Genomic DNA, 52,884 nt, shown 5'->3' on the forward strand with positions numbered 1-52,884 from the left:
CCGCTCTACACCTGCTTCTCCACCACTCAACACCACCACCGTCACCTGCGTTTCGGCGCTGTGTTTTGCAGCGAGGGGCGAACTATAGGCGGGTTCCCGGAGCTTGGCAACACCTTTGTCATGACGGGCTGATGACGTGTTCGTGAAGAATAGCCGCCAGCCCCGTCTGCATATGGGATTGCGGCCCCAAAAGGACTCGCAAAAGCAGGCCTGGGATACCCGATACCGTTACTCGGGTATTCCCGAAGTCACCCTGCTACGCCGTCCTTATTGGTGCTTGAACGCCGCTGCACGCTTTTCGACGAAGGCGCGCATGCCTTCTTTCTGGTCTTCTGTAGCGAATGTGGCGTGGAACAGGCGGCGCTCCAGATGCACGCCCTCGCTGAGCGAAGTCTCGTAGGCCGCGTTGATCGACTCTTTGATCATCATGACCGTGGGCAGCGAGAAGCCGGCAATGGTTTCTGCGGCCTGAATGGCTTCGTCGAGCAGCTTGTCGGCGGGGATGACGCGCGAGACTAGGCCGGCGCGCTCGGCTTCCTCCGCGCCCATCATGCGGGCAGTCAAGCAGAGGTCCATGGCCTTGGCCTTGGAGACGGCGCGCGGCAGGCGTTGCGTGCCGCCTGCGCCGGGCATGGTGCCGAGCTTGATTTCCGGCTGGCCGAACTTGGCGGTATCGGCGGCGAGGATGATGTCGCACATCATGGCCAGTTCACAGCCGCCACCGAGCGCGTAGCCGGCCACCGCGGCGATCACCGGCTTGCGGATGCGGCGAATGGTTTCCCAGTTGCGCGTGATGTATTCGTTCTTGTAGACGGTAGCGAAGTCGTAATCGGCCATGGCGCCGATATCCGCGCCGGCGGCGAACGCCTTTTCACTGCCGGTAATGACGATGGCGCCAATGTTGGCGTCGGCATCGAAGGCGAGCAACGCGCCACCGAGTTCGTCCATGAGCGCATCGTTGAGGGCGTTGAGTGCCTTCGGACGATTGAGCGTAATGAGACCGACGCGACCGCGCGTTTCGACCAGAATGTTTTCGTAGGACATGGAAGCTCCAGTTGGAATGGATGTAATATTAGCCGACCAACCGGTCGGTTAATCAATGAACCGATGACCGAGGAGGAGACAAGATGACCAGCCCGACCATTCTGCTTGACTGGCATGAACACGTGGCAACCATCACGCTGAACCGGCCCGATCAGCTCAACAGCTTCACGGCCGGCATGCACCGGGAACTGCGCGAAGCGCTGGACAAGGTGGAGCGCCAGCGCGCCCGCGCTTTGATCCTGACCGGAGCGGGACGCGGCTTCTGCGCAGGGCAGGATCTCTCCGAACTCAATTTCACGCCCGGGCAGATGACCGACCTGGGCCAGCTCATCGACGAGCAATTCAACCCGCTGGTGCGCCGTCTGCGCGCCATGCCCCTGCCCGTGATTGCCGCCGTGAATGGCGTGGCCGCCGGCGCCGGCGCAAACCTGGCGCTGGCGTGCGACATCGTGATGGCCGCCGAGAATGCATGCTTCCTCCAGGCGTTTGTAAAGATCGGGCTGCTGCCGGATTCGGGCGGGACGTGGTTCCTGCCGCAGCGCATCGGTGTGGCGCGGTCGATGGGGCTGGCGATGCTTGGCGAGAAGCTCGACGCCAAGACTGCGCTCGCCTGGGGCTTGATCTGGGGCGTTTATCACGATGCCAAGATCCTGATGACCGAAGTGAATTGCATGGCCGACCATCTGGCCAAGCAACCCACCCGGGCGCTGGCGGCCATCAAGCGCGCCATGCATGCGGCGCCCACACAGTCGTTGGACGCCCAACTGGATCTCGAGCGCGACCTGCAGCGCGAACTCGGCAATTCCCGCGACTATGCAGAAGGCGTGGACGCCTTTCTGAACAAGCGCGTGGCCCATTTCACCGGCGAATAAGGACATCAGCGTGACGGAAACGACCCTCCACGATGCGCAGGCGCTGGCTGAAGCGGCCTGCAAAAGCATGTTCGACGCTGATGCCTGCACCCGCTGGCTCGGCATGCGCGTGGAGGCGGTCGCGCCCGGCTATGCCCGGCTGTCGATGGCGGTGCGGCCTGAATTCCTCAACGGGCATCGCACCTGTCATGGCGGATTGATCTTCACGCTGGCCGATTCGGCTTTCGCGTTTGCCTGCAACAGCCATAACCACAACACGGTGGCGGCTGGGTGCGGCGTCGACTTCCTGCGCCCGGCGCACGGCGGCGACACCCTCACAGCAGAGGCAACCGAGCAGGTCTTGTCCGGCCGACACGGCATCTACGACGTACGCGTGACAAACCAGGCCGGCGAGGTGGTCGCCATGTTTCGCGGCAAATCTGCGCAGATTCGCGGCCAGGTCATTCCGGTCCCTGGCAGCCCAGAACCCTAGTTCGACCTCTATATAAAGCCGTTCACAAAACCGCATCACCATTAGAGGACGCCTCAGAACCTGTTCACGATCCGTATCGAGCGGCCCGAGGTTGGCCCGAGAAGCGCAACCGTACATGGGTACGGTGAGCATCGCAGGGCCAAGATCGGGACGCGCAGTAGGATCGTGAGCAGGTTCGCACGACGGCGTCCCGAGGAGACCCGCATGCGCCCCCGCTCGACCGACCTGCCGCTCGATCCGATCGAGACCGCCAGCCGCGACGCCATCCAGGCACTGCAGCTTGAACGCCTGAAGCGCAGCCTCGCGCACGCGTATGAGAACGTGCCCGCCTATCGGGCGAAGTTCGACGCGGCGGGTGTGCATCCGTCAGATTTGCAGTCGCTTGCCGATCTGGCGAAGTTTCCGTTCACAACCAAGACCGATCTGCGCGACAACTATCCGTTCGGCATGTTTGCGGTGCCGCAGGATCGGATCGCGCGCATCCACGCGTCGTCGGGTACGACCGGCAAACCCACGGTGGTCGGCTACACGCTGGCGGATATCGATACATGGGCCGGCTTGGTGGCGCGCTCGATCCGGGCGGCGGGGGCACGGCGCGGCGACAAGGTCCACGTGAGCTACGGCTACGGGCTTTTCACCGGCGGCCTGGGCGCGCATTACGGCGTGGAGCGCGCGGGGCTGACGGCCATCCCGTTTGGCGGTGGGCAAACCGAGCGGCAAGTGCAACTCATCCACGATTTTCAGCCGCAAATCATCATGGTGACGCCCAGCTACATGCTGGCCATTGCCGACGAGTTCGAACGCCAAGGCATGGACCCGGCCGCGTCGAGCCTGCAGATCGGCATCTTCGGCGCCGAGCCATGGACACCCGAAATGCGCAGCGCCATCGAAGCGCGCATGGGGCTTTCAGCGGTCGATATCTACGGCCTGTCGGAGGTGATGGGGCCTGGCGTGGCCAGCGAATGCGCCGAAACCAAGGACGGCCCGACCATCTGGGAAGACCACTTCTATCCGGAGATCATTGATCCGGACACCGGCGAGGTGCTGCCCGACGGCGAATTCGGCGAACTGGTGTTCACGTCGCTGACCAAGGAAGCGATGCCGGTGGTGCGCTATCGCACGCGCGATCTGACGCGCCTATTGCCCGGCACGGCGCGTCCGGGCTTGCGCCGCATGGAGAAAATCACCGGCCGCTGCGACGACATGATGATCGTGCGCGGTGTGAACGTGTTCCCATCGCAGATCGAGGAATTGATCCTGAAGCACGCGGCGCTATCACCGCACTATCAATGCGTGCTCGGCAAGGAAGGACCGCTGGATACACTGACGGTGCGGATCGAGGCGGCGCTAGGCGCGCCGGCTGACGCGGCAAAATCGGCGAGCAGCCACCTGGCGCGCGACATCAAGTCGTTGATCGGCGTGACCGCCGCGATCGAGACACTGGCCAGCGGCGGAATCGAGCGGTCGGTCGGCAAGGCGCGCCGCGTGGTGGACTTGCGGCGCACCTAGCGTCTTGCAGCGTGTTACCGGGCAGCAACGCCGATGCTGCCCCCCTTCGGCACCAGCACCCACAGCCGACCGGCCTGCTTCATGCGGCCCGCGAGGTCGCCAGCGGCATCGCCATGGCCGAAGTAATAGTCGGCGCGCACAGCCCCGCGAATGGCCGAACCCACGTCCTGCGCAAACACGAGCTTCTGGATCGGATCGGTCGATAGCGGCTTGGTCGTCGACAGGAACACCGGCGAGCCCAGCGGAATGTAGGTCGGGTCGACGGCGATCGAGCGTTCGTCCGTGAGCGGCACGCCCAGCTTGCCGATCGGGCCGCCCGTGTTGCCCGGCGTTTCGGCAAAGAACACGTAGCGCGGGTTGATGTTGAGCATCTCTTCCACGCGGCTCGGATTGGCGCGGGCCCACGCCTTGATCCCTTGCATGGTGGCCTGCATCGGCGTGATTTCGCCCATGTCGAGCAGCCAGCGCGCAAACGAACGGAACGGCTGGTTGTTCGTGCCCCCCACGCCCAGGCGCATGATGCCCCCCTCTTCCAGCTGAACCTGTCCCGAGCCCTGGATCTGCAGGAACGCCGCTTCGACCGGGTCGTCCACCCAGACAACTTCTTGCCCCTGAAGCGCCGGACTGCGGATCAACTGCGCGCGCGCCGGCAGCGTCTTGCCGCGCCACGCGGCAGGCATGCGGTACAGCGGCGTCTGATAGGCGCCGTGGCGGGTGCGCGAGCCACGCAGCAGCGGTTCGTAGTAACCGGTGATGAGGCCGCTGTCGGTGCCGTCGTCCTTCACGACCCGATACGGCGTGAAGTTGTCTTCAAAAAACACGCGCATGGCAATCGGATCACCGGCATCGACCATCAGGCCAGCGGAGCACACGCGCGACCAATCGGTGCGGCGCTTCATCGCCTGGCAGTTCGATTGCAGCGCGGGCCAGGCGGAGGCGAGGTCATCGGCGGTCCAGCCGGACACATCAGCCCAGGTGGCGGGGGCCAGATGCCCGCCGAGCGAGCCTGTTGGCGCTTGCGGCGTTTCGACGCGGGGCGGGGGCCCGCTCGTACAAGCGGCAAGCAAGGCCACGACCAGAACAGCGGCCAGTCCGCCCCAGCGGCGACAGGTGCCGGTGCGGGCTTGTGTCAATGCGTCCAAGGTTGCTGCTGTCATGCGTGTTTCATCCTGTCCGGTGCGGCCGCGGGCTTGGCTACAATGCCTCGCACCCGAGCTTCCCGCCATCGACCATGAGCCAATTCTTTGAAAACCATCCGATGATGCTGTTCGGCCTGGAGGCCGGCGTGGCGCTGTTCCTGCTGATCTTCATCGTGATCTGGACAATGTCGGGCGCCAAGAAGCATCCACGCCCGCTGCGTGCCCCGCCCGAGCATCCGTCGCGCCACGGCGACGCTGCCAAGCCTTCGCAATCGACCGACGCAGCGCCAAAAGATTCTCAAGCCGCCAATTCCGACGCGCCCTGATTCCCGATCAGTGCAGCATGCGCGGCATCACCAGCGCAAATTCGGGGATGGGCGCCTCGAAACGGTGGCCGTCTTCGGCCACGCAGAAATATTCGCCGCGCATCGTGCCCACGGGCGTCTTGATGGTCGCCCAGCTCGTGTACTCGAAGGATTCACCCGGCGGGAGCAGCGGCTGATGGCCGACCACGCCGAGGCCGTTCACTTCCTGGACCTGCTCTTCGGCGTCGGTAATCACCCAGTGGCGTGAAATGAGCTGGCTCGGCACGTCGCCGGTATTGCGGATGGTGATGGTGTAGGCGAAGGCGTAGCTGCCCTGCTCCGGCTCGGATTGCTCCGGCAGATAGCGCGTCCGGACCTGGACGGTGAGTTCGTAGCTTGGCATGACAATCCACAATAAGAATGGCGCCCATTGTGCGGCATGGCCGTGGCACCGGCAAGGCGCGAGCGGACGTCCGATCCGGCTAAAATAGCGCCCTTCCTTGCGCTTTCGCGTGCGAGTTCACGCGCCTTATCCGTCTCCCATCATGTCTGCAGCCATCGATCCGTCCGGTTTCCGCATCGCCCCGTCCATCCTCTCCGCCGACTTTGCCCGCCTGGGCGAAGAAGTGCGCCGCGTGCTCGAATCGGGCGCGGACTGGATCCACTTCGATGTGATGGACAACCACTACGTGCCGAACCTGACCGTCGGGCCGCTGGTTTGCGAGGCGATCCGCCCGCACGCACAAAAGGACGGCAAGCCGGTGCCGATCGACGTGCATCTGATGGTCAGCCCGGTCGATCGCATCATCCCGGACTTCGCAAAGGCCGGCGCCGACCTGATCACCTTCCACCCGGAAGCGTCCGAGCACATCGACCGCTCGCTGGCGCTGATCCGCGACAACGGCTGCAAGGCCGGCCTGGTGTTCAATCCGGCCACCCCGCTGCACTACCTGGACCATGTAATGGACCGCCTGGACATGGTGCTGATCATGTCGGTCAACCCCGGCTTTGGCGGCCAATCGTTCATTCCGGAAGCGCTGAACAAGCTGCGTGCCGTGCGCCAAAAGCTCGACGCATACCAGGACAAGACCGGCCGCAAGATCCTCCTTGAGATCGACGGCGGCGTGAAGGCAGACAACATTGCCGAGATTGCCAAGGCCGGCGCAGACACCTTCGTCGCGGGTTCGGCCGTGTTCGGCAAGCCGGACGCGGATGGCGGCTACCGCGGCACCGTGGGCGCGCTGCGCCAAGCGCTGGCCCCCCTGGCATGATGACGGGCGTGCTACCCGCCGGCCCCGTCCGCGCTGTCATCATCGACCTAGACGGGACGATGGTCGACACGGCGGGCGACTTCCACGCCGCCATCAATGCGATGCTGGGGGCGCTTGGCGCCGCGCCGGACATGCCAGCCGAGGAAGTGGTCAGTTACGTCGGCAAAGGCTCGGAAAACCTCGTGCGGCGCGCGCTTGATGCACGCTTGCCGCCCGCCCAGGCCAACAGCCGCTTTGCGGAGGGGCTGGAGTTGTACCAGCGCGCCTACATCGCCATCAACGGACAGCACGTGAACGTCTATGACGGCGTGCGCGAAGGGCTGGCTGCACTGCGCGACATGGGCATCGCTCTCGCGTGCGTGACGAATAAGCCACGCGATTTCACGCAGCCGCTCCTGGCGCAGCTCGGCCTGAACACGTATTTCGACCTCGTCTACCCGGGCGACGCCTTCCAGTATCGCAAGCCCGATCCGTACCCCATGCTGCGGGTGGCGGAGGCGTTTGGCGTGGCCCCGGTTGAAATCGTGGCCATTGGCGACTCGGAAAACGACGCCCGCGCGGCCCGTGCCGCCGGCATGCGCGTGCTGGCGGTACCGTATGGCTATAACCACGGCCAGCCTATACAGGGCGCCGGGGCCGATGCTATAGTCGACACACTTTTTGCGGCAGCCGAGTTGATCCGGCCCTATGCGGAGCCACACAACGCCGTCTCTGCCGCTTCAACTGACGATCCATGTTCCTGAATCGCAAACGCGTCGACGCTGGTGGTGACCGGGGGGCCTGGCCCTGGCGGCCCTGGCACGCCCTCGTCCGGGCGTAAGCGTTTGCACGGCTGCTGATCGTTCTTCCTCGGTTTCGGCACTCTGGCGCGCCACGAACGCGCCGCCCAAACCACCCCCGCATCTCCTGCCCCAAACGCTGACCGCCCGCCGGTCTTCCGCTGACCCGCTATCGGCTGCGGACGACCCTTGCGGGATCGCACGGTCGCTTTTACGACGTTCGCGCGTTCCCATCCCTGATGTTCTGCTAACGTTCCGACGGCACCATCGACGCTCTTGCGTTTGCCGTGGACCGAACGCATGTCGGTGGGCGCGCAACCGCCCCGCCTGCTGAATCGACCTGACCGCTCATGACCGAACTCGAATTCAAATCGCTGGCCGACCAGGGCTACAACCGTATTCCGCTGATTGCCGAGGCATTGGCCGACCTGGAGACGCCGCTGTCGCTGTATCTGAAGCTGGCGCAATCGCACGACCGCGGCACGCACACGTTCCTGCTGGAATCGGTAGTGGGCGGCGAGCGCTTCGGGCGTTACTCCTTCATCGGCCTGCATGCGCACACCTTGCTGCGCGCGAAGGGCAATCGCACGGAAGTCGTCACCGACGGCAAGGTGGTGGAGACGAACGAAGGCAACCCGCTGGACTTTATTGCCGCGTTCGAGCGCCGTCAGAAAGTGGCGCTGCGCCCGGGCCTGCCGCGGTTTTGCGGCGGCCTGGCCGGCTACTTCGGCTACGACGCCGTGCGCTTCATCGAGCCGCGACTGGCTGACACCGCCCCGCCCGACGATCTGCAACTGCCCGACATCCAACTCATGCTGTGCGAAGAGTTGGCCGTGATCGACAACCTGTCCGGCAAGCTCTACCTGATCGTCTACGCCGACCCGTCCAAGCCCGAAGCCTATTCACGCGCCAAGCAGCGCCTGCGCGCGTTGCGTACGAAGCTGCACCAGCCGGTGGATGTGCCGGTGACGTCAGCGTCGGTGCGTACCGACACCATTCGGGAGTTCGACAAGGCGGACTACATCACCGCCGTGCTCAAGGCCAAGGAATACATCGCCGCCGGCGACATGATGCAGGTGCAGATCGGCCAGCGGCTGGTCAAGCCGTTCCGCGATGCGCCGCTGTCGCTGTACCGCGCGCTGCGCTCGCTGAACCCGTCGCCGTACATGTACTTCTACAACTTCGGCGACATGCAGATCGTCGGGGCATCGCCGGAAATCCTGGTGCGCCAGGAAGAGCGTCGTGTCCCGGTTGCTGAAAATAACGGCAACGGCGCCGACGAATCCGCCCGCATCGTCACGATCCGTCCGCTGGCCGGCACGCGCCCGCGCGGCAGCACGCCCGAGCGCGATGCGGAACTCGCCACCGAGCTGCTCAACGATCCGAAAGAGATCGCCGAGCACGTCATGCTGATCGACCTCGCGCGCAACGACATCGGCCGCATTGCCGAGATCGGCTCGGTCAAGGTGACGGACCAGATGGTCATCGAGAAGTATTCCCACGTGCAGCACATCGTCAGCTCGGTCGAAGGCCGCCTCAAGCCCGGCATGACGAACATGGACGTACTGCGCGCGACCTTCCCGGCCGGCACGCTGTCGGGTGCACCTAAAGTGCGCGCAATGGAGATCATCGACGAGCTGGAGCCCGTCAAGCGCGGCATCTACGGCGGCGCGGTGGGCTATCTCTCGTTCTCGGGCGAGATGGATCTGGCGATCGCCATCCGCACCGGCATCGTCAAGGACGGCAACCTCTATGTGCAGGCCGCCGCCGGGGTGGTGGCCGATTCCGACCCGGATGCCGAATGGAGAGAGACCGAACACAAGGCGCGCGCCGTGCTGCGTGCCGCCGAGCAAGTGCAAGACGGCCTCGACGCCGATTTCTGAGGTTAAGGAGACCACCATGCTGCTGATGCTCGACAACTACGACTCCTTTACCTACAACATCGTCCAGTACTTTGGCGAACTCGGCCAGGACGTGCGCACCTATCGCAACGACGAGATCACGATCGAAGAGATCGAAAAGCTGAACCCGGAGCGCATCTGCCTGTCGCCCGGCCCGTGCACGCCGACGGAAGCCGGCATCCTCGTTCCGGCGCTCAAGCACTTTGCGGGGCGCGTGCCCATCCTGGGCGTGTGCCTCGGGCACCAGGCCATTGCCGACGCGTTTGGCGGGCGCGTGATCCGCGCGCAGAAGGTGATGCACGGCAAGGTCAGCACCATCGAAAACACCGGCGTGGGCGTATTCGCCAACCTGCCGCGGCATTTCAAGGTGACGCGCTATCACTCACTCGCGATCGAGCGCGAAACGCTGCCGGACTGCCTGGAAGTGACAGCCTGGACCGAAGACGGCGAAATCATGGGCGTGCGCCATAAGACGCTGCCGGTGGAAGGCGTGCAGTTCCACCCGGAATCGATCCTGTCGGAACACGGCCACGCGCTGCTCGCCAACTTCCTGAAGGAACGCGTCTGATGCGCCGCGCGTGCGCGGTGGCGCTGGCGATGATCGCAAGCCTGCCGGCGATGGCCGGTACGCTGGAAGCCTGCCGGGCCGCCCAGCCTGAGGCCGGCAACGTCGCCCAATGCGTGCAGACCGCACGCAAGGCGGCGCAAACGGAACTGGCCTCGGCCGAATCGACACGCCGCACCGCGCTACGCGCCCGCATGGCTGCCAACAAGGGCACGGACCGTGGCGCCGCCATGGCTTTCGACCGCACCGTGCGCGCACACCAACTCTACCGGCAGGCCGAATGTGACCTGCAACGCCGCCTGGCCCGCAATGCGCCCGATGCCGACCTGGCAGAAGCCGCGTGCGAGGCCGATCTCTCGCGTGAGCGCATCGGCGCCTTGCGCGACGCCGCACAGCCGGCCACCCCGGTTGCGGCTCCGGCAGCGCCCAACTGAATACGGAACGACCATGTCCATCACTCCGCAAGAAGCGCTGACGCGCTGCATCGAGCACCGCGAGATCTTCCACGACGAAATGCTGCACCTGATGCGGCTCATCATGCGCGGCGAGATGTCGCCCGTCATGGCGGCCGCCCTCACCATGGGGCTGCGCGTCAAGAAAGAGACCATCGGCGAGATCGCGGCCGCTGCCACCGTCATGCGCGAATTCGCCACCAAGGTCGATGTGCCGGCTGAGGTGTCCGATCACTTTGTTGACATCGTCGGCACGGGCGGCGACGGCGCCAACACCTTCAACATCTCCACCGCTTCGATGTTCGTGGCGGCCGCCGCAGGCGCGCGCATCGCCAAACATGGCGGACGCGGCGTCAGCTCCAAGTCGGGCAGTGCCGATGTGCTCGAAGCGCTGGGCGTGAACATCATGCTCACGCCCGAACAGGTGGCCGAATCGATCGAGACGGCCGGCATCGGTTTCATGTTCGCGCCCAACCACCACCCGGCCATGAAGAACGTCGCCCCGATCCGCAAGGAGCTGGGCGTGCGCACGATCTTCAACATCCTCGGGCCCCTGACCAACCCGGCCGGCGCGCCGAACATCCTCATGGGCGTGTTCCATCCGGACCTGGTCGGCATCCAGGTGCGTGTGATGCAGCGGCTGGGCGCCAAGCACGCCGTGGTCGTCTACGGCAAGGACGGCATGGACGAGGTCTCGCTGGGTGCTGCCACGCTGGTCGGCGAACTGAAGGACGGCGTGGTGACCGAATACGAAATCCATCCGGAAGACTTCGGGCTGCAGATGGTCTCCAACCGCAGCCTGAAGGTGGCCGACGCCGACGAGTCCAAAGCCATGCTGATCGAAGCGCTGGAAAACAAGCCGGGCACGCCGCGCGAGATCGTCTCGCTCAACGCGGGCGCGGCGCTGTATGCAGCCAACATCGCCGGCTCGATCGGCGACGGCATGAAGCTGGCCCGCGAAGCCATCGCCTCGGGCGCCGCGCGCGCCAAGCTCGACGAACTCGTGCGCGTCACCAACCAGTTCAAAGCCTGATATGTCCGACATCCTCCAGAAAATCCTGGCCGTGAAGGCCGAAGAAGTGGCCGCCGCGCGCAAGCACCGAGACCTGCCCAGCGTGCGCGCCGAAGCCGAAGCCAACCGCAGCGACAGCACGCTCAGGGCCCGCGGCTTTGCCAGGGCAATGCGCGACAAGATCGCCGCCGGCAACGCAGCGGTCATCGCCGAAGTGAAAAAGGCGTCGCCGTCCAAAGGTGTGCTGCGCCCGAACTTCAAGCCAGCCGACATCGCCCGCAGCTATGCCGAGCACGGCGCCGCGTGTCTGTCCGTCCTGACCGACGAACAGTTCTTCCAGGGCCACGCCGATTACCTGCGCGAGGCGCGCGCCGCCTGCACGCTGCCGGTGCTGCGCAAGGATTTCATGGTCGATCTGTATCAGGTGTACGAAGCGCGCTCGTGGGGTGCGGACTGCATCCTGCTGATCGTCGCCGCGCTGGACCAGGGCCTGATGGAAGAACTCGAAGCGTGCGCGCTGGAACTCGGCATGGACGTGCTCGTGGAAGTGCACGACGGCCATGAGCTGGACCGCGCGCTGCGCCTGCAAACACCGCTGGTGGGTGTGAACAACCGCAACCTGCGCACGTTCGAAACCACGCTCGACACCACGCTCGGCCTGCTCAAGCACATGCCGGACGATCGCATCGTCGTCACGGAATCCGGCATCCTCACGCCGGACGATGTGCGCAAGATGCGCGCCGCAGCCGTCAACGCGTTCCTCGTCGGCGAAGCCTTCATGCGTGCAGACGACCCGGGCGCCGAACTGGCCCGCCTGTTTGCCTGAGCGCCAGACACAATGGCCCGCGAGATTGAACTGAAGCTGGCCGTATCGGCCGGCGCGCACGACGCACTGGTCGGCTGGCTGGACGCCAATGCGCAGGCGGCCGGCTCGGTGGAATTGGCGAACGTCTACTACGACACGCGCGACCAGGCGCTGGCGCGCAACCGCGCCGCGCTGCGCGTGCGCCGTCAGGGCAGTCAATGGCTGCAGACGCTGAAGACCGCAGCAGTGAGTACGTCCGGTTTGAGCGCCCGCCACGAATGGGAGGTGCCGCTGCAGAACGATGCACTGTCCGTCGATGCCTTCGTCGCCAACAACGCCGCCGAAGCCGCCGACTATGTTCGGCCACACGCCGCTGCGCTCGCCCCGCTGTTCCGCACCGACTTCACGCGCCGCCTGTGGCACGTGGGTGCCGAGGGCGGCGAGATCGAGATTGCACTGGACGCCGGCGCCATCCTCATCCCCGGCACGCAGGCGCGCGAGCCGATCGACGAACTGGAACTGGAGTGGAAACCGGCAGACGACAGCACGCTCGGCGAAGACGCGATTGCAGAGCGCCTGCACGCCTGGACGCAAACGCTGCGTGCCGCCGTGCCGGGCCTCACGCCGCTCGACATCAGCAAGGCGCAACGCGGCTACCAGTTGCGCGAGAAAGCCGTCGGGGGCCAGACATGACGCGACGCGCCAATCCGGCGCAAGCCGCCCTCTTCGATGAACCCGCGGTGGACGCGGCCGACGTGAGTTTCATCCCGCTGGCCCAGCAGTTCGACGCCCTCCCCGCCGACTGGAAGGCGGTCCTCACGCCCTGCATCGCGCAGACCAATTGGCCTGAACTATGTGCCTTTGTCGATGGCGAGCGCGCAGCGGGCAAGCCGATCTTCCCGACGGATGTCTTCCGCGCGCTGCACCTGACTTCGGTGGACGATGTACGCGTCGTCATCCTCGGCCAGGACCCGTATCACGGCACAGGCACCGTGGATGGCCGCGAGATTCCGCAGGCGCATGGGCTGGCGTTTTCAGTGCCGGCGGGTGTGCGCGTGCCGCCAAGCCTGCGCAACATCTACAAGGAAATCGAAGCGGAGTTCGGCTGCAAGCTGCCAGGCACCTCCGGCAACCTGGAGGGCTGGGCACAGCAAGGCGTGCTGCTGCTGAACACGGTGCTCACCGTCGAACAAGGCCAGGCTGCGAGCCACGCCAAGCGCGGCTGGGAGCGCATCACCGATTGCCTGCTGGAGCAACTCGCACGCGTCGGCCACAAGCGCGTGTTCATGCTGTGGGGCAGCCACGCGCAGGCCAAGCGCGCGCTGCTGTCGGACGGGCATCTGGTGCTGGAGGCGCCGCACCCGTCGCCGCTGTCGGCGCATCGCGGGTTCTTGGGATGCGGGCATTTCAAGAGGGCGAATGATTGGCTGGCGGCGCAGCGCCAACCGACCATCGACTGGCTGAAACCGCAGGCCGCTTGAACGGCGCGGGCCAGGCGGCCCATCGACGAGCCGTGAAGTGTCGGCTGCGACCGTCTGGATGCCGCGTTCGACGCTCCGGAACTCAACGTTGAATCTCCGAGACTCGACTTCGACTCTCCGAGGGTCAAATTCGACCTTTTTCGGCTCGAGTTTGAGTCTTCAAGATCCATCGTCGGCCCTCCGAGACTCGACTTCGGCCCTCTGAGGCTGACCTTTGACGCTCGGATACTGGAAGTCGACGGTCTGAAGCTGGACGTCGGCTCTCTGAGCCCCGTTGTCCAGGGTCGGGGGCTCAGCGCAGTCGCGGTGGAAGATCCCGCCGCCGGCGCGGAGCCTTTCAGCCGCCGGCCGCGCCTAGTCCTTCGAAATACGCAGCGCGCGTCCGAGCGCACCACAACGCAATGCGATTTTGGACGTGTCAGCCCGCAGCGCCTGCAGACGCCGCTCTAGCAGGTGCATCGCCGACAGCGATTCGGATTCGGCGGCCGCATCGACCATGCGCGAGCGTGCCGACTGATCGGCGAAGTCGGCTGCGCCCAGCTCCTGTGTGTCGCGAGGGCGCACGCCCCAGCCGCCCTCTTGCACGGCCTGGTCAAAGCGCTCCTGGGCGCGCGCCAGGCTTTCGAGTGCGGCCTCAGCCGTTTGCTCGACCAGCGCCCGCGTATCGGCTTCGTCTAGCTCCTGCGCCCGTTGCCGCACAAGGATGCGCACCGCGGCAACGTGCGCCGCCACGAGGTAGTTCTGCACGATGAAGCGGTTCAGGTTGTCGACGGCACGGTGCCGGCTCTTGGGCTCGTCGAGCATGCGCGCGAAGGCGGCGATGAGCCCCGTGAGCGACTCCATGAACTGCTTGCGCTGCACGCGGTAGACGAAGTCATCCTTGAGCGAGCCGAGCAGCAAGTCGCGCGCGGCTTCGATAAAGCGGCGGTTGGTGCGCAGCACGTCGTCCACCAGCTTGGGAAGGTTGCGGTATTCCCAGCTTGGCAGGACGTAGCTGAAGGCCGTGGCGATGGCCGCGCCGATCAGCGTATCGACCAGCCGTTCACCGATGGCGCCCTTGCTGCCGGGCAGCAGCAGGTTGATCTGGATGAGCACCTGCACGCACGCCGCAATGGCCGTGTAGCGGTAGCGCACGGTAACGAACGCGGCGCTGGCGGCGGTGGACAGGTACAGCACGCCCATCAGGATCCACGTCGAATGCGTGTACCGCAGGATCACGGCGGCAATGACGCAACCGATGAGCGTACCCAGCACCCGGTCGAAGTTGCGCTGGCGCGTCATGCTGAACGTCGGCTTGAGAATCACGACGATGGTCAGCAAGACCCAGTAGCCGTGCGAGCTATATGGGAGATGGTCGGCAATCCACAGCCCGGCCGCCACGGCCATGGAAATGCGCAGCGCAAAGCGCAGCACCGGCGAACGCCACGTCAACTCTTCCAGCACCAGCCGCAGCTCGTACTTCTGGCGCGTGAGAAACGGCGTCATGTCGGGACGCAGCAGCACCTGCGACAGCTCGACCGGCGTGGCGGTGGCGGCGTGCAACTGCGCCATGAGGCGGATTGCGCCCCGCACCGTGGCCACCGATTCTTCGAGCGCGGCAATCGCCTCGATCGGCACGCCGTGATGGTTGTACTGCAGCTCGTGCAGCGCGCCTTCAATGGCGGCCACCTCCTGGTCGTACGACACCGGCGTGGGTGACGGCCGGTCGCGGCCGACGGCATAGGCGACGCCTTCGATGTCCATGCGCAAGCGTTCGATCACGTCGCGCAGCAGGCGCATCACCTCGGCGTCGGCCAGCCACTGGCGCAGCAGCGGGTAGTCGGTGTTGGACGACAGCAGATACTCGTAGATATCGAGCATCCGCATGTGAATCTGCACGAGGCGGCCGTCGCTCGTGGTGCGGTTGTCGCGAAAGACGAAATCGCGCGCCACCTGCTGCTTGTCCGCCACGGCAATCTGCTGGCGCACGAGCGCGTTGAACTGCTCGTCGAAATCCTTGGAGGCGTCGTAGAAGCCGGCTTTGCACTCCACGTACACGGCCAGTTCGTACAGGCATTCGGCCAGCACCTGCTCTTTGATGCGGCGGCGCTGGCCCCACGCCACCGCCATCGCAAAGGCCATGTAGCCGATCGCGCCGAGGAAGAACTGCAGCGTGTGCTCCACCGCTTCGCGGAAGGCGAATTCCTCGGTGAACGTGAGCGTCATGACGAACAGCGCCGCGAACTGCAGCGGCATCGTCTTGTTGCCGTACGCCACCATGAGCCCCGCGAGGAAGCTCACCACCACGATCACCACCGGCAGGATCGCGTACGGCGTCACCACCGCCACGAGAAAGGTGACGGCGGTCGTCAGCAGCACGCACGCCATCATCTCGTTGAACTTGTGCCGCAGCGGGCTGGGCAAATCCATGAGGCTCGTGCACAGCGCACCGATCGACACCACCATCGCGCCCTGCAGGTCCATCACCAGCAGCGCGAGCAGTGTCAGGCCGATCACGCCGGTGGCAGTACGGATGCCGCGCGAGACGTAATGGCTGTAGAGGAAGGTGCGTGGATCGTGTACGTAGTCCATCGGGCTACGTGTCAGGCTGACTTGCCGCGTGACGCGCGCGTGCTGCGCGCCGCTGCCCGTTTGCCCAGCCAGGCCGAGCGCAGCGGCGAGGGCTCTGTTGCCAGCGCCAGCGTGAACTGCGGCGTCGCATCGGCGGCGAGCGTTACCTTCAGCGTCATCAGTTCGTCGCGGCGGAACACGTGCACCGGCACGGTATCGCCGGCGCGATAGCGCGTGAGCGTCTTGTCGAGCTGGCCGGCCGGAACACGCAGGCCGTCCACCGCGACGATCAGATCGCCGGCAGACAATCCGGCGCGCTGCGCCGGGCTGCCGTCGAAGACCTGCTGCAGCTTGACGAAGCCGTTCTCGGCGGCGGTCTTGACGCCCAGCGAGAGCGCCGTATCGGCGGCCTTGCGCGTGGCGCTCACGCCCATCGCCTTGAAGAGCGCAGGCAGCGGTGGGTCGTCGCGGCCTTCGCTCAACTGGCGCACCAGCGTGCGCAGGCGCACACCGGTGGTTTCTTCCATCAGGGTGATGAGCCCCGCTTCGGTCACGCCGCGCTGCGCGTGGCCGGCGGCGTAGAAATCGCGGCCGTACGTCACCCACAGAGCGCGCATCACGTCATCGAGCGAACGTTCGCCGTGGGTCTGCGTGCGGATCGTGAGGTCCAGCGCCAGCGCCACCAGCGAGCCCTTGGTGTAATAGCTGACGATGGCGTTGGGGGCGTTCTCGTCCTGGCGGTAGTACTTCGTCCAGGCGTCGAACGAGCTTTCTGCCACGCTCTGCTTGAGGCGGCCGCTGCCGCGCAGCACGCCGTTCCATGTCTTGCCGAGCATCTCCAGATATTGCGCTTCGGAGATCAGGCCCGAGCGCACCAGCATCAGGTCGTCGTAATAGCTGGTGAACCCTTCAAACAGCCACAGCAACGGTGTGTGGACCTCGCGGTCGAGCGCGTACGGCACGAAGGTGGCCGGCTTGATGCGCTTGACGTTCCAGGTGTGGAAATACTCGTGGCTAACGAGGCCAAGGAAGGTGCGATAGCCCTCGGTGGTCTCATCGCGGCCGGCCACGGGCAAATCGCCGCGCGCGCACATCAGCGCGGTGCTGGCGCGATGCTCGAGGCCGCCGTAGCCGTCGGTGGTGACCATCGTCATGAAGACGTAGCGGCGGTTGCTGTCGAGGAACGGCGCCGTGGCGGTGTGCGGCTCGAACAGGCGGATCTGCGCTTCGCAGATGCGCTTGAAATCGCGGGCGATGCGTTCCAGATCGAGATTCGGTACGCGGCCGGTAAAGACGGCGTCGTGCTGCGCGCCGCAGGCCTCGAACGACACCAGCTCGAACGTGCCCATCTCAACCGGGTGGTCGATCAGTTCGTCGTAGTCCGCTGCTTCGTACCAGCCGAAGCCGTGGCGCTTGGCGCCAGCCTTGCCCTGGACGCGTCCAGTGGCCTCGCGCAGCGCGGTCGCCACGCGCCAGCCGCGGTAGGCCTCTCCGGCGGGCGGCTGGATGTCGACCAGGCAACGCTGGTCATCCGCGCCTTCCACACGCAGGAATACCGACGTGCCGTTGAAGAAGCCGCGCGTGGCGTCCAGGAGCGCGGCGCGCACCGACAAGTCCCACGCATAGACGTCGTATGAAACCGTCAGCGGCCCGGTGCACGGGGCGGCCCACCACGTGTGCTTGTCGACCTTGGACAGGCGCACCGGCCTGTCCGCCGACGATGCCTCGATCCGCACGATGTTGCGCGCGAACTCGCGGATCATGTAGCTGCCCGGAATCCACGCCGGCAGCGAAAAGCGCTGGCCTTGGCTGTCGGGCACGTCAACCGTGACGGTGACGGTGAAAACGTGCGCCTCGGGCGCGGCGGGGGCAATGGTGTAGCGGATCGGCTTCATGGCGGACATTGTAGCGTTGCCGTCCCACGCCGCCGAAGCCAAATCGTCCGCAAACCGGCCTGCCAGCCTATCGGTTGACGTCGACCACGACGCGCCCGCGCATCTTGCCGGCCATGATGTCGTGGGCTGCGTCAATGGCCTCGGAAAGCGTCACCTCGCGCGTGATGGCGGCCAGGCGATCGGGCAGCAGATCGGCGGCCAGACGCTGCCACGCGGTCTGGCGCAGCGCGCGTGGCGCCATCACGCTGTCGATCCCGCACAGGGTCACGCCACGCAGGATGAACGGTGCGACCGTGGCCGGAAAATCCATCCCCTGCGCAAGCCCGCACGCCGTGACCACACCGCCATAGCGCACCTGTGCGCACGCGTTCGCCAGCGTGTGCGAGCCCACCGAATCGACCACCGCCGCCCAGCGTTCCTTCTGCAACGGCTTGCCGGGGGCGGAAAGCTCGGCGCGGTCGATCACCTCCGTCGCGCCCAGCGCCTGCAGGAAATCGGCCTCGCTCGTCTTGCCGGTGGACGCCACCACGCGGTAGCCCAGCTTGCCGAGCAGCGCGATGGCGATCGAGCCCACGCCGCCCGATGCGCCCGTCACCAGGACCTCGCCGTCGCCCGGTTTCACGCCGGCACGCTCCAACGCCAGCACCGACAGCATCGCCGTGTAGCCGGCCGTGCCGATCGCCATGGCCTGCCGCGCGTCGAGCCCCGCCGGCAATGCCACCAGCCAATTGCCCGAAAGCCGCGCCTGCTGGGCGAGGCACCCCCAATGCGTCTCGCCGACGCCCCAGCCGTTGAGCACCACCGCATCGCCCGTCCTCCAGTCCGGATGCGAGGAATCGAGCACGACACCCGCGCCGTCGATGCCGGCCACCATCGGCCATTTGCGCACGACCGGGCCTTTGCCGGTGATGGCCAGGCCGTCCTTGTAATTGATGGTCGACCAGTCCACGCGGATCAGCACATCGCCGGCGGTCACCTCGTTGGCCAGCGCTTCGGGTGCGGACAACGCCGCGTCATCGAGGTCGACGATGTGGGCCAGCGGCCCGCCATCCTGCTTTTCCAGCATCAGCGCGCGAAACGACATACCAAGTCTCCAAAGGTGAGTTGAATGCAAGCGCCCAAAGAAAAAGCGCCGGATCGACCGGCGCTTCCTTCGCGCGAATTATGACTTCTTGAGCGCGGCGAACTTACGCTCCAGCGTGGCTGCATCGATCAGGCCCGGGGCCCGCGAGCCGTCCGGGAAGATGATGGCCGGCGTGCCGGTCACGTTCAGTTGCTGGCCAAGCTTCAGGTTGGCTTCCAGCGGTGTATCGCAGGTGCCGGCGCCGCCCGGGGCGGTCTTGGCGGTCATCCAGTCGCGCCAAGCCTTGGCGCGGTCGGCCGAACACCAGATCTGCTTGGCCTTGGTGTTCGAGTCTTCCGACAGGATCGGGAACAGGAAGGTGTAGACGGTGACGTTGTCGACCTGCGTGAGCATCTGCTCCAGCTTGTGGCAGTACGGGCAGTTCGGATCGGAGAACACGGCGATCTTGCGTGCACCGTTGCCCTTGACCCACTTCACGGCGCGGTCCAGCGGCAGGTCGGACCACTTGACGCGGTTCAGCTCGGCCAGGCGCTCCTGCGTGAGGTTCGTGGCGGTCTGCGTGTCCAGCAGATCGCCGTTGAGCACGTAGCGGCCGGTGCCATCGCTGTAGACGACCTGGCTGCCGAGGTTGATCTCGTACAGGCCGGCCAGCGGCGACTTGGTGACGCTCTTGATCTCCACGTTCGGGCCCAGGGCCTTCTGCACCGTGGCCTTCACCTTGTCCAATGCGGGCTCGGCGGCACCGGCGCTCAATACATAGCCCGCGCCAATGGCTGCCACTGCCACCGCAGAGGCGATGGCCGCCACCCGAATACGAAACGACATAACGACTCCTGGAACCCCGAAAAACCACAAATCCGCTGAGAGTGCCTCAGCCGAGTGCGTGCCTGATCAACAAGCGTTTGATAAATGGCGTCATGCCCACCATGCGCATCCCCGCGTTGCGTACCGTGCGAGGCAGCGCGCCCGGCAGGGCGAACAGTTTGTGCAGACCATCGGTGGCGGCCGTGAGCGAAAGGAGGTCTTCGCGGCGGGCACGCTCGTAGCGGCGCAGCAACCTCAGATCACCATGATCGCGCATGGTTTCACGTTCCGCCATCACACGGCCAATTTCCGACACATCCCTAAGCCCGAGGTTCATGCCCTGCCCGGCCAGCGGATGAATCACATGCGCTGCATCGCCCACCAGCGCCACACGTGGCGCGACCGCCCGGCTGGCGTGTTGCAGCACGAGCGGGAAGCCCTGCGCAGGCGTGATGTTCGACAAGCGCCCGAAGCGGGCGGCGATGGCGCCACCCGCCGCGGCCTCGACCGCGCGGCACAACGCCTCGGGCGACAGCGCAAGCAGTTCGCGGGCGTGATCTTCACTGGCCGACCACACCATCGACACGCGTCGATCGGGCAGCGGCAGCATCGCGAGGATCTCGCCGCGTACCGGCGCGGCGAGATCCGCTTCGGCGGCCTGCTCGGCGGATGCACCGAGGAACCATTGCCACGCGGTGTCCTGATGCCAGCGCTCGGCCTGGAAGTTGGCAACCACGCCGAGCTGCCGGTACGGCTTCGCTTCGGCCTGGATGCCGGCCTGCTGGCGCACCCACGAATTCTTGCCATCGGCGCCGATCACGCATTCCGCGCGGATCGTCTGCCCGTCGGCCAGCGTCAGGCGCACGGCATCGGCTTGCATTTCGAAGCCGGTGGCGGCGTGCGGGAAGGTCTGCACCGTGTGGGCGAAGCGCAGCGCCGTTTCCAGCGCACGCTCGACCAGCGAGGATTCGGCAATCCACGCCAGTTGCGGCGTGCCGGCTGCGTAGGCGGAAAAGTGCAGGTCGGGATGGGCGTGTTCGCCGCGTGCGGCGGCGGCGTCGCCGAAGATGCGCATGTCGTGCACAGGCTGCACGCGCGTCATGTCGAGGGCCGGCCAGATGCGCAACTGCTCCAGCAGCGCCTGCGAGCTGGACGAGAACGCGTAGACGCGTGCATCCCAGGCGTCCGGCCCGGCGGCTGCGGACACTGGGGCGGGCGTTGCGATATGCGCGATGCGCAAGCCGATCTGCGCCAGCCGGAGCGCGCAGGCGCGCCCGACGATGCCACCGCCCACCACGGCCACGTGGTAAGGCGCAGCCTCCTTGTGAGCCGCCTTGGAAGAGGAAAACGCGGGTGTATTCATGGTGCGCCGATTATAGCGGCGGGGGGTGCTGCGCCCTTGTGACCGCGCAAATGTGTCGCGACGGATATGGGGCACCGCCGCAGATCGGCTCGGTGTTTACGCCTACCGTCTCCAAAAGAGGAAAAAAAATCACTTCAGATCGTTGCTGCGTCCGGAGCATATTTGGTACGCATATGTGTCAGGTACGCCGCATGTGTGCCAAGCACGTCGCCTGCCCGCAGACCCCAAAAGTGACGTCATTTACACCTCGAGCCATGCACTCAAGTCATCCGCCAGGATGGACGATAAAAGGCGGGTAATTCGACGTTTTGAAGGGCGTGAGCCGCCGATACAGTGCGGGTCCGATCCACGCATTTCCCATCGCCATGTGGACTTTCTCCGAACGCTCCGCCGCATCTCTGATGCTGGCCGCGCTGCTGGCACTGGCCGGCTGTGCGCAAATGCCTGCCCAGACGCCCGCCCCGGTGGCCCGCACCGCGCCCACCGGCGAAGTCATGACCTTCGCCATCCCGCCCGATGCGCTGGGCGCGCATGATCCGCAACTGACCGCTGTGCTGACCAAGGCTGGCGCGCTCGCCGCTGCACAAAAACGGTCGGCGACGATCCAGGTGGCCGCGCTGGCACAGGATTTCCGCTATCTGAACCAGGCGCTATGGAACGGCGTGCCCGCGCAGCGCGCCGGCTATGTCCGCCTGGAAAACCTGACCGTCAGCGCCAGCCAGCCCTATAGCGTGACGATCCGCACGCAGGATTAAGAGGACCTTCATGCGTATGACCCATCTGCTCTTCCCGCTCACCGTCGGCCTGCTGACGGTACCGGCCGCCTCGGCTTTTGCCGCGCCGCCCGATGCACTGATGCCGGCGACGGCCGCGGCGCCCGACCGGGTCTATCCGCCCCTGCCCTCGCTGGCGATGCTGCCGCCGGGCGGCGGCGCCGAAATCGAGCCCGCGCCTGCCGCCCACACGCGTGGCAGCAAGCGCAAGGTTGTGACGACGCAGTGGCGCAAGGCGACCGAGCCGGTGCCGCGCATGGTGGTGTCGGAGGCATCGCACACGTATCTGGCCGGGATCGAGCGACAGCTTGAAGTGGCCCTGCAGAAGTAATCCATGATCTCCGCCGGAGCCGTCATGCCCCTCGCCCGCCCTCTTCGCTTGAACTGCAGCCGCCTTGGCGCGGCGCTTGTGCTGGCCGCCTCCAGCGTTGCTGCGCACGCCGCCTCGGGCGATTGCTTTGAGCAGGCCGGTACCTATCAGGGCGTCAACCCGACAGTGCTGCGCGCCATCGTGTGGTTTGAATCGAAGGGTGATGCGGGCGCCATCCACCGCAACGCAGATGGCTCGGTCGACATCGGCCAGGCGCAGATCAATTCAATCCACTTCAGCACGCTGGCGCGCTACGGCGTGCCGCGCCGTGCACTGACCGACGCCTGCGTCAACGTGTTCGTAGCGGCCTGGCTGCTCAAGCAGAAGATGGTCCGCCATGGAAATACATGGCGGGCCATCGGCGCGTATCACTCGGAAACGCCTGCCCACCGCGACGCCTATGCGCGCAGCATCCAGCGGGTGCTGATGTCGTGGGGGGAATTGCGGGCCGACCGCTGAATCGGGTCCGGCCCTGGAACCAGGCTGCCGCTCAGTAGTACGAGACGGCGGCGTATGCCTGACGTGCGCCGATGGCACGGCGCTCGCCGCTGACCAGGCGCATCAGCTCATCCTGACGCGGGCAGACCAGCGCACGCACACGGGCGTCGTTGGCCAGAATGCGCATCATCAGGTCGCGCTTGCGCTGTATTTCTTCGTGCGACAAGGCCGGGCGCAGACCGTGGCCCAAGCGCTCCATGTGCGCCGCGCATTCGCGCTCCAGCAAGCTCACTTCGTCCCAGTCGCCGCGTTCTGCAGCATCCACCATGTCTTCGGACAGGCTGGCGATGGCCTCGTAGCAGGCAAACAGGCCGGCGCTGTCGGAAACCGTATGGATCGGGCGGGCGGCGGTGGCGACGGTCCAGGACATGCTGTGCTCCAGAGTCAAACGTTGTTGTTTGCAGCAAGCTAGTGCAATAGGCATGCCTGGCCGGTGCCGAGCCGTTTTCCCACCCGCCCGGAAATGCCGCCAAAGCCTTTGCTGGATTGGGTTCGGAGGATACGGAGAGCGTCCGGCGGCGGGCATCGCAGACTCGAAAAACGGCCACTCGGGGCGAAGTTGTTACGTTTCTGGAACGTAACGCGTAACGGGGCCGTAACGCCTTCACACCGGGAGCCGCCGAGCGCCTTGCACGACCAAATGCGCTTTCATTCCGGGGCGGGGCCCCACCTAGAGCGGTTACAATCACGCCTTTCCGTGAACGACGCGCACAGCCCGGATTCCACTGTGCTGCCGCCTCCTCCCGCGTCACGCAACCCCTTGATTTAGAGCCTTTTTCACCATGAGCCTCCAATGCGGCATCGTCGGTCTGCCGAACGTCGGTAAGTCGACCCTGTTCAATGCCCTGACCAAAGCCGGCATCGCCGCCGAGAACTACCCGTTCTGCACGATCGAGCCCAACGTCGGCGTGGTGGAAGTGCCGGACGCCCGTCTGCAGGCACTGGCCGACATCGTCAAGCCCGAGCGGGTGCTGCCGGCAGTGGTCGAGTTCGTCGACATTGCGGGCCTGGTGGCGGGCGCCTCCAAGGGTGAGGGGCTGGGCAACCAGTTCCTGGCCAACATTCGCGAGACGGATGCCATCACGCACGTGGTGCGCTGTTTCGAAGATGAAAACGTGATCCACGTCGCTGGCAAGGTCGACCCGATCGCCGACATCGAGGTCATCAACACCGAACTGGCCCTCGCTGACCTGGCTACGGTGGAAAAGGCGCTGCAGCGCTACACCAAGGCCGCCAAGTCGGGCAACGACAAGGAAGCCGCCAAGCTGGTCGCCGTGCTGGAAAAAGCGCAGAAGGTGCTGGACGAAGCCAAGCCCGTGCGCGGCCTGAACCTGACCGACGACGAATGGGCAACCATCAAGCCGCTGTGCCTGATCACCGCGAAGCCGACCATGTACGTTGCCAACGTGCGCGAAGACGGCTTCGAGAACAACCCGCATCTGGATGCCGTGCGCAACTACGCCGCGCAGACGAATTCGCCGGTGGTGGCTGTGTGCGCCGCCATCGAAGCCGAAATCGCGGATCTGGATGACGCCGACAAGGCCGAATTCCTTGCCGACATCGGCATGGACGAACCCGGCCTGAACCGCGTGATCCGCGCGGCCTTCAAGCTGCTGGGCCTGCAAACCTACTTCACCGCCGGTGTGAAGGAAGTGCGCGCCTGGACGATCCACATCGGCGACACGGCCCCGCGCGCCGCAGCGGCCATCCACACCGACTTCGAACGCGGCTTCATCCGCGCCCAGACCATTTCGTACGACGATTTCATCCAGTACAAGGGCGAACAGGGTGCCAAGGAAGCCGGCAAGATGCGCGCCGAAGGTAAGGAATACATCGTCAAGGACGGCGACGTGCTGCACTTCCTGTTCAACGTCTGACCCCGCGCACGTTCAACGAGAAAGCCCCGCAGTGATTGCGGGGCTTTTTTCATGGGCGAGGCGCGAGCACGCAGCGGTGGCCCGCCAGACGAATGCCGTCCCCGCCCTTGTAACGTTGAGGCGGCCCAGCATCACTTTTTTACACGCGGGCAAGTGAACAAGACGGCTTCGATGCTCGGCAAGGCCCATCGCTGCGCCATTTTCACGTCGCTGGCACGCCGGTTGCGTGAAACACGGCAGATACGCTGAACCCCGGCAGGCCGCTTCCGCCCGGGGCAGCCCGCCGCCCCGACTGGCATTCAGCCAGGACCGTTCGGACGGCGCACTCGCCCAACGCCATGAGTTCGCAATCGCCTCCGCCCTTGTCTGCAGTTGACGACATCGACGCCTCGACCGGTATCGGCAGCAACGCTGCCATCCAGTCGCGCGGGGTGTTGCTGTGCCTGTCCGAACCCGATTTACGCATCCATCAGGTGAGTGAAAACCTGGAGGCCGCGCTGGGTACGCCACTGGCTGCCGCGCTGCAGGCGCCTGTTGACCATGTCATCGGCACGGCGGGGCGCGAGGTGCTGGAGCGCGCCCTGGGCACGCACAGCATCGACGGACACCCCTTGTATATCGGCACACTCCTGACGCCGCACGGGCACGCACTCGACGCGGTGGTGCATCGGCACAAGGGCACGCTCATCCTGGAGGTGGAACCCGCCATGCATGCGGCCGACGGCGCGTTTGCGTCGATGTATCCGCTGGTGCGCACCTTTGTCGCCAGCCTGCAAGCCGTAGGCACGATCGATGCGCTGACGGACCTCGCCGCGCGCGAAGTCCACCACCTCACCCACTTTGGCCGCGTCACGATCTACCGCATTGAGCGCGATGGCTCCTTGCAAGCGCTCGCTGAAGCGCGCAACGAGGCCTATGACACGCTGGTCGGTACGCACCTGTCTGGCGCCGGCATAACGCCCGAACTGCGCAATCTGTATAGCCACAACCCCTTGCGCCTGGTGGCAGACGTCGACGACACGCCGGTGGGGCTGGTGCCCCCGCTGCATCCGTCCACCGGGCGGACGACCGATCTGACCTACGCGGCCTTGCGCGCGGCTTCCGATGCGCAGCGCGAAACCATGCGCCGCATGGGCGCGAAGGCGTCGCTCACGCTGGCGCTTACGGTGCGCGGGAACCTGTGGGGCTTGATCGCCTGCCACCATGCGACGCCCTGTTCGTTGTCGTTTGAAGTGCGCACGGCATGCGAACACCTGGCGCAGATTCTGTCGCTGCAGATCGAAGCGAAGGAAGATCGCGCCGAGATCGCCCACCGGCTGGAACTGCGACGCATCCTTGTGCGCCTGCTGGCCGCGATGGCCGACCGTGACCATTTCCACGAAGGCCTGCTCGAACATCCCGCCGATCTGCTGCGCTTTGCCTCGGCCAGCGGCGCCGCCATCGTTCGCCAGGGCGAGTGCGTGCGCATCGGTGCCGCGCCTGACGAAGCCAGCATCCTGCGCCTGACCGAATGGCTGGCCAATGCGCACCCCGGGGAGGTCTTCCACACCGACCGTGTGGCCGCCACCTACCCGGACAGCGCAGCGCTGCTGCCCCAGGCCAGTGGCGTGCTGGCCGTGCAGGTTTCGCAACTGCATCGCCACTACGTGCTGTGGTTCCGCCCCGAAACCCCGCACACCGTGCGCTGGGCGGGCGACGCACCGGACGCGGCCATCGCCCACGACAGCCAGCACGTGCTGGGCCGCACCCGCCATTGGCAGGAGCGCATCGCGCACACTTCGCGCCCGTGGCGCACAAGCGAAGTGGAAACCGCCGCGGAGTTCCGCTACGCCGTCCTGAACATCGTGCTGCGCCGCGCGGAAGAAGCCGCGGAGTTGGCCAGCGAACTGCGCCGCGCCAACCACGAACTGGAAGCGTTTTCGTATTCCGTATCGCACGACTTGCGCGCGCCGCTGCGCCACATCGCCGGCTATGCCGAACTACTGGACGAGATGGAGGGCCAGCACGTCTCGGCACGCGGGCGGCACTTTCTGCAGACGATCTCAGAGTCGTCGCGCTTTGCGGGCAAGCTGGTCGACGATCTGCTGACCTTTTCGCAGATGGGCCGCGGCGCGCTTCATCTGACCGACGTCGATCTCGCACAGCTCGTGCGCGGCGTCGTGCGCGATCTGACGCCAGATCAGGGACGTCGCCATATTGAATGGGACATCGCCACCTTGCCGGTGGTGCGCGCCGACCCGGCATTCCTGCAACTGGCGATGCGCAACCTGCTCTCCAACGCAGTCAAATACACGCGCGGCCGTGACCCGGCGCGCATCCATATCGACGCCGAACAGACCGACGCCGAAACCATCGTGCGCATTGCCGACAACGGCGTGGGCTTCTCGATGGAATACGTGGCCAAGCTGTTCGGCGTGTTCCAGCGGCTGCATCGCATGGACGAGTTCGAGGGCACCGGCATCGGCCTGGCTAATGTGCGGCGCATCATCGATCGCCACGGCGGCCGCACCTGGGCCGAGGGCGAGCTTGATCGCGGCGCGACGTTCTACTTCGCGCTGCCGCGCACGCCGGACCCGCAGGCGGCATCCGCAGCGGGCCTCCGCACACCCGTGACTCGCGATGCCTGATGGTTCTTTCCACGCTCATTGCCACCATGCTCAAACCCATCCTGCTCGTTGAAGACAATCCGAACGACCTCGAGCTGACCCTGCTGGCGCTGGAGCGCAGCCAGCTTGCCAACGATGTGGTCGTCACCCGCGACGGCGCTGAAGCGCTGGACTACCTGCACGCGCGCAACCTGTACGCGCAACGCGTGCCGGGCAACCCTGCCGTGGTGCTGCTCGACTTGAAGCTGCCCAAGGTCGACGGGCTGGAAGTGCTGGCCGAGATCCGTGCCACGCCCGCGCTCAAGAGCCTGCCCGTGGTCATGCTCACGTCGTCGCGCGAAGAAACCGATCTGCTGCGCAGCTACGAACTGGGCGTCAACGCCTACGTGGTCAAACCGGTGGAGTTCCGGGCGTTTGTCGATGCGATTGCCGACCTGGGCGTATTCTGGGCGGTGCTCAATGAACCGCCGCCCGGCTCCACCCGGGCACGCCGCACGTTGCTGCCGGTAAGCTAGCGGCCCATCCGGAGCATTCGCCCCCATGCCCAATCTTCAACTGCTGCTGGTCGAAGACAATCCGCTCGACGCAGAACTTACGCGCGCACGGCTGGAAACCGCCAACCTGCAGGCTGACACCACGCTGGTCGACAACGAGACCGACTTCATCGCCCAACTGAGCGCGCGAACCTTCGACGCCATCCTGGCCGACTACATGCTGCCGCAGTTCACGGGGGCGGAGGCGCTCGACATTGCGCGCCGCATGGCACCGCAAACGCCGTTCATCTTCGTGTCGGGTGCGCTGGGCGAAGAGCATGCGGTGGACATGCTCAAACGCGGCGCCACCGATTACGTCATCAAGCAGCGCCTGCAGCGCCTGCCCGTGGTGCTGCTGCGGGCGCTGGCCGAAGCAGCCGAACGCCGCCAGCGCATCGCCGCAGAAGCTGCCCTGCGCGAAGCGGAAACGCACTTCCGCCTGCTGATCAACGCGCTCAAGGAGCACGCCGTGCTCTCGCTCGACCCGCAGGGCATCGTGCGCACCTGGAATGCGGCGTCGCGCAGCATTCTTGGTTATGCGCGCGAAGACATCCTCGGCAAATCGGCGGAGATTCTGTATCCGCAGGCCGCGCGCGAGGCAGGTGAATTCCAGCGCAAGCTCGAACGCGTGCGCCGCGAAGGCAGCCTCACCGACGACCGCTGGATGCTGCGCAAGGACGGCACGCCGTTCTACGCATCCAGCGTGGTCACCGCCATCCACAACGAGACGGGGCAACTGGTCGGCTTCTCCAAGATCATCCGCGACTCCACGGAAGAGCGCATCGCCGCAGACGCCCTGCGCCGTGCCAAGGAAGAAGCCGAGACCGCCAACCACGCCAAGGACCACTTCCTGGCCGTGCTCTCGCACGAGCTGCGCACGCCGCTCACGCCAATTCTGACCGCCGTGCATCTGCTGGAACTGCGCCAGGATCTGCCTGCTTATGTGGTCGCGCAGCTCGAAGTCGTGCGCCGCAACGCCGAACTGGAAGCACGCCTGATCGACGACCTGCTCGACATCACCGGCATTGCGCGCGGCAAGCTGGCCGTGAGCTTTGCGCTGGTCGACCTGTATCCGCTGCTGGAGAGCACGCTGGAGATGTCGCGCAACGACATGCAGGCCAAGCGGCTGTCGCTCAAGACGCGCTTCGAGGCGGGCCGCAGTCGGCTGTATGCCGACGGCGCGCGCATCCAGCAGGTGATCTGGAACCTAGTGCGCAACGCCGTCAAGTTCACGCCCGAAGGCGGCGCCATCGGGGTGCGCGTCTGGAACCCCTCGCCCTCCACCGTGGCCGTGGCCGTGAAGGACAACGGCATCGGCATCGAACCCGACGCGCTGCCGCGTATCTTCTCGGCGTTCGAGCAGGCCGATGCATCGATCACACAGCGCTTTGGCGGGCTTGGCCTGGGCCTGGCGATTGCCTATGCGCTGGTGCAGAAGCATGAGGGTTCATTGATCGCTGAGAGCGCCGGCCGCCACGAGGGCGCCACGTTCACGCTCACGCTGCCGCTGGCCACCGAGATGGTGCAGCCCGAGACGCCGCCGTCGCCGCCCTCGCCACGCGCCCAACCGACGCGCGGCCTGCACGTGCTGCTGGTGGAAGACAACGCCGATACGGCCGAAGCCATGTCGCAGATGCTGGAGATCCTCGGCCACAGCGTCGCCGTGGCCAATGGCGCGCGCACGGCCATGCAAGCCGCTGAATCCGGCACGTTCGATCTGCTGATCAGCGATATCGGCCTGCCGGACGGCAGCGGCCTGGACGTGGTGCGCGTTTTTGCCGAGCGGCAAGCCGCCCCGTCGATCGCGATTACGGGTTACGGCATGGAAGAAGACATCGCCCGCTGTCGTGACGCGGGCTTTACGGATCACCTGACCAAACCGGTGGACTTCAAGCGGCTGGAAACGCTGATGGCCGGCTATCTGGCCGCGCGCGACGCGCGCACCACCGGCGTGGGCGCGGGATAAGCCGCGCCAGAATGCCGCAGGACAGTCACCCTAGCGGCGCAACAGGCCCCATGCTGCAGATAGCAGCATGGCGCCTACCACGGCGGCCGTCCACGCCATGATCTGCCCATCGGCATACAGGTGAGCGAACTGGCCGCTGTAGTAGCCGACCAACGCTCCAATTCCGCCCGTCGCCAGCGCAGCCGCCCATCCCAGGCGTTTGCCTGCGGGATGCAGCCAACGCGCCGCCACGCCCACCGCCAACCCGATCCACAGCGGCCCGATCCACCCCATGCCTGTTCTCCGTATTGCCCTTGAGCGATTCAACTGGACGCGTACCTTAGCGCAGGACGCAGCGGAAGGCCACGGCGGTGCCCGCGCGGCGCGTGACGAATAACCGACATTCATCCATACACGTCACCAGATTTGACCTGTGTCCTGCTGATCCGGGGGCCGGGCGTTATAATCCAGAGTGCTCAAAATTCGTGCCGTTTCTTTAACCGGCCGCCCCACATGCAGTTGCTGACGCTCGGAATCAACCACCACACTGCGCCGCTTTCCCTGCGCGAGAAGGTGGCGTTTCCGCTCGAGCAGCTCAAGCCCGCGCTGGGCACGCTGCGCCAGCATCTGCCCCACCTCAGAAGCACGGCAGAAGCCGCCATTCTCTCCACCTGCAATCGCACCGAAATCTACTGCGCCACCGACGGCAACCTGCCTGAACAGACCGCGCACGAACATGCCATTCGCTGGCTGGCGCAGCACCACAACATCGACGCCGGCGAACTTGCGCCCCATGTGTATTCGCTCGGCCAGTCGCTGGCCGTACGCCACGCATTTCGCGTGGCCAGCGGGCTCGATTCGATGGTGCTGGGCGAGACTCAGATCCTCGGGCAGATGAAAGACGCCGTGCGCACCGCCACCGAGGCGGGCGCCTTGGGCACGTACCTGAATCAGCTGTTCCAGCGCACCTTTGCCGTGGCCAAGGAAGTGCGCGGCACGACAGAGATCGGCGCGCATTCCGTGTCGATGGCCGCCGCCGCCGTTCGCCTGGCGCAGCGCATCTTTGAGTCGATCGCTGATCAGCGCGTCCTGTTCATCGGCGCCGGCGAGATGATCGAGCTGTGCGCCACCCACTTCGCCGCGCAGACGCCGCGCGAAGTGGTGATCGCCAACCGCACGCTGGAACGCGGCGAGAAGCTGGCCGAATCGCTGTCGAACCAGGGCCTGAACGCCCGCGCCGTGCGTCTGGCCGAACTGCCGACCAAGCTTGCCGAGTTCGACATCGTTGTCTCGTGCACCGCCAGCACGCTGCCCATCATCGGCCTGGGCGCCGTTGAGCGCGCCATCAAGCAGCGCCGCCACCGCCCAATGTTCATGGTCGACCTGGCGGTGCCGCGCGACATCGAACCCGAAGTCGCACGTCTGTCCGACGTGTTCCTCTACACCGTGGACGACCTGGGCGCTATCGTGCGCGAAGGCAACGCGCTGCGGCAGGCCGCCGTGGCGCAGGCCGAGGCCATCATCGAAACGCGCGTGCTGAACTTCATGCACTGGCTCGATGCGCGCAGCGTGGTGCCGATCATTCGCGATCTGCACGCCCAGGCTGAAACGCTGCGCCAAGGTGAACTGGAACGCGCCCAGCGCATGCTCGCCCGCGGCGACGATCCGGCGCTGGTGCTCGAAGCGCTGTCTCAGGCGCTCACCAAGAAATTCCTCCACGGCCCGACGCATGCGCTCAACCACGCGCAGGGCGAAGGCCGCGAACAGCTCATCGACCTGCTGCCGGCGCTATTCCGCCAGTCCAGCCACTCCGAGCGCTAGCGGCCAGCGCATCGCACGTGCGCCGCATGGTTTCACGCCCGGCGCGCAACATCTGGCGCGGTATCATGCGCCGCCTCCGCTTCCAGCGTTTCCCTCCGCGACTGCCCGAATGAAGCCCAGCATGCTGTCCAAGCTCGACCAACTGGCCGAGCGCATCGTCGAAATCAACGCGCTGCTTGCGCGTGAAGACGCCACCGCCAACCTCGACCAATATCGCAAGCTCACGCGCGAACACGCCGAGCTGGAGCCCGTGGTCGCGCAATTTGCCGCATGGAAGCAGGCGGAGGAAGACATCGCCACCGCGCAGGAGCTGGCGGCCGATCCGGACATGAAGGCGTTTGCGGAAGACGAACTGCGTGCCGCGCGCGAGCGGATGGAATCCCTCGAAGGCGAACTGCAACGTCTGCTGCTGCCAAAAGACCCGAACGACCACCGCAACATCTTCGTGGAAATCCGCGCAGGCACGGGCGGCGATGAATCCGCGCTCTTTGCCGGCGACCTGCTGCGCATGTACACGCGCTACGCCGAACGGCAGCGCTGGCAGGTGGAGATCGTGAGCGAATCGCCATCAGACCTTGGCGGCTACAAGGAAGTGATTGCGCGGCTGGTGGGCGAAGGCGCGTACTCGCGCCTGAAGTTCGAATCTGGCGGCCACCGCGTGCAGCGCGTGCCGGCCACCGAGGCGCAGGGGCGCATCCATACGTCGGCCTGCACCGTGGCGGTCATGCCGGAAGCCGATGCGCTGGCCGACATCCAGATCAACCCGGCCGATCTGCGCATCGATACGTTCCGCGCGTCGGGCGCAGGCGGCCAGCACATCAACAAGACGGATTCCGCCGTGCGCATCACCCACCTGCCGACCGGCCTGGTGGTGGAATGCCAGGACGACCGCAGCCAGCACCGCAACAAGGACCGCGCCATGCAAGTCCTTGCCGCGCGCCTGAAGGATCGCCAGGAGCGCGAGGCGCAAGCCAAGGAAGCCAGCGCGCGCAAGAGCCTGATCGGCTCGGGCGACCGGTCCGACCGCATCCGCACGTACAACTTCCCGCAAGGCCGCGTGACCGATCACCGCATAAACCTGACGCTGTACAAAATCGACGCGATCATGGACGGCGACATCGATGAACTCGTGGGCGCGTTGGCTGCTGAGCACCAGGCGGAACAGCTCGCGGCGCTGGGCGAAGACGCCTGATCGCCCAATCGTTAAAAAGCGCGCTCTCCGTAACATCCGCTTGCGTTTGATACAGCTTTGCGCGATGGCGAGACGGTCCCGCGTTCCTATAATCGATCTCGATCACGCCGAGTGCATCGCCGGTCGCATCCGGCACGCACTCACCGACAAGCGCGGCAACATCACGATTAGGAGAATCGCAATGCGTACCCAACTGCTGGCTATTACCGTCGCCACCACCCTCGCACTCGGCCTGGCCGCCTGCGGCAAGAAAGACGAGGCCACCGACCAGGCGGCCAAGAGCGCGATGGAGCAATCGAAGGACGCCGCCAAACAGGCGCTCGACAACGCCGGCACCGCCGTGACCAAGGCCGCGGACGCCGCCAAGGTGGAACTGTCGCAAGCGGCTTCGGACGCGCAAGTCTCCGCCTCGGGCGCGCTGGCGCAGGCCAAGGAGGCCGCCAAGACCGCGGCCGACAAGACGGCCGACGCGGCCAAGGTTGCAGCAGACAAAACCGCTGACGCCACCAAGGAAGCGGCCAACAAGGTCAAGGACGCGACCAAGCAGTAAGCGCCGCTCAACCGCACAGCCCCGCTCGCGGGCCCGCGCCACATCGGCCGGGCCCGTGTTATTTTGTGCGCCCGATCTCCGCTGCCAGTCTATTGCCGTGTCGTCTGTTCCCGTCATTTCGCCCGAAACCCTGGCTCGTGTGGCCGATGCGCTGACAGCGCTGGCCCGTGCCGGCCTGCCCGCACTGGAAGCACGCATGCTGGTCTCGCACGTGACGGGCCTGTCGCGCGTGCAACTCATCACGCAAGACACCTGCGCCATCGACGTGGCCGCGCGCGCGCGTATCAGCGAACTCGCGGCGCGCCGCTTGGCCGGCGAGCCGATGGCGTATCTGCTCGGCGAACGTGAATTCTTCGGCCGCACCTTCAAGGTGACGCCCGCCGTGCTGATCCCGCGCCCTGATACCGAATTGCTGGTCGAACAGGCGCTGGACCACCTCGAGGAGTGCGATGCGCCGGCCGTGCTCGACATGGGCACGGGCAGCGGCATCATCGCCATCACGATTGCGCTGGCGCGGCGCGATGCGCGCGTATGGGCCACCGACGCCTCCGCCGACGCGCTGGCCGTGGCGATCGACAACGCCAAGGCGCTCGGTGCCACCAATGTCCAGGCTGCGCTGGGCGACTGGTACGGCGCGCTGGCCGGAACCGATGCGCCCCCCGCCTTCGACCTGATCGCCAGCAACCCGCCCTACATCGCCGCCACCGACGCGCACCTCGACCAAGGCGACCTGCGTTTCGAACCCGGCAGCGCCCTCACCGACCACGATGACGGCCTGCGCCACCTGCGCAGCATCGTCGCCGGGGCGCCGGCGCGGCTCGTCTCCGGGGGATGGCTGCTGGTCGAACACGGCTACGACCAAGGCGAACCTGTGCGTGCGCTGCTGGGCGGCGCGGGATTCGCCAACGTCTTCACCGCGCAGGACCTGGCCGGCCACGACCGGTGCAGCGGCGGGCAATGGCCGGATCAAAACGCCGGTGCGCGTTCCTCGCTAAAATAGATGGGTTTTCCAATGTGGATGTCAGCTCGGGAACCCGGCTGCCGCCCCTCACCCAATCGAGTCTCCCCATGAGCACCACGCACGAAAAGATCGACCAGATCGTCAAAGGCCACCCCGTCGTCCTCTTCATGAAGGGCACGGCGCAATTCCCGATGTGCGGCTTTTCGGGCCGCGCCATCCAGATACTGAAGGCCTGCGGCGTGGACCGTCCGCACACCGTCAACGTGCTGGAAGACGACGAAATCCGCCAGGGCATCAAGGACTACGCCAACTGGCCGACCATTCCGCAGCTCTATATCAACGGCGAGTTCATCGGCGGCTCGGACATCATGATGGAGATGTACCAGAGCGGCGAGCTGCAGCCGCTGCTGGCTGCTTGAGCTACGGTCTCATTTCAGCGTGACTCCGACCCCGAACGCCACGGCTCAGACGCCACCCGTGCGCCGCATCATCGTGGCGATCACGGGGGCGTCAGGGGCAATTTACGGGGTGCGGCTGCTGCAGGTTCTGGAAGGCCTACGTGAAACAGCGGGGGTGGAATCGCACCTGCTGATGTCGCCCGCAGGGCTGATGAACGTGCAGCATGAGCTGCACATGGCACGCGAAGAGGTGGAAGCGCTGGCGCACGTCGTGCATAACGTGCGCGATATCGGCGCGACCATTGCCAGCGGCTCGTTTGCGGCGGAAGCGATGGTGGTCGCGCCCTGCTCGATGAAGACGCTGGCGGCCGTCGCGCATGGCCTGTCAGACAACCTCATTGCGCGCGCTGCCGACGTCACGCTCAAGGAGCGCCGCCGCCTCATCCTGATGGTGCGCGAAACGCCGTTGAATCTGGCGCACCTGCGCAACATGACGGCCGTCACAGAGATGGGCGGAATCGTGTTTCCGCCCGTGCCGGGCTTTTACCAGCGCCCCAAGACGATCGACGACCTGGTCGACCACACGGTCGGGCGCGTGCTGGATCTGATCGGCTTGCCGCAGACGTTGGCGCCGGGCTGGCGGGGCCTGCGTTCAACGGACTAGACGCTGATCAGCCGACTGCCGATCAGCGGTGGTGGTAATTGAAGTACACCGAAGGTCCACCCCAATAGCCGCCGTAATAGGCGGGATAAGCCGGTGCGGCATAAACCGGCGCAGGCGCCACAGCCACCGGCGCCGGATACACAGCACATCCCCCAAGCGTCGCGGCCAACAAGGCCAGAGCCACGATTTTCATGATTAGCGTCCTTCGGCCCCGCTAGTGGAGCCATGTCGACGTTATAAGCCGGCGCGAGCGACGCCGGCGTCATGCGGGTGTAAGCGGTGTAACCGAAAACTACGAACGGGTGTTCGTAAGTTCACTGCTTAGGCATCGGCTTACCTGCAGAAGACTTGGCCGTCGCGGCGGGCGCGGACGCGGCCACACCGGACGCCGCAGGCGGTTTGGGTGCATTCGGGTCGACTTCCGCACGCATCTGGTCCATGACCGCCCCGGCGCGCGGCGCCCAAAGGAATTCCACCGTGCCGTTCTGTGGCTCTTCAGGAATCGCATACATCGTGATGATCGTCTGCTGACCCGCCCAACGTGCGCGAAGCGAATCGACTGTCTTGCCAGACTTGAGCTTGAGGGGCGCCTTGCCTTCCTGCGCTGGCTTGCCGTAGCGATCGGACAAGGCCTGGAAGACGCGCTGTTCGGTATCCACGCCGCGCGTCGGCACGAACATGCCGGCGATGTTGCCATCCTGGTCAATCAGCAGCACGGCCTGCGGTCCATCCATCAACTCGGGGCGCGATGCCTGCGGCACGCCCAGCGAACGCGTGCGGCCGTGCGATTCCAGCGCGTCGGAGCAATATTCGGCGACGTCCTTGCCGCCATTCGCGCGGACGTCTTCGCACGAAGGCAGCTTGCGCAGCGGCTTGCCGAGCGGAAAGGCATCGAGCAGCACCGCCACATCGCCAGGGTCGCGCGCCGCCTTGGCGGGTGCTGCGGCCTTGGGAGCAGCCTTGGCTGCGGGTGCGGCAAACGCCACGGGCGCGAGCAACGAGGTCGAGATGGCAAGCGCAGCAGTTGCAGTGGCGCGTCGCGTCCAGCAGGTCATGCGAACTCCATTGAGAAAAGAGCCGAAAGTGTGCCACGCGGGAATCCGGGCGCACGGAACAGCGATTCTGACTGCCGGCAGGCGGCCTGCGTTCCCGTCAACCGAATGGCCGAGCGGCTCGAAACCGCTTGGTTACACGCCATTTGACGCGGATAGCGGCCCGATGCGGCTGGAAACATTATCAAAATGTTGCCGGTTTTGATCTCGCAAAGGTCCGGCGGGTAAAATCTCGGCGGCACAGACGAATGACCGGCAGGACCGAAGCGTCACGTTCCTCGGCCCGCCGCATAGACGCGATCTCATTTTGAACATTCCCTCCGCTGTTTCCTCCCGCATGCCGTCAGCCGCCCGCGCTGTACGCACCCGTTCGGTAGCCCGCTATGCGCGGCTGGCCGTCGGCCTGCTGGCGCTGGCTTCGGCGCATGCTGCGCTGGCCGTCGGCCTGCTGGCGCTGGCTTCGGCGCATGCTGCGCTGGCCTTCGGCTTCAACGATGTGGCCGCGCGCGCCAAGCAACTGGCCGCAAAGCCGTATCAGGCGCCCGCCGACACCCTGCCGCGCGAATTGCGCGAGCTGCGCTACGACCAGTACCGCGAAATCCGCTTCAAGTCCGACCAGGCGTACTGGCGCCGCGACAAGCTGCCGTTCGAACTCGGCTTCTTCCACGAGGGTTCGTACTACGACCAGCCCGTGAAGATCAACGAGGTGTCGCCCGCCGGCGTGCGCGAAATCCGCTTCGATCCGCGCCTGTTCGACTACGGCCCGGTCAAGCTCGATCCGAAACAGGTGCAGAAGCTCGGCTTTGCCGGCTTCCGCGTGCACTATCCGATGAACACGCCCAAGTACAAGGACGAGGTCATCGTGTTCCTGGGCGCGTCGTACTTCCGCGGCATCGGCAAGGGGCAGGTCTACGGCCTGTCCGCGCGCGGTCTGGCCATCGACACCGCGCTCAATTCGGGCGAGGAATTCCCCCGCTTCACCGATTTCTGGATCGAACGCCCCGCGGTCAACGCCAAGGAACTGACAATCTACGCGCTGCTCAACTCGCGCCGCGCCACGGGTGCCTACCGCTTTGTCATCAAGCCGGGCAGCGATACGGCGGTCGACGTGAAGGCGCAGGTGTACATGCGCGAAAACGTGAGCAAGCTGGCCATCGCACCGCTCACCAGCATGTTCTTCTTTGGCGAGAATCAGCCGGCGCCTGCGCTGGATTTCCGCCCCGAGGTGCACGACTCCGACGGCCTGTCGGTGCTTTCCGGCACGGGTGAATGGATCTGGCGTCCGCTGACGAACCCCAAGCGCCTGCTGGTCAGCTCGTTCGGGACGACCAATCCGGGCGGCTTCGGCCTGATGCAGCGTGACCGCGCGTTCTCCAGCTACCAGGAAATCGGCGACCGCTATGAACTGCGCCCGAGCGCGTGGGTCGAGCCCGTCGGCAAATGGGGCGCGGGCCGCGTGGAGCTTGTGCAGATCCCGACGCCCGACGAGACGAACGACAATGTGGTCGCCTACTGGGTGCCCGAGAACCCGCCCAAGCCGCATCAGCCGTTCAACCTTGAATACCGCCTGCTGTGGCAGAAGGATGCCGACAAGAAGCCAGCGCTGGCATGGGTTACGCAGACGCGCCGCTCGCACGGCTGGACCACCAAGCGCCCCGACGAGCGCAAGCCTGACGATACGATCGCCTTCGTGGTCGACTTTGAAGGCCCCGCACTGGCCAAGCTGGCGCCGAATGCACCGGTTGAGCCGGTGTTCTCGGCAGATGCCAACGGCAAGATCGAATCGATCTTCGGCCAGCCCAACACCGCGACCGGCGGCTGGCGCGTGACCGTGCGCCTCAAGCGGGTCGACGACGACAAACCCGTCGAATTGCGCGGCTACCTGCGCAGCGGCGGCACCGGACTCTCTGAGACGTGGAGCTACCTGTTACCGCCGGGCTGAACGTGACGACAGCCCAGACTGGCGGTGCTCCCGGCGCCGCCCCCTCCACCAGCCCTGCCACAGCGCAGTCTGTGGCAGACCATTACCTTGAAGCGCTGCCGCTGGCGGCCGATGCGCGTGCTGCGCTGCTGCACGACGCGGGCATCACCGCTGGCGACGACGATGCAGCGGCGCTTGCCAAGCTGCATCGCGCACTGGCCAGGCTCGACCCGGCGCAGACAACCTCGCTTGACGCCGACGCGCCGGCCTACGCCTCCGTAGGCTCGCGCCTGGATGCCGCCTATGGCGCCACGCGCGCCAATGCTGCATCGACGGAGCCCACTGCTGAACCGGTACCGCCGCTTGAGCACGATAGCCAGGGCCGCATCCATCTGGATACGGGCCCCGCACCCGCGCGCCGGTCGATGGTGCCGTGGCCGTGGGTGCTCGGGCCCATCTGGCGCGCGCGCAAGGCCATCGACCGCTGGATGCACGGCGGCCAGAAGCCGGTGCCGTATGAAGCGCCCGACTCGCCCGACCCGAAAGGCATCTGGCGCTTCGTTGGGGCGCGCCGGCGCCTGACGCTTCTCGCGCTGATGATCGCGCAGACCATCGCTGCCACCTGGGCGATGAGCACAGTGCTGCCATACCACGGCGCAGACTGGCTCGAAGCCATCATCATCGTGCTGTTTGCGGTGCTGTTCTGCTGGGTGTCAGCTGGCTTCTGGACGGCCATCACCGGCTTCCTGCTGCTGGCCTTCCACGGCGACCGCTTCGTCATCTCGCGCCGCGCCACGCCCGACGCCACGATTCCGGACGATGCGCGCACGGCCATCGTCATGCCGATCTGCAATGAAGATGTGCAGCGCGTGTTCGCGGGGCTGCGCGCGACGTACGAGTCGTTGCAGCGCACGGGACACCTGGAGCACTTCGACTTCTTCGTGCTGTCGGACTCCGGCGACCCGGACATCCGCACGGCAGAAGCCGACGCATGGCTGCACATCTGCCGCGCGCTCGATGGTTTCGGCCGCATCTTCTACCGCTGGCGCCGCCACCGCGTGAAGCGCAAGAGCGGCAACATCGACGATTTCTGCCGGCGCTGGGGCGGCAAATACCGCTACATGATCGTGCTCGACGCCGACAGCGTGATGAGCGGCGATTGCCTGACGCGCCTCGTGCAGTTGATGGAAGGCGCGCCAAGCGCGGGCATCATCCAGACCGCGCCGCGCGCCGCCGGCCGCGACACGCTGTATGCGCGTATCCAGCAATTCGCCACGCGCGTGTACGGGCCGCTGTTCACCGCTGGCCTGCACTACTGGCAACTCGGCGAGTCGCACTACTGGGGCCACAACGCCATCATCCGGCTGGACCCGTTCATCAAGCACTGCGCGCTGGCGCCGATTCCGGGCAAGGGCTCGCTTTCCGGCGAGATCATGTCGCACGATTTTGTCGAAGCCGCGCTGATGCGGCGCGCCGGCTGGGCCGTGTGGATCGCCTACGACCTCGACGGCAGCTACGAAGAAATGCCGCCCAACCTGCTCGACGAGCTGGGCCGCGACCGCCGCTGGTGCCACGGCAACCTCATGAACTTCCGCCTGTTCGGCGCGCCGGGCTTTCACCGTGTGCACCGCGCGGTGTTCATCACCGGCGTGATGGCGTATTTGTCGGCGCCGCTGTGGTTCCTGTTTCTGATCCTGTCGACGGCCCTGCTGGCCAAGCACACGCTGATCGCGCCGGAATACTTCACGCAGCCCCGCCAGCTCTTCCCGATCTGGCCGGAGTGGCATCCGGAAAAAGCCGCCGCGCTGTTTTCCGCCACCGCCACCGTGCTGTTCCTGCCGAAGATCCTGAGCGTGCTCGTCCTGTGGGCGCAGGGGCCGAGACGCTTTGGCGGGGCGATCCACCTGGCGTTGTCGATGGCAATCGAGGCGGTGTTCTCGGTGCTGGCCGCGCCGGTGCGCATGCTGTTCCACACGCGCTTTGTGACGGCCGCGTTCCTCGGCTGGAAGGTGCACTGGAAGTCGCCGCCGCGCGAAGATGCACAGACGCATTGGAGCGACGCCGTACGCCGCCACGGCCTGCACACCGTCATCGGCATCGTTTGGGCCGCCATCGTGTATTGGCTGAACCCGAGCTTCCTTTGGTGGCTGTCGCCCGTGGTCGGCGCGCTGATCGTGTCGATTCCGCTGTCCGTGTTCTCCAGCCGCGTGAGCCTGGGCCGCCGCATGCGGCGCCTGCGCCTGTTCATGATTCCCGAGGAAGTGCGCCCGCCGCGTGAGTTGCGCGCCACGCGCAAGCACCTGCGCAATGCGCCGCCGATGCCGGATTTCCGCCAAGCCGTGGTCGACCCCGTCACCAACGCGCTGATGTGCGCGATCGGCACGGCGCGCTTTCCGCACGACCGGCGCTTGGTTGCCGTGCGTGAGGCGCATGTGCGCCATGCGTTGGAGGTTGGCCCGGACAAGCTCACGGGCAAGCAGAAGCTGGTGTTGCTGTCCGATCCATTCTCCTTGTCGGCACTGCACCTGGCGGTGTGGTCGTCACCTGCACAGCGTGCGGCCTGGGAAGCTGCACAGGGCTGAACGCGCCACCCCACTTGAAGTGCCGCGCCCCACCAGCGTCTTGCCGGTGGGGCGTTTTACTTCCCGTTACATCCGTAGGATTTGCGTATCACCTGAAGCGCCCAACGGTTCATAGAATGGCATCATGAACTTGATACACGAAGTCGACGGCACAGTAGCCCCCGGCCTCGCAACCGTAAGGAGAAGCATCATGAAACGCACACTGCTCGCATTCGTTCTGGGTGGCGCCGCGCTGTGCGCCTCGACGGCGGCGCTGGCGCATGTGGATGTCGGCGTGGCGATCGGCGTGCCTGCGCCGGTGTATGTGGCCCCGGCACCTGTCTATGCACCCCCGCCCGTGGTATATCGCCCTGCCCCGGTCTATGCCCCGGCCCCGGTGATCTATGGCGGCTACTATCGTGACCGCGACGACTGGGGTGAGCGCGAATGGCGCCGCCACGAGTGGCGCGAACGCGAATGGCACGAACACGAAGGGCACCACGATCACGGCTGGCACCGCGGCTGGGACCGCTAACGCCTAGCGGCAACAGGCAGCTACATCGGCAACGGGCCGCTCACACGAGCGGCCCGTTGCTTTTGTACGCTCGAATGCCCGCGCAATCTGCAAACCGACCTATGCTGACGTAGTGGCCCCCGCAATCCCGCCGCCGGCCGCACAGCACACGGGAGGACGCCATGTCGATCTCCAGCACCCTCGACGGCTGCCTGCGCAGCAAGGGCTGCCTGTACGAGGTGATTCGCCATCCGCATACCCATACCAGCACGGAGACCGCGCAGTCTGCACATGTCCCGGGCGACCGTCTGGCCAAGACGCTGCTGCTCGAAGACAAGCTCGGCTATGTCGCGGCCGTGTTGCCATCGACGTATCACCTGCATCTGTCGGAATTGCAAAAGGAAACTGGCCGCCTGGACCTGACACTGGCCGATGAATCCGAGTTGCGCGAAGTCTTTCGGGACTGCGATGCTGGCGCCGTACCACCCGTTGGCATGGCTTACGGCATGCCCACCTACATCGACAGCAGTCTGATGGCCCACGGCGACGTCTACTTCGAAGCCGGCGACCACGAAAATGTCGTGCATATGGACATGGATCAGTTCATGGCTTTAATGCGCGACGCCAAGCCCGGACACTTCGCGTATCGCATGCAGGGCATGCTCTTCTGAGAACCCGCCATGGCAGACGACGTTGTCATCACGGTCCGCAACAACGGGCCGTACCATATCAAGGGAACCTTCCGGGTCGCCACCCAGGGCGGGCGCGAGTTGGCCGTAGAAGAAGGCCAGGCATGGCTGTGCCGCTGCGGGCACTCCTTGAACAAGCCGTTCTGTGACGGGTCGCACAAGCGCGTCGAGTTTGACAGCAACCTCGACGCGACTGTGCCCGATGCGCCTGCTTAACGCGTAACGGGCTTGTAGCGGATACGCTTGGGCTTCGCGCCTTCTTCGCCCAGACGCTTCTTCTTGTCGGCTTCGTATTCCTGATAGTTGCCCGGGAAGAACTCGACGTGCGAATCGCCTTCGAACGCGATGATGTGCGTGGCGATGCGATCGAGGAACCAGCGATCGTGCGAGATCACCATCACGCAGCCCGCGAACTCGAGCAGCGCGTCTTCCAGCGCACGCAGCGTTTCCACGTCCAGGTCGTTTGACGGCTCATCGAGCAGCAGCACATTGCCGCCCGAGATGAGCGTCTTGGCCAAGTGCAGGCGCCCGCGCTCGCCGCCAGACAGCGTGCCGACGTGCTTTTGCTGATCGCCACCCTTGAAGTTGAAGCGGCCGATGTAGGCACGCGATGGCGTTTCATAGCGGCCCACCGTGAGGATGTCGGAACCGTTCGAAATCTCTTCGAAGACGGTCTTGTCTGCGGAAAGCGCATCGCGGCTCTGGTCAACGTAAGCCAGCTTGACCGTCGGGCCGATCTTGATGGTGCCCGAATCCGGCTGCTCCTTGCCCGTGATCATGCGGAAGAGCGTCGACTTACCGGCGCCGTTCGGGCCAATGATGCCGACGATGGCGCCCGGCGGAATCGTAAAGCTGAGGTTGTCGATCAGCAGGCGATCGCCATAGCTCTTGCTGACGTTCTGGAACTCGATGACTTCATTGCCCAGACGCTCGCCGGCCGGGATGAAGATTTCCTGCGTCTCGTTGCGCTTCTGGTATTCCTGGCTGTTCAACTCGTCAAAGCGGGCCAGACGCGCCTTCGACTTGGCCTGACGGCCCTTCGGATTCTGGCGCACCCATTCGAGCTCTTTCTTTAGCGCTTTCTGGCGCGCCGATTCGCTCGACTCTTCCTGCTTCAGGCGCGTCTCTTTCTGATCGAGCCAGGAGCTGTAATTGCCCTTCCAGGGGATGCCGTGGCCGCGGTCGAGTTCGAGAATCCACTCGGCGGCGTTGTCGAGGAAGTAGCGGTCGTGGGTCACAGCCACAACGGTGCCGGGGAAGCGCGTGAGGAACTGCTCGAGCCAGTCCACGGATTCCGCATCCAGATGGTTGGTCGGCTCGTCGAGCAGCAGCATGTCGGGGCGCGACAGCAGCAGCTTGCACAGCGCGACACGACGCTTTTCACCGCCCGAGAGATGCTCGATCTTCGCGTCCCACGGCGGCAAGCGCAGTGCGTCGGCGGCAATTTCGAGCTGCAGTTCCACGTTGTCACCGGCACCGGCGGCAATGATGGCTTCCAGGCGCGCCTGTTCTTCGGCGAGCTTGTCGAAGTCGGCACCTTCCTCGGCGTATGCCGCGTAGATGGCTTCGAGCTGCTTTTGCGCATCCATCACTTCGCCCAGGCCGCTCTCGACTTCTTCGCGCACCGTCTTGGCGGGATCGAGCTGCGGCTCCTGCGGTAAGTAGCCGATGTTGAGGTTGGGCATCGGCGTGGCTTCGCCTTCGATGTCCTTGTCGAGGCCGGCCATGATCTTGAGCACGGTCGACTTGCCGGAGCCGTTCAAGCCCAGCACCCCGATCTTGGCGCCGGGGAAGAACGACAGCGAGATGTCCTTGAGAATCTGGCGCTTGGGCGGAACGATCTTGCCCACGCGGTTCATGGTGAAAACGTACTGTGACATGGCGGAATTGCGGGGGGAAACGCAGAAATGGGGAATCCGGCGAGTTTAACAAAGCCGGGGCACGGCAAGCCCAGGGCTCAAGGCCGCTCGAGCAAAAGAAAAGGCGCCCACCAGGGGCGCCCTTCCGATGCAGCGGCAGGCTGGCTCGTTACATCGTCATCATGTTGGCGTTCATGTTATGCATGACCCACAGCGAGCCGACAACGACGATCGCCAGGATCAGCAGCGTGAACAGGAAGGCCATCACGTTCCAGCGCTGGGCAGACGATCCATCCAGGTGCAGGAAATAGATCAGGTGTACGACGATCTGCACGACCGCCAGAGCCATCACCGTCACCAGCACCGTCTGGTGCGAGTAGCCGCCGTCCATCACCATCTTGAACGGGATGGCCGTCAGGATCACCGCCAGCACGAAGCCGATCAGGTAGCCCTTGACGGTGGCATGGCCGGCGCCGCCGGCTGCATGACCGTGATCCTCGCCGTGGGCGATGGCGGATGTTGCGTTGGTCTGTTCCATTACATCGCTCCCAGCAGATAGACGACGGTAAACACACCGATCCACACCACGTCCAAGAAGTGCCAGAACAGGCTCAGGCACGACAGTCGAGTCGATTGGGTCGGAGTCAGGCCTTTGGCACCGATCTGCCACATCAGGACGATGATCCACAGCATGCCGCTCGCCACGTGCAGGCCGTGCGTGCCGACCAGCAGGAAGAACGACGACAGGAATGCGCTGCGGCTCGGGCCGGCGCCTTCTGCGATCAGGTGGTGGAACTCGTTGATTTCCATGCCGACGAACGCGGCGCCCAGCAGCAGCGTGATGCCCAGCCACAGCATCACTTGATCCTTGCGGCCGTTCTGCAGGCTGATCATCACCATGCCGTAGGTGATGGACGACACCAGCAGGATGCCGGTTTCGATCGCCACGTACGACAGATCGAAGAGTTCCTTGCCAGTCGGGCCGCCGGCCGTTGCACCGCGCAGGACGCAGAACGTGGCAAACAGCGACGCGAAGATGATCAAGTCGCTCATCAGGTACACCCAGAAGCCGAAGACCTTGGTGTCTGCAGAATCGTGGTGGTGCGCATGGTCATGCGCGTGGTCGTGGCCGTGCGCGTGACCGTGCGCGGCGTGACCGTCTAGAACATTGGAAGCCATGGTTTAAGCCTGCGAACCGATACGTTGGAAGTAGGCCGACTCGGTCTCGTGAACCTCGTGAGCGGGCACGTAGTAATCGATGTCGTCGTTGTTGCTGCGGAGGATGAAGCTGCCGATCATGCCGACCAGACCCAGCACGGCCATCCACCAGATGTGCCAGATCAGCGCGAAGCCCATCACGATCGAGAACATGCCGATGAAGAAGCCGGCACCGGTGTTCTTCGGCATGTGGATCTTCTCGTAGCTCGGTGCGGCCTGCGTCAGCACCTCGCCGCGCGCCTTCATGTCGGCAAAGGCGTCGATGTCACGGATGACCGGCACGCGGGCGAAGTTGTAGTGCGCCGGCGGCGACGACGTCGCCCACTCCAGCGTGCGACCGCCCCACGGATCGCCCGTCAGGTCGGCCAGCGCATGACGGTTGCGGACGCTCACGAAGATCTGGATGAGCTGCGAAGCGATGCCGCAGGCGATGATCGCGGCGCCGATCACGGCAACGATCAGCCACGGCTGCCATGCCGGGTTGTCGGTATGGTTCAGACGACGCGTCATGCCCATGAAGCCGAGCACGTACAGCGGCATGAAGGCGGTGTAGAAGCCCACGAACCAGCACCAGAAGGCGCGCTTGCCCCACTTCTCGTCCAGCTTGAAGCCGAAGGCCTTCGGGAACCAGTACGTGATACCAGCCAGGTAACCGAACACCACGCCGCCGATGATGGTGTTGTGGAAGTGAGCGATCAGGAACAGGCTGTTGTGCAGCAGGAAGTCGGCGCCCGGCACAGCCAGCAGCACGCCGGTCATCCCGCCGATCACGAAGGTGATCATGAAGCCGATCGTCCACAGCATCATTGAGTTCAGCTCGACGCGGCCGCGGTACATCGTGAACAGCCAGTTGAAGATCTTCACGCCCGTCGGGATCGAGATGATCATCGTCGCGATACCGAAAAACGCGTTGACGTTCGCACCCGAGCCCATGGTGAAGAAGTGGTGCAGCCACACCAGGAACGACAGCACGGTGATACCGGCGGTCGCCCACACCATCGACGTGTAGCCGAAGAGCTTCTTGCGCGAGAACGTCGAGACGATTTCCGAGAACATGCCGAAGGCCGGCAGGATCAGGATGTACACCTCGGGGTGGCCCCAGATCCAGATCAGGTTCACGTACAGCATGGCGTTACCGCCGCCGCCGTTCGTGAAGAAGTGCATGTCCAGGTAGCGGTCGGCACCCAGCAGTGCCAGCGCCACGGTCAGCACCGGGAAGGCAGCCACGATCAGGATGTTGGCGCACAGGGCGGTCCAGGTGAAGATCGGCATGCGCATCAGCGTCATGCCCGGCGCGCGCATCTTGAAGATGGTCGCGACGAAGTTCACGCCGGTCAGCAATGTCCCGAGGCCCGATATCTGCAAGGCCCAGATGTAGTAATCGACCCCCACGCCCGGGCTGTAGGCCAGCTCCGACAGCGGCGGGTACGCCAGCCAGCCGGTGCGAGCGAATTCGCCCACGCCCAGCGACACGTTGATCAGCACCACACCTGCAGCAGCCAGCCAGAACGACAGCGTGTTCAGGAACGGAAATGCCACGTCGCGCGCGCCGATCTGCAGCGGCACGATCAGGTTGATCAGGCCCGTCATGAGCGGCATGGCCATGAAGAAAATCATGATCACGCCGTGCGCGGTAAAGATCTGGTCGTAGTGCTCAGGCGGCAGATAGCCGGCACCGCCGCCCGAGGCAACCGCCAGTTGCGAGCGCATCATGATGGCGTCGGCAAAGCCGCGCAGCAGCATCACGATGGCCAGAATGCAGTACATCACGCCGATCTTCTTGTGGTCGACCGAGGTGATCCACTCATTCCAGAGATAGGTCCACTTCTTGAGATAGGTGATCAGGCCGAACAGGCCCGCGCCACCCAGCAGAATGGCCGACACCGTCACGACCACGATGGGCTCGTGCAGCGGAATGGCCTCCAGACTCAACTTGCCAAACATCGTCAACTCCTAGGAATTCTTGGCCGCGCTCTTGGGCGCAGGCAGGGCGGACTGCACCGGCAGCGGACGCGTTGCCGCCTCAGCCGTGGCCGTCGTGCAGTTGGCGCCTTCGAGCGCCTCGTCGAGCGTCAGGACCTTCTCCCCTTCGCCCATCTTGTCCATGTATTTGTGCAGGATGCTGTGATACAGCGACGGGTCGACCGATGCATACGCCGCCGGCGGCACCTTCTCGCTCGGCTTGGACAGCTCGGCGTAGCCTTCCTTGGTCAGGTTCTGCGACGAGGCGCGAACCTGCTTGACCCAGGCGTCGAACTCTTCGTTCGTCATGGCCGTGGCCTTGAACTTCATGCCTGTGAAGCCCGAGCCGCTGTAGTTCGACGACATGCCGTCAAACACGCCGGTCTCGTTGGCGATCAGGTGCAGCTTGGTCTGCATGCCCGCCATGGCGTACACCTGGCTGCCCAGCTGCGGGATGAAGAACGCGTTCATCACCGTGTCGGACGTGATCTTGAAGTTGATCGGGGTGTTGGCCGGGAATGCGAGCTGGTTGACCGTCGCGATCTTCAGTTCCGGATAGATGAACAGCCACTTCCAGTCGAGCGAGACAGCCTCGACCGTGATGGGCTTCACATCCGATTCGATCGGCTTGTACGGATCGAGCGCGTGCGTGGACTTATAGGTGATCACGCCCAACACGATGATGATCAGGCACGGGATCAGCCACACCACGGCCTCGATGGCGTTGGAGTGCGACCAGTCGGGCTCGTAGCGAGCCTTGGTGTTGGACGCGCGGTACTTCCACGCAAACACCAGCGTCAGCACGATCACGGGAATGACGACCAGCAGCATCAGGCCGGTCGCCACCAGGATCAGCGTCTTTTCTTCAGCCGCAATCATCCCCTTCGGGTCCAGGACCGTCAGGTTGCAGCCCGCAAGCAGGAGCGGGAGGCTTGCGGCGAAGAGCCGCTTCATATGTGGAACGAGTGTGTTCTTCATGTCTTACACAATTGCGCCGGCGATGCGCACCAACATCACGGGAGCCCAGCAGCCCAGACAGCGGCCACAAGGGGAAAAACGCGGGAAATGAGAGAAGACCGAACTACCGGCGCCCCGAATACAGCTGAGGTGCGGCAGCGGATCTTCGATCACATCAGGCGCCGGTCAGGGAGAAGCTGAACCCAACGCCCTCAGTTGGCGAGGTGGGCTTCGCTCATGCAGGGCATGGGCGAGGTCGAACTTCGCCGCGTCGCACAAAGCGGCGGACGACAGATCGGGGGCGTGAAAGGTCGGAGCAGGCACTGCGTCATGCGCCCGTTGGGGGAGCGCGGTTGGAAGTGGAATGCGGGCGCGATCTTACCGCCAGACGGCGCTTTGGATCGCGCTATCCGCTCAGGCAAATAGAAAACGACGTCGATTGACAAGTGATTTCCTAACCGCAGGGCTAGGGTTTACGTGGCTTTGCGGGTAAGCCAATCGAAAGTGCCTGTTGTTGCACTGCGACAATCAGCCACAGTGGCGCGCAGCCGACGTTGTCACCAAATGTGCGCCCGAAGGTTGAGCTGATAATAAGAACAATTCTCATCTTGGAGAGGCCGCCGAAGCGGCCTCCCTGCGCTTTTCCCTACGGCCTCATTGGGCGAGCAACCCGGCAATCCGTACCAGCACCAGCCCCGCAGCCACCACGAGGTAGCCGCGCAGCACAAACATCCACGTGCGCTTGAGCGGCGTCCAACGGGCAGGCGTGAGCTGCTCGAGCGGCGGCATCGTCCAGTGATTGCGATCCAGCACGCTCACACGCTGTGGATGGTGCGGCCGGTGCCTGCGTCGCTCGATGCGCCATAGCACCAGCGACATGACCACGGCGATGAGCGAACCGCCGATCAGGATGGCGCCGATCTCGAATTCTCCGATCCCCGGAAACAACACAGCCGCCGTCAGGATGACGGAGAGCATCACCAGCACCGCCACCACACCGCCGGTGAAGAGGTTCATCGCGCGGCCGTTCGTCCACGGGCCCAGCACGGCCTTGTCGTTGCACAAAAGCAGCAGGAACACTGTCGCGCTTGGCAGCAGCACGCCGGCCAGCGATTGCACTGCATTGGTCAACAAACCGAGCGGCACGCCGGGCGTCAGCACCAATCCTGCGGCCAGCAAGGTCAGCCCGAAGTAGATCGCGTAGAAGCCCTTGGCTTCCGTCGGCTTGCGATGCAGCGAGTGCCGCACGGCAAACACGTCGCCGATCGCATACGCGGTCGACAACGACACCGCACAGGCGCCGATGATGCTGGCATCCAGCAGCGCAATCGCAAACAGGACACCGGCCCAGCGGCCCGAGTGGCGCTCCAGACCGTGCGCCGTGCCGAGCGCATCGGTGTAGTTGCCGAACTCTGGCGAACCGTGAAAGGCCTGGGCGCTGAAGGCGATCATCGCCACCGCGCCGGCAATCACGAGGACGATGCCCAGCCACAGATCCGCGCGTTCATAGCGGATGAAACGGGCGGTGATGCGCTTGTCGATCACGTAGCTCTGTTGGAAGAACAATTGCCACGGCGCCACGGTCGTCCCGACGATGGCGATGATCAGCAGCATGACCTCCGCTAGCGGTGCGCCGGCCGGTAGCGCGGGCACAAAGAAGTCGCGTGCCACCTGCCCAATTGGCGGATGGACCATCACGAACACGGGAATGAGCGTGAGACTGCCGGCCACCAGCGCCAGCGCAAAGCGCTCGAAGCGGCGGAAGTCGCCGGTGGAGGCAGCCAGCATCACCAGCGCCGCCGCCGCACACACGCCCCAGTGTCTAGGGATGCCGAGGTACTCCAGCGCCAGGCTGATACCGATGAACTCTGTCACGAGCGTCAGCGCGTTCACCAGAAACAGATCGATGACAGAGAAGCTGCCCCAGAACCTGCCGAAGCGGGCAAAGATCAACCGCGCATGGCCAACGCGCGTGACGGCGCCCAGGCGCAGCACCATCTCCTGGTTCACGTACAGCACGGGGATGAGCAACAACAGCGTCCACAACAGCGTGGTGCCGTAGTTCTGCCCGGCTTGCGTGTACGTGCCGAAGGCGCCGGCGTCGTTGTCGCCGACCATCACGATCAGGCCGGGCCCGAGGATGGCGAGCAGCGTCCGCAGACGCGCGCGCCAGCTGTTACGAGCGCCCGTATCGTGATGCGCGATGGTGCCGAGCGCGCCGCGGATGTCGCCCACATGAGCGTCGTCGAGTGCGGCATGACGTGGCGGTGCGTCGATGCCCGAAGCGAATTGGGTCATGTCGACCTCCTTTTTTTGTGTTGTTGGATTACCAGTACGTGCGCGACAGGCGCACAGCCGCCGCCGCGTAACCGTGGTTGGAAAGCGGCTGACCGCCGTCGCCTGCCCGGCGGTTGGAGGTCACGGGCACGGCGTCGGCGCGCGCAGGTGCAGCAACGCGCGGCTGCACGAACACCGAGCTGAACGGCAGTGCGATCGTCGAGAAACGACGGGCGGGAATATTGAATTTGCGCATGACACACTCCTCGCCGCGTGCGCATACGCGCGGCACGCAGCAATCTCCGCACGCGTTGTACACACACGCGGCGGCATGGTCGAAACGATCAAGGAGCGATGCAGATACCGCTGCCTTGCCTGGGCGGCAAGTCAGCAGCAGGGGAAAACCGTGCGGCGGACTCGCCTAGTGGGATACCGATGTAAATGTCGGGTAAGGTCGACTCGGACTGTCCATATGGGTCCTCCTACGGTTAGAACTCGGCGTGGACGCGCAGGCCGAAGAACTTGGCAGGCCCGCGGTCCCGGTTGTAGCCGGGGTTCTGGATTAACTGAAAATCGGGGCTGAGCATGATGCCCTTGACCGGTTGAAAGCTGTAAAACACTTCGAGTATGCGTTCGTGGCCGTAGTTCAAGGCGCTATCGCCCAGGAACGCGCCGTTGCCGCCTGCGGCCAAATAGGCGCGATGGTCCGGGCCCAGCATGTTGAGCGAAAAGGCCGCCCCCAGCACATCGTCCGGACGCCCCCACGACGCGCCCTTGAGCAAGCCGCCAAACGACACGTTGCGCCCCGCTTCCGTAAAAGCATAGGTCTCGGTCTTATCATCCGACCAGTTCAATCGGGTGAAGAGGCCCAAGTTTTCACCCACCTTTTGCTCGAAGGACAAACCCACGCCGACCTTGGCGTGCTCACGCCGAACCAGACTCAAATCGGGCTGGCCCGCAGTGGCTTGACCGAGCGCAATGGCATCGTCAAAGCGGCCCATGCGTGCGAAGTTTCGCCATCCGAGTAGGCGCACCTTGCCCTCCTGGCCGAACAGCGTGAAGCTCTTCTCCAGTTCGAGCATGTCGCCGTAGTGCTTGAGAAAACGGGTGTCGAGCGGCAAGCCGTTGGACTCCACCGGCTGCAGGAAGCGGCCCGCGCGCACGGCCCAGCCGAACTCGCTATCGGTGTACTCCAGCGCAATCCCCCAGCTGTAGCCGCGCGCATCCGCAGCATAGTCGAACGACGGATGCGTCATGAACGACCAGTTTAGGAACTGCGTGCGCGGATCGTGCGCGTACTCCACCGCATCGAACACGTCGAGCACGGGCAAATTGCCCACGGTGAGTACCACGCGACGCTTGTCCACAACGTCGGCGAACTGGTTGAAGTCGGCATCGACCTTTTCGGTGTCGCCGCCCAGACCCCAGGTCTGGCGCAGGAACACGCGAGCGCGATAGAGCGTCGGGTCGGTGCCCGTGACCTTGGCCAGTTCCCCGTTGGTTGGGCCGCCCAGCCCGTGCAGATCGGAGAATGCCTTGCCCATCACGACTTCTGGGTTGAAGTGGAACTCGGCGCCCCTCCACAACCGCATGCCGAGATCGAGCGTGGTGCTGAAGGAGTAACTGGTCGCCCGGTCCGCCGTCAGGCTGTTGTCACCGCTATACGGCGACTTGAACGCAGGTTTGGCCTGCCAGACCCAGGTGGATTGACCGTGAAAACCAAAGCGATCGCCGAACTCGCCTCCGGCAATGAGCGGCGTCGCGGCAGCCGGCACCGATGCAAGCGCCTCTGCAGCATCGGCAGCCTGGGCAGAAACCCATAGCAGCACCATGGCAGCAAAAATGGGCGGACGGCAGCCCGCAGCAGCGGCGCGCACCAGCGAGATAAGTGCGCGTACTGCCTTCCGGACGGATTTGACGATGGAAGCAAACAGCATGAGGCCCCCCTCGTTCGCTTCTGTGACGAACGTAGGCAACGACCGGACACGGACCTCCCAATGCGACGCGCACGCAAATGCGCGGCTACATGGCCGTACCGGCGAACAACAATCGAATTCAGGAAGAGACTTGCGCAGAGAACCCACGCAAGAGCCACCGCCCGCCGTGCAATACGGCTAGGCAGCGGGAAGGCGCGAAGACGTTGCGCCGAGACTGTCTAGCCGTTCAAGGTGCGATCGAAGATCGACTAGAACAACTGTCCATGGAGATGGTCTCCGTAACTGTGACGGGGCGCAGAGTAACAAAGTCTCGTTGACTGCGGCAAGCGTTTTCTTGGGGCGCGCGCGAAGCGGTAATGCCCCCGTTTTCCACAGTCGGCAGAAGTAGAAACTAAGCGGCCATGGCCAGCCGCTGCTTCGGGGTAAAGCCGCCCAATGCCATATTT

General features: G+C 65.1%; 51 protein-coding genes. 31 read left to right on the plus strand and 20 right to left on the minus strand.

Annotated features, from left to right (window positions below):
* Nucleotides 1-267 precede the first annotated feature (267 nt).
* Nucleotides 268-1,044, minus strand: a complete 777-nt coding sequence (locus ACUXH0_RS25250; RefSeq protein ID WP_012436486.1) for an enoyl-CoA hydratase — start codon at nucleotides 1,042-1,044, stop codon at nucleotides 268-270.
* A gap of 83 nt (nucleotides 1,045-1,127) precedes the next feature.
* Here ACUXH0_RS25250 and paaG point away from each other — a divergent pair, with 83 nt between their 5' ends.
* From paaG to paaK, 3 genes are all read left to right on the plus strand, one after another.
* Complete coding sequence (gene paaG / locus ACUXH0_RS25255) at nucleotides 1,128-1,916, plus strand: 2-(1,2-epoxy-1,2-dihydrophenyl)acetyl-CoA isomerase PaaG (protein ID WP_012436487.1); 789 nt, start codon at nucleotides 1,128-1,130, stop codon at nucleotides 1,914-1,916.
* Nucleotides 1,917-1,920: 4 nt separating this feature from the next.
* Complete coding sequence (gene paaI / locus ACUXH0_RS25260; RefSeq protein ID WP_024542167.1) at nucleotides 1,921-2,388, plus strand: hydroxyphenylacetyl-CoA thioesterase PaaI; 468 nt, start codon at nucleotides 1,921-1,923, stop codon at nucleotides 2,386-2,388.
* A gap of 204 nt (nucleotides 2,389-2,592) precedes the next feature.
* Nucleotides 2,593-3,897: a phenylacetate--CoA ligase PaaK gene (gene paaK, locus ACUXH0_RS25265; protein ID WP_012436489.1), complete on the plus strand. Its 1,305-nt coding sequence runs from the start codon at nucleotides 2,593-2,595 to the stop codon at nucleotides 3,895-3,897.
* 14 nt (nucleotides 3,898-3,911) lie between these two features.
* Here the strand turns inward: paaK and mltA are convergent, their stop codons facing one another.
* Nucleotides 3,912-5,054 carry a murein transglycosylase A gene (gene mltA / locus ACUXH0_RS25270; protein WP_012436490.1) on the minus strand — a complete coding sequence of 381 codons (1,143 nt, stop codon included), beginning with the start codon at nucleotides 5,052-5,054 and terminating at the stop codon, nucleotides 3,912-3,914.
* 74 nt (nucleotides 5,055-5,128) lie between these two features.
* On the opposite strand from mltA, the gene ACUXH0_RS25275 reads away from it, so the two are divergent.
* Nucleotides 5,129-5,362 carry a hypothetical protein gene (locus ACUXH0_RS25275; RefSeq protein ID WP_012436491.1) on the plus strand — a complete coding sequence of 78 codons (234 nt, stop codon included), beginning with the start codon at nucleotides 5,129-5,131 and terminating at the stop codon, nucleotides 5,360-5,362.
* Between the two features lie 7 nt (nucleotides 5,363-5,369).
* Here the strand turns inward: ACUXH0_RS25275 and apaG are convergent, their stop codons facing one another.
* The gene (gene apaG, locus ACUXH0_RS25280) at nucleotides 5,370-5,744 is read right to left on the minus strand and encodes a Co2+/Mg2+ efflux protein ApaG (protein WP_012436492.1); all 375 of its coding nucleotides are present in this window, start codon (nucleotides 5,742-5,744) and stop codon (nucleotides 5,370-5,372) included.
* A 142-nt stretch (nucleotides 5,745-5,886) separates the two neighbouring features.
* Here apaG and rpe point away from each other — a divergent pair, with 142 nt between their 5' ends.
* From rpe to ACUXH0_RS25325, 9 genes are all read left to right on the plus strand, one after another.
* A complete protein-coding gene (gene rpe / locus ACUXH0_RS25285) occupies nucleotides 5,887-6,612 on the plus strand; it encodes a ribulose-phosphate 3-epimerase (RefSeq protein ID WP_004636669.1) in 726 nt (241 codons plus the stop codon).
* On the plus strand, nucleotides 6,612-7,355 hold the full coding sequence (locus ACUXH0_RS25290; RefSeq protein WP_024542168.1) for a phosphoglycolate phosphatase: 744 nt from the start codon (nucleotides 6,612-6,614) through the stop codon (nucleotides 7,353-7,355). The genes rpe and ACUXH0_RS25290 overlap by 1 nt, the downstream gene beginning before the upstream one ends.
* 386 nt (nucleotides 7,356-7,741) lie before the next feature.
* A complete protein-coding gene (gene trpE / locus ACUXH0_RS25295) occupies nucleotides 7,742-9,274 on the plus strand; it encodes an anthranilate synthase component I (RefSeq protein WP_012436494.1) in 1,533 nt (510 codons plus the stop codon).
* Between the two features lie 16 nt (nucleotides 9,275-9,290).
* A complete protein-coding gene (locus tag ACUXH0_RS25300) occupies nucleotides 9,291-9,860 on the plus strand; it encodes an aminodeoxychorismate/anthranilate synthase component II (protein WP_004636666.1) in 570 nt (189 codons plus the stop codon).
* Nucleotides 9,860-10,291, plus strand: a complete 432-nt coding sequence (locus tag ACUXH0_RS25305) for a lysozyme inhibitor LprI family protein (protein WP_004636665.1) — start codon at nucleotides 9,860-9,862, stop codon at nucleotides 10,289-10,291. The genes ACUXH0_RS25300 and ACUXH0_RS25305 overlap by 1 nt, the downstream gene beginning before the upstream one ends.
* Nucleotides 10,292-10,304: 13 nt before the next feature.
* The gene (trpD, locus tag ACUXH0_RS25310) at nucleotides 10,305-11,342 is read left to right on the plus strand and encodes an anthranilate phosphoribosyltransferase (protein WP_012436495.1); all 1,038 of its coding nucleotides are present in this window, start codon (nucleotides 10,305-10,307) and stop codon (nucleotides 11,340-11,342) included.
* Nucleotide 11,343: 1 nt separating this feature from the next.
* Nucleotides 11,344-12,147, plus strand: a complete 804-nt coding sequence (gene trpC, locus ACUXH0_RS25315) for an indole-3-glycerol phosphate synthase TrpC (RefSeq protein ID WP_004636663.1) — start codon at nucleotides 11,344-11,346, stop codon at nucleotides 12,145-12,147.
* Nucleotides 12,148-12,159: 12 nt separating this feature from the next.
* Nucleotides 12,160-12,819, plus strand: coding sequence for a CYTH domain-containing protein (locus ACUXH0_RS25320; RefSeq protein WP_009241997.1), 660 nt, complete (start codon nucleotides 12,160-12,162; stop codon nucleotides 12,817-12,819).
* Nucleotides 12,816-13,607 (plus strand): uracil-DNA glycosylase, encoded by a 792-nt coding sequence (locus tag ACUXH0_RS25325; protein ID WP_182594942.1) that lies wholly within the window; start codon nucleotides 12,816-12,818, stop codon nucleotides 13,605-13,607. The genes ACUXH0_RS25320 and ACUXH0_RS25325 overlap by 4 nt, the downstream gene beginning before the upstream one ends.
* Nucleotides 13,608-13,961: 354 nt before the next feature.
* On the opposite strand, the gene ACUXH0_RS25330 is transcribed toward ACUXH0_RS25325, so the two are convergent.
* The 5 genes from ACUXH0_RS25330 to ACUXH0_RS25350 all read right to left on the minus strand — a co-directional run bounded on the left by ACUXH0_RS25330 (nucleotide 13,962) and on the right by ACUXH0_RS25350 (nucleotide 21,303).
* Nucleotides 13,962-16,178 (minus strand): FUSC family protein, encoded by a 2,217-nt coding sequence (locus tag ACUXH0_RS25330; RefSeq protein WP_182594941.1) that lies wholly within the window; start codon nucleotides 16,176-16,178, stop codon nucleotides 13,962-13,964.
* An 11-nt stretch (nucleotides 16,179-16,189) separates the two neighbouring features.
* Entirely contained in the window at nucleotides 16,190-18,052 is a 1,863-nt protein-coding gene (locus ACUXH0_RS25335) for a M61 family metallopeptidase (protein ID WP_182594945.1), read from the minus strand.
* Nucleotides 18,053-18,119: 67 nt separating this feature from the next.
* Nucleotides 18,120-19,136 carry an acrylyl-CoA reductase (NADPH) gene (acuI, locus tag ACUXH0_RS25340; RefSeq protein WP_004636658.1) on the minus strand — a complete coding sequence of 339 codons (1,017 nt, stop codon included), beginning with the start codon at nucleotides 19,134-19,136 and terminating at the stop codon, nucleotides 18,120-18,122.
* 78 nt (nucleotides 19,137-19,214) lie between these two features.
* Complete coding sequence (locus ACUXH0_RS25345; RefSeq protein ID WP_182594940.1) at nucleotides 19,215-19,961, minus strand: DsbC family protein; 747 nt, start codon at nucleotides 19,959-19,961, stop codon at nucleotides 19,215-19,217.
* 46 nt (nucleotides 19,962-20,007) lie between these two features.
* Complete coding sequence (locus ACUXH0_RS25350) at nucleotides 20,008-21,303, minus strand: UbiH/UbiF family hydroxylase (RefSeq protein WP_182594939.1); 1,296 nt, start codon at nucleotides 21,301-21,303, stop codon at nucleotides 20,008-20,010.
* Nucleotides 21,304-21,668: 365 nt separating this feature from the next.
* On the opposite strand from ACUXH0_RS25350, the gene ACUXH0_RS25355 reads away from it, so the two are divergent.
* Genes ACUXH0_RS25355 through ACUXH0_RS25365 form a run of 3 tightly spaced genes read left to right on the plus strand, consistent with a single transcriptional unit; the run spans nucleotide 21,669 to nucleotide 22,905 of the window.
* Nucleotides 21,669-22,058, plus strand: a complete 390-nt coding sequence (locus ACUXH0_RS25355) for a hypothetical protein (protein ID WP_012436498.1) — start codon at nucleotides 21,669-21,671, stop codon at nucleotides 22,056-22,058.
* A 10-nt stretch (nucleotides 22,059-22,068) separates the two neighbouring features.
* Nucleotides 22,069-22,407: a hypothetical protein gene (locus ACUXH0_RS25360; protein WP_004636654.1), complete on the plus strand. Its 339-nt coding sequence runs from the start codon at nucleotides 22,069-22,071 to the stop codon at nucleotides 22,405-22,407.
* A 24-nt stretch (nucleotides 22,408-22,431) separates the two neighbouring features.
* Nucleotides 22,432-22,905: a lytic transglycosylase domain-containing protein gene (locus ACUXH0_RS25365; protein ID WP_012436499.1), complete on the plus strand. Its 474-nt coding sequence runs from the start codon at nucleotides 22,432-22,434 to the stop codon at nucleotides 22,903-22,905.
* 31 nt (nucleotides 22,906-22,936) lie between these two features.
* Here the strand turns inward: ACUXH0_RS25365 and ACUXH0_RS25370 are convergent, their stop codons facing one another.
* A complete protein-coding gene (locus tag ACUXH0_RS25370; RefSeq protein ID WP_004636652.1) occupies nucleotides 22,937-23,314 on the minus strand; it encodes a flagellar protein FliT in 378 nt (125 codons plus the stop codon).
* A gap of 412 nt (nucleotides 23,315-23,726) precedes the next feature.
* Here ACUXH0_RS25370 and ychF point away from each other — a divergent pair, with 412 nt between their 5' ends.
* The 4 genes from ychF to ACUXH0_RS25390 all read left to right on the plus strand — a co-directional run bounded on the left by ychF (nucleotide 23,727) and on the right by ACUXH0_RS25390 (nucleotide 29,926).
* The gene (gene ychF / locus ACUXH0_RS25375; protein WP_012436500.1) at nucleotides 23,727-24,821 is read left to right on the plus strand and encodes a redox-regulated ATPase YchF; all 1,095 of its coding nucleotides are present in this window, start codon (nucleotides 23,727-23,729) and stop codon (nucleotides 24,819-24,821) included.
* 338 nt (nucleotides 24,822-25,159) lie between these two features.
* Nucleotides 25,160-27,448, plus strand: a complete 2,289-nt coding sequence (locus ACUXH0_RS25380) for an ATP-binding protein (protein ID WP_182594938.1) — start codon at nucleotides 25,160-25,162, stop codon at nucleotides 27,446-27,448.
* A gap of 26 nt (nucleotides 27,449-27,474) precedes the next feature.
* The gene (locus ACUXH0_RS25385; protein ID WP_024542170.1) at nucleotides 27,475-27,942 is read left to right on the plus strand and encodes a response regulator; all 468 of its coding nucleotides are present in this window, start codon (nucleotides 27,475-27,477) and stop codon (nucleotides 27,940-27,942) included.
* A gap of 25 nt (nucleotides 27,943-27,967) precedes the next feature.
* Nucleotides 27,968-29,926 (plus strand): hybrid sensor histidine kinase/response regulator, encoded by a 1,959-nt coding sequence (locus tag ACUXH0_RS25390; protein WP_012436503.1) that lies wholly within the window; start codon nucleotides 27,968-27,970, stop codon nucleotides 29,924-29,926.
* Nucleotides 29,927-29,956: 30 nt separating this feature from the next.
* Here ACUXH0_RS25390 and ACUXH0_RS25395 read toward each other — a convergent pair whose 3' ends face one another.
* The gene (locus tag ACUXH0_RS25395; RefSeq protein ID WP_004634701.1) at nucleotides 29,957-30,199 is read right to left on the minus strand and encodes a GlsB/YeaQ/YmgE family stress response membrane protein; all 243 of its coding nucleotides are present in this window, start codon (nucleotides 30,197-30,199) and stop codon (nucleotides 29,957-29,959) included.
* 219 nt (nucleotides 30,200-30,418) lie between these two features.
* Here ACUXH0_RS25395 and hemA point away from each other — a divergent pair, with 219 nt between their 5' ends.
* From hemA to ACUXH0_RS25425, 6 genes are all read left to right on the plus strand, one after another.
* On the plus strand, nucleotides 30,419-31,726 hold the full coding sequence (hemA, locus tag ACUXH0_RS25400) for a glutamyl-tRNA reductase (protein WP_004634699.1): 1,308 nt from the start codon (nucleotides 30,419-30,421) through the stop codon (nucleotides 31,724-31,726).
* 109 nt (nucleotides 31,727-31,835) lie between these two features.
* Entirely contained in the window at nucleotides 31,836-32,918 is a 1,083-nt protein-coding gene (gene prfA / locus ACUXH0_RS25405) for a peptide chain release factor 1 (RefSeq protein ID WP_012436504.1), read from the plus strand.
* 181 nt (nucleotides 32,919-33,099) lie between these two features.
* A complete protein-coding gene (locus tag ACUXH0_RS25410; protein ID WP_004634695.1) occupies nucleotides 33,100-33,468 on the plus strand; it encodes a hypothetical protein in 369 nt (122 codons plus the stop codon).
* Nucleotides 33,469-33,565: 97 nt separating this feature from the next.
* Nucleotides 33,566-34,468 carry a peptide chain release factor N(5)-glutamine methyltransferase gene (gene prmC, locus ACUXH0_RS25415; RefSeq protein ID WP_182594937.1) on the plus strand — a complete coding sequence of 301 codons (903 nt, stop codon included), beginning with the start codon at nucleotides 33,566-33,568 and terminating at the stop codon, nucleotides 34,466-34,468.
* 68 nt (nucleotides 34,469-34,536) lie between these two features.
* Nucleotides 34,537-34,848, plus strand: coding sequence for a Grx4 family monothiol glutaredoxin (gene grxD / locus ACUXH0_RS25420; RefSeq protein WP_012763060.1), 312 nt, complete (start codon nucleotides 34,537-34,539; stop codon nucleotides 34,846-34,848).
* 19 nt (nucleotides 34,849-34,867) lie between these two features.
* Complete coding sequence (locus ACUXH0_RS25425) at nucleotides 34,868-35,491, plus strand: UbiX family flavin prenyltransferase (protein WP_004634689.1); 624 nt, start codon at nucleotides 34,868-34,870, stop codon at nucleotides 35,489-35,491.
* A gap of 22 nt (nucleotides 35,492-35,513) precedes the next feature.
* Here ACUXH0_RS25425 and ACUXH0_RS25430 read toward each other — a convergent pair whose 3' ends face one another.
* Entirely contained in the window at nucleotides 35,514-35,684 is a 171-nt protein-coding gene (locus tag ACUXH0_RS25430) for a hypothetical protein (RefSeq protein WP_004634685.1), read from the minus strand.
* Between the two features lie 121 nt (nucleotides 35,685-35,805).
* Complete coding sequence (locus ACUXH0_RS25435) at nucleotides 35,806-36,546, minus strand: hypothetical protein (protein WP_182594936.1); 741 nt, start codon at nucleotides 36,544-36,546, stop codon at nucleotides 35,806-35,808.
* Nucleotides 36,547-36,880: 334 nt separating this feature from the next.
* On the opposite strand from ACUXH0_RS25435, the gene ACUXH0_RS25440 reads away from it, so the two are divergent.
* The 5 genes from ACUXH0_RS25440 (at nucleotide 36,881) to ACUXH0_RS25460 (ending at nucleotide 42,444) form a co-directional block, all read left to right on the plus strand.
* Nucleotides 36,881-38,485, plus strand: a complete 1,605-nt coding sequence (locus tag ACUXH0_RS25440; RefSeq protein ID WP_259393780.1) for a glucan biosynthesis protein G — start codon at nucleotides 36,881-36,883, stop codon at nucleotides 38,483-38,485.
* Nucleotides 38,458-41,046 carry a glucans biosynthesis glucosyltransferase MdoH gene (gene mdoH / locus ACUXH0_RS25445; protein ID WP_182594935.1) on the plus strand — a complete coding sequence of 863 codons (2,589 nt, stop codon included), beginning with the start codon at nucleotides 38,458-38,460 and terminating at the stop codon, nucleotides 41,044-41,046. The genes ACUXH0_RS25440 and mdoH overlap by 28 nt, the downstream gene beginning before the upstream one ends.
* 190 nt (nucleotides 41,047-41,236) lie before the next feature.
* Nucleotides 41,237-41,560 carry a hypothetical protein gene (locus ACUXH0_RS25450; protein WP_182594934.1) on the plus strand — a complete coding sequence of 108 codons (324 nt, stop codon included), beginning with the start codon at nucleotides 41,237-41,239 and terminating at the stop codon, nucleotides 41,558-41,560.
* A gap of 161 nt (nucleotides 41,561-41,721) precedes the next feature.
* Nucleotides 41,722-42,210 carry an aminoacyl-tRNA deacylase gene (locus tag ACUXH0_RS25455; RefSeq protein ID WP_004634675.1) on the plus strand — a complete coding sequence of 163 codons (489 nt, stop codon included), beginning with the start codon at nucleotides 41,722-41,724 and terminating at the stop codon, nucleotides 42,208-42,210.
* Nucleotides 42,211-42,219: 9 nt separating this feature from the next.
* Nucleotides 42,220-42,444: a CDGSH iron-sulfur domain-containing protein gene (locus ACUXH0_RS25460; RefSeq protein WP_024972802.1), complete on the plus strand. Its 225-nt coding sequence runs from the start codon at nucleotides 42,220-42,222 to the stop codon at nucleotides 42,442-42,444.
* Here ACUXH0_RS25460 and ettA read toward each other — a convergent pair.
* From ettA to ACUXH0_RS25500, 8 genes are all read right to left on the minus strand, one after another.
* Nucleotides 42,441-44,108 (minus strand): energy-dependent translational throttle protein EttA, encoded by a 1,668-nt coding sequence (ettA, locus tag ACUXH0_RS25465; protein ID WP_012436510.1) that lies wholly within the window; start codon nucleotides 44,106-44,108, stop codon nucleotides 42,441-42,443. The genes ACUXH0_RS25460 and ettA overlap by 4 nt on opposite strands.
* A gap of 148 nt (nucleotides 44,109-44,256) precedes the next feature.
* Entirely contained in the window at nucleotides 44,257-44,625 is a 369-nt protein-coding gene (locus ACUXH0_RS25470) for a cytochrome o ubiquinol oxidase subunit IV (protein WP_004634669.1), read from the minus strand.
* A complete protein-coding gene (gene cyoC / locus ACUXH0_RS25475; RefSeq protein WP_182594933.1) occupies nucleotides 44,625-45,266 on the minus strand; it encodes a cytochrome o ubiquinol oxidase subunit III in 642 nt (213 codons plus the stop codon). The genes ACUXH0_RS25470 and cyoC overlap by 1 nt, the downstream gene beginning before the upstream one ends.
* A gap of 3 nt (nucleotides 45,267-45,269) precedes the next feature.
* Complete coding sequence (gene cyoB / locus ACUXH0_RS25480) at nucleotides 45,270-47,249, minus strand: cytochrome o ubiquinol oxidase subunit I (RefSeq protein ID WP_182594932.1); 1,980 nt, start codon at nucleotides 47,247-47,249, stop codon at nucleotides 45,270-45,272.
* 9 nt (nucleotides 47,250-47,258) lie between these two features.
* Entirely contained in the window at nucleotides 47,259-48,245 is a 987-nt protein-coding gene (gene cyoA / locus ACUXH0_RS25485; protein ID WP_027693052.1) for a ubiquinol oxidase subunit II, read from the minus strand.
* Nucleotides 48,246-48,878: 633 nt separating this feature from the next.
* On the minus strand, nucleotides 48,879-50,522 hold the full coding sequence (locus ACUXH0_RS25490; protein WP_012436514.1) for an Nramp family divalent metal transporter: 1,644 nt from the start codon (nucleotides 50,520-50,522) through the stop codon (nucleotides 48,879-48,881).
* Between the two features lie 28 nt (nucleotides 50,523-50,550).
* Nucleotides 50,551-50,757, minus strand: coding sequence for a hypothetical protein (locus ACUXH0_RS25495; RefSeq protein WP_012436515.1), 207 nt, complete (start codon nucleotides 50,755-50,757; stop codon nucleotides 50,551-50,553).
* Nucleotides 50,758-50,989: 232 nt separating this feature from the next.
* A complete protein-coding gene (locus ACUXH0_RS25500; protein ID WP_012436516.1) occupies nucleotides 50,990-52,438 on the minus strand; it encodes a carbohydrate porin in 1,449 nt (482 codons plus the stop codon).
* Nucleotides 52,439-52,884 lie beyond the last annotated feature (446 nt).

The sequence above is a fragment of the Ralstonia sp. 110700041-2 genome (genome assembly GCF_056280165.1).

Excerpts from the sequence above, each read along its gene's own strand:
- ACUXH0_RS25320 (WP_009241997.1), top strand. The coding sequence starts at position 12,160 with ATGGCCCGCGAGATTGAACTGAAGCTGGCCGTATCGGCCGGCGCGCAC.
- ACUXH0_RS25355 (WP_012436498.1), top strand. The coding sequence starts at position 21,669 with ATGTGGACTTTCTCCGAACGCTCCGCCGCATCTCTGATGCTGGCCGCG.
- ettA (WP_012436510.1), bottom strand. The coding sequence starts at position 44,108 with ATGTCACAGTACGTTTTCACCATGAACCGCGTGGGCAAGATCGTTCCG.
- ACUXH0_RS25335 (WP_182594945.1), bottom strand. The coding sequence starts at position 18,052 with ATGAAGCCGATCCGCTACACCATTGCCCCCGCCGCGCCCGAGGCGCAC.
- paaG (WP_012436487.1), top strand. The coding sequence starts at position 1,128 with ATGACCAGCCCGACCATTCTGCTTGACTGGCATGAACACGTGGCAACC.
- ychF (WP_012436500.1), top strand. The coding sequence starts at position 23,727 with ATGAGCCTCCAATGCGGCATCGTCGGTCTGCCGAACGTCGGTAAGTCG.
- ACUXH0_RS25275 (WP_012436491.1), top strand. The coding sequence starts at position 5,129 with ATGAGCCAATTCTTTGAAAACCATCCGATGATGCTGTTCGGCCTGGAG.
- ACUXH0_RS25395 (WP_004634701.1), bottom strand. The coding sequence starts at position 30,199 with ATGGGGTGGATCGGGCCGCTGTGGATCGGGTTGGCGGTGGGCGTGGCG.
- ACUXH0_RS25390 (WP_012436503.1), top strand. The coding sequence starts at position 27,968 with ATGCCCAATCTTCAACTGCTGCTGGTCGAAGACAATCCGCTCGACGCA.
- ACUXH0_RS25500 (WP_012436516.1), bottom strand. The coding sequence starts at position 52,438 with ATGCTGTTTGCTTCCATCGTCAAATCCGTCCGGAAGGCAGTACGCGCA.
- mltA (WP_012436490.1), bottom strand. The coding sequence starts at position 5,054 with ATGACAGCAGCAACCTTGGACGCATTGACACAAGCCCGCACCGGCACC.
- ACUXH0_RS25305 (WP_004636665.1), top strand. The coding sequence starts at position 9,860 with ATGCGCCGCGCGTGCGCGGTGGCGCTGGCGATGATCGCAAGCCTGCCG.
- ACUXH0_RS25440 (WP_259393780.1), top strand. The coding sequence starts at position 36,881 with ATGCCGTCAGCCGCCCGCGCTGTACGCACCCGTTCGGTAGCCCGCTAT.
- trpE (WP_012436494.1), top strand. The coding sequence starts at position 7,742 with ATGACCGAACTCGAATTCAAATCGCTGGCCGACCAGGGCTACAACCGT.
- grxD (WP_012763060.1), top strand. The coding sequence starts at position 34,537 with ATGAGCACCACGCACGAAAAGATCGACCAGATCGTCAAAGGCCACCCC.
- ACUXH0_RS25250 (WP_012436486.1), bottom strand. The coding sequence starts at position 1,044 with ATGTCCTACGAAAACATTCTGGTCGAAACGCGCGGTCGCGTCGGTCTC.
- prfA (WP_012436504.1), top strand. The coding sequence starts at position 31,836 with ATGAAGCCCAGCATGCTGTCCAAGCTCGACCAACTGGCCGAGCGCATC.
- ACUXH0_RS25495 (WP_012436515.1), bottom strand. The coding sequence starts at position 50,757 with ATGCGCAAATTCAATATTCCCGCCCGTCGTTTCTCGACGATCGCACTG.
- cyoA (WP_027693052.1), bottom strand. The coding sequence starts at position 48,245 with ATGAAGAACACACTCGTTCCACATATGAAGCGGCTCTTCGCCGCAAGC.
- ACUXH0_RS25430 (WP_004634685.1), bottom strand. The coding sequence starts at position 35,684 with ATGAAAATCGTGGCTCTGGCCTTGTTGGCCGCGACGCTTGGGGGATGT.
- ACUXH0_RS25385 (WP_024542170.1), top strand. The coding sequence starts at position 27,475 with ATGCTCAAACCCATCCTGCTCGTTGAAGACAATCCGAACGACCTCGAG.
- ACUXH0_RS25455 (WP_004634675.1), top strand. The coding sequence starts at position 41,722 with ATGTCGATCTCCAGCACCCTCGACGGCTGCCTGCGCAGCAAGGGCTGC.
- ACUXH0_RS25470 (WP_004634669.1), bottom strand. The coding sequence starts at position 44,625 with ATGGAACAGACCAACGCAACATCCGCCATCGCCCACGGCGAGGATCAC.
- paaK (WP_012436489.1), top strand. The coding sequence starts at position 2,593 with ATGCGCCCCCGCTCGACCGACCTGCCGCTCGATCCGATCGAGACCGCC.
- ACUXH0_RS25330 (WP_182594941.1), bottom strand. The coding sequence starts at position 16,178 with ATGGACTACGTACACGATCCACGCACCTTCCTCTACAGCCATTACGTC.
- ACUXH0_RS25325 (WP_182594942.1), top strand. The coding sequence starts at position 12,816 with ATGACGCGACGCGCCAATCCGGCGCAAGCCGCCCTCTTCGATGAACCC.
- ACUXH0_RS25360 (WP_004636654.1), top strand. The coding sequence starts at position 22,069 with ATGCGTATGACCCATCTGCTCTTCCCGCTCACCGTCGGCCTGCTGACG.
- trpC (WP_004636663.1), top strand. The coding sequence starts at position 11,344 with ATGTCCGACATCCTCCAGAAAATCCTGGCCGTGAAGGCCGAAGAAGTG.
- apaG (WP_012436492.1), bottom strand. The coding sequence starts at position 5,744 with ATGCCAAGCTACGAACTCACCGTCCAGGTCCGGACGCGCTATCTGCCG.
- trpD (WP_012436495.1), top strand. The coding sequence starts at position 10,305 with ATGTCCATCACTCCGCAAGAAGCGCTGACGCGCTGCATCGAGCACCGC.
- ACUXH0_RS25370 (WP_004636652.1), bottom strand. The coding sequence starts at position 23,314 with ATGTCCTGGACCGTCGCCACCGCCGCCCGCCCGATCCATACGGTTTCC.
- ACUXH0_RS25350 (WP_182594939.1), bottom strand. The coding sequence starts at position 21,303 with ATGAATACACCCGCGTTTTCCTCTTCCAAGGCGGCTCACAAGGAGGCT.
- hemA (WP_004634699.1), top strand. The coding sequence starts at position 30,419 with ATGCAGTTGCTGACGCTCGGAATCAACCACCACACTGCGCCGCTTTCC.
- ACUXH0_RS25365 (WP_012436499.1), top strand. The coding sequence starts at position 22,432 with ATGCCCCTCGCCCGCCCTCTTCGCTTGAACTGCAGCCGCCTTGGCGCG.
- ACUXH0_RS25435 (WP_182594936.1), bottom strand. The coding sequence starts at position 36,546 with ATGACCTGCTGGACGCGACGCGCCACTGCAACTGCTGCGCTTGCCATC.
- ACUXH0_RS25450 (WP_182594934.1), top strand. The coding sequence starts at position 41,237 with ATGAAACGCACACTGCTCGCATTCGTTCTGGGTGGCGCCGCGCTGTGC.
- ACUXH0_RS25460 (WP_024972802.1), top strand. The coding sequence starts at position 42,220 with ATGGCAGACGACGTTGTCATCACGGTCCGCAACAACGGGCCGTACCAT.
- acuI (WP_004636658.1), bottom strand. The coding sequence starts at position 19,136 with ATGTCGTTTCGCGCGCTGATGCTGGAAAAGCAGGATGGCGGGCCGCTG.
- cyoC (WP_182594933.1), bottom strand. The coding sequence starts at position 45,266 with ATGGCTTCCAATGTTCTAGACGGTCACGCCGCGCACGGTCACGCGCAC.
- ACUXH0_RS25300 (WP_004636666.1), top strand. The coding sequence starts at position 9,291 with ATGCTGCTGATGCTCGACAACTACGACTCCTTTACCTACAACATCGTC.
- ACUXH0_RS25490 (WP_012436514.1), bottom strand. The coding sequence starts at position 50,522 with ATGACCCAATTCGCTTCGGGCATCGACGCACCGCCACGTCATGCCGCA.
- cyoB (WP_182594932.1), bottom strand. The coding sequence starts at position 47,249 with ATGTTTGGCAAGTTGAGTCTGGAGGCCATTCCGCTGCACGAGCCCATC.
- ACUXH0_RS25345 (WP_182594940.1), bottom strand. The coding sequence starts at position 19,961 with ATGTCGTTTCGTATTCGGGTGGCGGCCATCGCCTCTGCGGTGGCAGTG.
- rpe (WP_004636669.1), top strand. The coding sequence starts at position 5,887 with ATGTCTGCAGCCATCGATCCGTCCGGTTTCCGCATCGCCCCGTCCATC.
- ACUXH0_RS25410 (WP_004634695.1), top strand. The coding sequence starts at position 33,100 with ATGCGTACCCAACTGCTGGCTATTACCGTCGCCACCACCCTCGCACTC.
- ACUXH0_RS25380 (WP_182594938.1), top strand. The coding sequence starts at position 25,160 with ATGAGTTCGCAATCGCCTCCGCCCTTGTCTGCAGTTGACGACATCGAC.
- ACUXH0_RS25290 (WP_024542168.1), top strand. The coding sequence starts at position 6,612 with ATGACGGGCGTGCTACCCGCCGGCCCCGTCCGCGCTGTCATCATCGAC.